Origin of the sequence: Paenibacillus periandrae (genome assembly GCF_022458865.1) — a bacterium.
Lineage (GTDB): Bacteria > Bacillota > Bacilli > Paenibacillales > NBRC-103111 > Paenibacillus_S > Paenibacillus_S periandrae.
Genome location: NZ_JAJNMU010000008.1, coordinates 57,672 through 115,342 on the forward strand (window position 1 = coordinate 57,672; position 57,671 = coordinate 115,342).

General features: G+C 38.8%; 61 protein-coding genes (2 of these 61 cut by a window edge). 3 read left to right on the top strand and 58 right to left on the bottom strand.

From position 1 onward, the window contains the following. The 39 genes from LRL21_RS14540 to LRL21_RS14725 all read right to left on the bottom strand — a co-directional run. On the bottom strand, positions 1–1,080 hold the 5' portion of the coding sequence (locus LRL21_RS14540; protein ID WP_240416514.1) for an adenine nucleotide alpha hydrolase family protein. 831 nt of this gene lie to the left of the window's left edge; only the first 1,080 of its 1,911 coding nucleotides appear in the window; its start codon is at positions 1,078–1,080; the stop codon falls past the left edge of the window. A 265-nt stretch (positions 1,081–1,345) separates the two neighbouring features. Beyond that, positions 1,346–1,900, bottom strand: a complete 555-nt coding sequence (locus LRL21_RS14545; protein ID WP_240416515.1) for a hypothetical protein — start codon at positions 1,898–1,900, stop codon at positions 1,346–1,348. Between the two features lie 351 nt (positions 1,901–2,251). Beyond that, entirely contained in the window at positions 2,252–2,752 is a 501-nt protein-coding gene (locus LRL21_RS14550; RefSeq protein WP_240416516.1) for a hypothetical protein, read from the bottom strand. Positions 2,753–3,011: 259 nt separating this feature from the next. Further along, positions 3,012–4,082 carry a hypothetical protein gene (locus LRL21_RS14555; protein ID WP_240416517.1) on the bottom strand — a complete coding sequence of 357 codons (1,071 nt, stop codon included), beginning with the start codon at positions 4,080–4,082 and terminating at the stop codon, positions 3,012–3,014. A 30-nt stretch (positions 4,083–4,112) separates the two neighbouring features. Further along, positions 4,113–4,538, bottom strand: a complete 426-nt coding sequence (locus LRL21_RS14560) for a disulfide oxidoreductase (protein ID WP_240416518.1) — start codon at positions 4,536–4,538, stop codon at positions 4,113–4,115. Positions 4,539–4,541: 3 nt separating this feature from the next. Next, positions 4,542–5,225 carry a DsbA family protein gene (locus LRL21_RS14565; protein ID WP_240416519.1) on the bottom strand — a complete coding sequence of 228 codons (684 nt, stop codon included), beginning with the start codon at positions 5,223–5,225 and terminating at the stop codon, positions 4,542–4,544. 113 nt (positions 5,226–5,338) lie between these two features. Then, positions 5,339–5,935, bottom strand: a complete 597-nt coding sequence (lexA, locus tag LRL21_RS14570) for a transcriptional repressor LexA (RefSeq protein ID WP_240416520.1) — start codon at positions 5,933–5,935, stop codon at positions 5,339–5,341. A gap of 68 nt (positions 5,936–6,003) precedes the next feature. Further along, a complete protein-coding gene (locus tag LRL21_RS14575; RefSeq protein WP_240416521.1) occupies positions 6,004–6,582 on the bottom strand; it encodes a homing endonuclease associated repeat-containing protein in 579 nt (192 codons plus the stop codon). Between the two features lie 30 nt (positions 6,583–6,612). Beyond that, a complete protein-coding gene (locus LRL21_RS14580; RefSeq protein ID WP_240416522.1) occupies positions 6,613–7,020 on the bottom strand; it encodes a hypothetical protein in 408 nt (135 codons plus the stop codon). A 71-nt stretch (positions 7,021–7,091) separates the two neighbouring features. After that, positions 7,092–7,730 (bottom strand): hypothetical protein, encoded by a 639-nt coding sequence (locus tag LRL21_RS14585; RefSeq protein ID WP_240416523.1) that lies wholly within the window; start codon positions 7,728–7,730, stop codon positions 7,092–7,094. 100 nt (positions 7,731–7,830) lie between these two features. Further along, entirely contained in the window at positions 7,831–7,986 is a 156-nt protein-coding gene (locus tag LRL21_RS46795; RefSeq protein ID WP_420832451.1) for an aspartyl-phosphate phosphatase Spo0E family protein, read from the bottom strand. A 55-nt stretch (positions 7,987–8,041) separates the two neighbouring features. Further along, positions 8,042–8,536: a hypothetical protein gene (locus tag LRL21_RS14590; protein WP_240416524.1), complete on the bottom strand. Its 495-nt coding sequence runs from the start codon at positions 8,534–8,536 to the stop codon at positions 8,042–8,044. A gap of 22 nt (positions 8,537–8,558) precedes the next feature. Further along, positions 8,559–9,056 carry a hypothetical protein gene (locus tag LRL21_RS14595; RefSeq protein WP_240416525.1) on the bottom strand — a complete coding sequence of 166 codons (498 nt, stop codon included), beginning with the start codon at positions 9,054–9,056 and terminating at the stop codon, positions 8,559–8,561. Between the two features lie 10 nt (positions 9,057–9,066). Then, positions 9,067–10,947 carry a bifunctional lytic transglycosylase/C40 family peptidase gene (locus LRL21_RS14600; protein ID WP_240416526.1) on the bottom strand — a complete coding sequence of 627 codons (1,881 nt, stop codon included), beginning with the start codon at positions 10,945–10,947 and terminating at the stop codon, positions 9,067–9,069. Positions 10,948–10,988: 41 nt separating this feature from the next. Next, positions 10,989–13,256 (bottom strand): hypothetical protein, encoded by a 2,268-nt coding sequence (locus tag LRL21_RS14605; RefSeq protein ID WP_240416527.1) that lies wholly within the window; start codon positions 13,254–13,256, stop codon positions 10,989–10,991. Then, positions 13,257–15,341, bottom strand: coding sequence for a VirB4 family type IV secretion system protein (locus LRL21_RS14610; RefSeq protein WP_240416528.1), 2,085 nt, complete (start codon positions 15,339–15,341; stop codon positions 13,257–13,259). It lies immediately after the preceding gene. After that, entirely contained in the window at positions 15,304–16,212 is a 909-nt protein-coding gene (locus LRL21_RS14615; RefSeq protein ID WP_240416529.1) for a hypothetical protein, read from the bottom strand. Before LRL21_RS14615 ends, LRL21_RS14610 begins: the two co-directional genes overlap by 38 nt. A 29-nt stretch (positions 16,213–16,241) precedes the next feature. Continuing rightward, positions 16,242–16,553, bottom strand: coding sequence for a PrgI family mobile element protein (locus LRL21_RS14620; RefSeq protein ID WP_240416530.1), 312 nt, complete (start codon positions 16,551–16,553; stop codon positions 16,242–16,244). A 62-nt stretch (positions 16,554–16,615) separates the two neighbouring features. Beyond that, positions 16,616–16,987 carry a hypothetical protein gene (locus tag LRL21_RS14625; protein WP_240416531.1) on the bottom strand — a complete coding sequence of 124 codons (372 nt, stop codon included), beginning with the start codon at positions 16,985–16,987 and terminating at the stop codon, positions 16,616–16,618. A gap of 220 nt (positions 16,988–17,207) precedes the next feature. Continuing rightward, positions 17,208–17,603: a hypothetical protein gene (locus LRL21_RS14630; protein WP_240416532.1), complete on the bottom strand. Its 396-nt coding sequence runs from the start codon at positions 17,601–17,603 to the stop codon at positions 17,208–17,210. A 397-nt stretch (positions 17,604–18,000) separates the two neighbouring features. After that, positions 18,001–18,894 (bottom strand): hypothetical protein, encoded by an 894-nt coding sequence (locus tag LRL21_RS14635; RefSeq protein ID WP_240416533.1) that lies wholly within the window; start codon positions 18,892–18,894, stop codon positions 18,001–18,003. Between the two features lie 13 nt (positions 18,895–18,907). Beyond that, on the bottom strand, positions 18,908–19,159 hold the full coding sequence (locus LRL21_RS14640) for a hypothetical protein (RefSeq protein ID WP_240416534.1): 252 nt from the start codon (positions 19,157–19,159) through the stop codon (positions 18,908–18,910). A gap of 314 nt (positions 19,160–19,473) precedes the next feature. Beyond that, complete coding sequence (locus tag LRL21_RS14645) at positions 19,474–20,652, bottom strand: beta clamp domain-containing protein (RefSeq protein WP_240416535.1); 1,179 nt, start codon at positions 20,650–20,652, stop codon at positions 19,474–19,476. Between the two features lie 479 nt (positions 20,653–21,131). Beyond that, a complete protein-coding gene (locus LRL21_RS14650) occupies positions 21,132–21,395 on the bottom strand; it encodes a hypothetical protein (protein ID WP_240416536.1) in 264 nt (87 codons plus the stop codon). Between the two features lie 82 nt (positions 21,396–21,477). Then, positions 21,478–22,101: a hypothetical protein gene (locus LRL21_RS14655; protein ID WP_240416537.1), complete on the bottom strand. Its 624-nt coding sequence runs from the start codon at positions 22,099–22,101 to the stop codon at positions 21,478–21,480. A 565-nt stretch (positions 22,102–22,666) separates the two neighbouring features. After that, positions 22,667–24,223: a DNA cytosine methyltransferase gene (locus tag LRL21_RS14660; RefSeq protein ID WP_240416538.1), complete on the bottom strand. Its 1,557-nt coding sequence runs from the start codon at positions 24,221–24,223 to the stop codon at positions 22,667–22,669. Positions 24,224–24,313: 90 nt separating this feature from the next. Further along, positions 24,314–25,108 (bottom strand): hypothetical protein, encoded by a 795-nt coding sequence (locus tag LRL21_RS14665; protein ID WP_240416539.1) that lies wholly within the window; start codon positions 25,106–25,108, stop codon positions 24,314–24,316. A 104-nt stretch (positions 25,109–25,212) separates the two neighbouring features. Then, positions 25,213–25,761 (bottom strand): hypothetical protein, encoded by a 549-nt coding sequence (locus tag LRL21_RS14670; RefSeq protein ID WP_240416540.1) that lies wholly within the window; start codon positions 25,759–25,761, stop codon positions 25,213–25,215. A 275-nt stretch (positions 25,762–26,036) separates the two neighbouring features. Continuing rightward, the gene (locus LRL21_RS14675; protein ID WP_240416541.1) at positions 26,037–26,270 is read right to left on the bottom strand and encodes a hypothetical protein; all 234 of its coding nucleotides are present in this window, start codon (positions 26,268–26,270) and stop codon (positions 26,037–26,039) included. Positions 26,271–26,484: 214 nt separating this feature from the next. Continuing rightward, positions 26,485–27,975, bottom strand: coding sequence for an adenine nucleotide alpha hydrolase family protein (locus LRL21_RS14680; RefSeq protein ID WP_240416542.1), 1,491 nt, complete (start codon positions 27,973–27,975; stop codon positions 26,485–26,487). Continuing rightward, complete coding sequence (locus tag LRL21_RS14685; protein ID WP_240416543.1) at positions 27,972–28,415, bottom strand: hypothetical protein; 444 nt, start codon at positions 28,413–28,415, stop codon at positions 27,972–27,974. Before LRL21_RS14685 ends, LRL21_RS14680 begins: the two co-directional genes overlap by 4 nt. A 389-nt stretch (positions 28,416–28,804) precedes the next feature. After that, on the bottom strand, positions 28,805–29,245 hold the full coding sequence (locus tag LRL21_RS14690; protein WP_240416544.1) for a hypothetical protein: 441 nt from the start codon (positions 29,243–29,245) through the stop codon (positions 28,805–28,807). 171 nt (positions 29,246–29,416) lie between these two features. Continuing rightward, positions 29,417–29,950 (bottom strand): hypothetical protein, encoded by a 534-nt coding sequence (locus LRL21_RS14695; protein ID WP_240416545.1) that lies wholly within the window; start codon positions 29,948–29,950, stop codon positions 29,417–29,419. A gap of 26 nt (positions 29,951–29,976) precedes the next feature. Next, complete coding sequence (locus LRL21_RS14700; protein WP_240416546.1) at positions 29,977–30,471, bottom strand: hypothetical protein; 495 nt, start codon at positions 30,469–30,471, stop codon at positions 29,977–29,979. A 296-nt stretch (positions 30,472–30,767) separates the two neighbouring features. Further along, complete coding sequence (locus tag LRL21_RS14705; protein ID WP_240416547.1) at positions 30,768–32,204, bottom strand: DNA cytosine methyltransferase; 1,437 nt, start codon at positions 32,202–32,204, stop codon at positions 30,768–30,770. Positions 32,205–32,235: 31 nt separating this feature from the next. Further along, the gene (locus tag LRL21_RS14710) at positions 32,236–32,409 is read right to left on the bottom strand and encodes a hypothetical protein (RefSeq protein WP_240416548.1); all 174 of its coding nucleotides are present in this window, start codon (positions 32,407–32,409) and stop codon (positions 32,236–32,238) included. A gap of 67 nt (positions 32,410–32,476) precedes the next feature. After that, positions 32,477–33,889 carry a DNA cytosine methyltransferase gene (locus LRL21_RS14715; protein WP_240416549.1) on the bottom strand — a complete coding sequence of 471 codons (1,413 nt, stop codon included), beginning with the start codon at positions 33,887–33,889 and terminating at the stop codon, positions 32,477–32,479. Positions 33,890–33,970: 81 nt separating this feature from the next. Further along, positions 33,971–34,189: a hypothetical protein gene (locus LRL21_RS14720; RefSeq protein ID WP_240416550.1), complete on the bottom strand. Its 219-nt coding sequence runs from the start codon at positions 34,187–34,189 to the stop codon at positions 33,971–33,973. Beyond that, complete coding sequence (locus tag LRL21_RS14725) at positions 34,186–34,713, bottom strand: hypothetical protein (RefSeq protein ID WP_240416551.1); 528 nt, start codon at positions 34,711–34,713, stop codon at positions 34,186–34,188. The genes LRL21_RS14720 and LRL21_RS14725 overlap by 4 nt, the downstream gene beginning before the upstream one ends. Before the next feature lie 1,158 nt (positions 34,714–35,871). Here LRL21_RS14725 and LRL21_RS14730 point away from each other — a divergent pair. Beyond that, positions 35,872–36,195: a hypothetical protein gene (locus LRL21_RS14730; protein WP_240416552.1), complete on the top strand. Its 324-nt coding sequence runs from the start codon at positions 35,872–35,874 to the stop codon at positions 36,193–36,195. 271 nt (positions 36,196–36,466) lie between these two features. On the opposite strand, the gene LRL21_RS14735 is transcribed toward LRL21_RS14730, so the two are convergent. From LRL21_RS14735 to LRL21_RS14785, 11 genes are all read right to left on the bottom strand, one after another. Beyond that, on the bottom strand, positions 36,467–36,688 hold the full coding sequence (locus LRL21_RS14735; RefSeq protein ID WP_240416553.1) for a hypothetical protein: 222 nt from the start codon (positions 36,686–36,688) through the stop codon (positions 36,467–36,469). Further along, positions 36,688–37,812: a hypothetical protein gene (locus tag LRL21_RS14740; protein WP_240416554.1), complete on the bottom strand. Its 1,125-nt coding sequence runs from the start codon at positions 37,810–37,812 to the stop codon at positions 36,688–36,690. The genes LRL21_RS14735 and LRL21_RS14740 overlap by 1 nt, the downstream gene beginning before the upstream one ends. Positions 37,813–37,899: 87 nt before the next feature. Beyond that, complete coding sequence (locus LRL21_RS14745; RefSeq protein ID WP_240416555.1) at positions 37,900–38,547, bottom strand: hypothetical protein; 648 nt, start codon at positions 38,545–38,547, stop codon at positions 37,900–37,902. Positions 38,548–39,471: 924 nt separating this feature from the next. Continuing rightward, complete coding sequence (locus tag LRL21_RS14750; RefSeq protein ID WP_240416556.1) at positions 39,472–39,816, bottom strand: hypothetical protein; 345 nt, start codon at positions 39,814–39,816, stop codon at positions 39,472–39,474. Positions 39,817–40,345: 529 nt separating this feature from the next. Then, a complete protein-coding gene (locus tag LRL21_RS14755; RefSeq protein ID WP_240416557.1) occupies positions 40,346–40,519 on the bottom strand; it encodes a hypothetical protein in 174 nt (57 codons plus the stop codon). Positions 40,520–40,678: 159 nt separating this feature from the next. Beyond that, the gene (locus tag LRL21_RS14760; RefSeq protein WP_240416558.1) at positions 40,679–40,891 is read right to left on the bottom strand and encodes a hypothetical protein; all 213 of its coding nucleotides are present in this window, start codon (positions 40,889–40,891) and stop codon (positions 40,679–40,681) included. A 194-nt stretch (positions 40,892–41,085) separates the two neighbouring features. After that, entirely contained in the window at positions 41,086–41,478 is a 393-nt protein-coding gene (locus LRL21_RS14765) for a hypothetical protein (protein WP_240416559.1), read from the bottom strand. A 337-nt stretch (positions 41,479–41,815) separates the two neighbouring features. Continuing rightward, positions 41,816–42,169 (bottom strand): BRCT domain-containing protein, encoded by a 354-nt coding sequence (locus LRL21_RS14770; protein ID WP_240416560.1) that lies wholly within the window; start codon positions 42,167–42,169, stop codon positions 41,816–41,818. 81 nt (positions 42,170–42,250) lie between these two features. Next, positions 42,251–42,418 (bottom strand): hypothetical protein, encoded by a 168-nt coding sequence (locus LRL21_RS14775; protein ID WP_240416561.1) that lies wholly within the window; start codon positions 42,416–42,418, stop codon positions 42,251–42,253. 346 nt (positions 42,419–42,764) lie between these two features. Beyond that, positions 42,765–44,774: an NAD-dependent DNA ligase LigA gene (gene ligA, locus LRL21_RS14780; RefSeq protein WP_240416562.1), complete on the bottom strand. Its 2,010-nt coding sequence runs from the start codon at positions 44,772–44,774 to the stop codon at positions 42,765–42,767. A 253-nt stretch (positions 44,775–45,027) separates the two neighbouring features. After that, the gene (locus LRL21_RS14785) at positions 45,028–46,443 is read right to left on the bottom strand and encodes a 5'-3' exonuclease (RefSeq protein ID WP_240416563.1); all 1,416 of its coding nucleotides are present in this window, start codon (positions 46,441–46,443) and stop codon (positions 45,028–45,030) included. A gap of 263 nt (positions 46,444–46,706) precedes the next feature. On the opposite strand from LRL21_RS14785, the gene LRL21_RS14790 reads away from it, so the two are divergent. Together LRL21_RS14790 and LRL21_RS14795 are read left to right on the top strand one after the other, a co-directional pair. Beyond that, positions 46,707–47,756, top strand: coding sequence for a hypothetical protein (locus LRL21_RS14790; protein ID WP_240416564.1), 1,050 nt, complete (start codon positions 46,707–46,709; stop codon positions 47,754–47,756). A gap of 1,148 nt (positions 47,757–48,904) precedes the next feature. Beyond that, on the top strand, positions 48,905–49,282 hold the full coding sequence (locus LRL21_RS14795) for a hypothetical protein (RefSeq protein ID WP_240416565.1): 378 nt from the start codon (positions 48,905–48,907) through the stop codon (positions 49,280–49,282). Between the two features lie 461 nt (positions 49,283–49,743). On the opposite strand, the gene LRL21_RS14800 is transcribed toward LRL21_RS14795, so the two are convergent. The 8 genes from LRL21_RS14800 to LRL21_RS14835 form a co-directional block, all read right to left on the bottom strand. After that, positions 49,744–50,997 carry a hypothetical protein gene (locus tag LRL21_RS14800; protein WP_240416566.1) on the bottom strand — a complete coding sequence of 418 codons (1,254 nt, stop codon included), beginning with the start codon at positions 50,995–50,997 and terminating at the stop codon, positions 49,744–49,746. 56 nt (positions 50,998–51,053) lie between these two features. Then, positions 51,054–51,263, bottom strand: coding sequence for a hypothetical protein (locus tag LRL21_RS14805; RefSeq protein WP_240416567.1), 210 nt, complete (start codon positions 51,261–51,263; stop codon positions 51,054–51,056). 188 nt (positions 51,264–51,451) lie between these two features. After that, entirely contained in the window at positions 51,452–52,765 is a 1,314-nt protein-coding gene (locus LRL21_RS14810) for a CHC2 zinc finger domain-containing protein (RefSeq protein WP_240416568.1), read from the bottom strand. Between the two features lie 277 nt (positions 52,766–53,042). Next, entirely contained in the window at positions 53,043–53,594 is a 552-nt protein-coding gene (locus tag LRL21_RS14815) for an NYN domain-containing protein (protein WP_240416569.1), read from the bottom strand. Beyond that, on the bottom strand, positions 53,591–54,052 hold the full coding sequence (locus LRL21_RS14820) for a hypothetical protein (RefSeq protein ID WP_240416570.1): 462 nt from the start codon (positions 54,050–54,052) through the stop codon (positions 53,591–53,593). Before LRL21_RS14820 ends, LRL21_RS14815 begins: the two co-directional genes overlap by 4 nt. Positions 54,053–54,308: 256 nt before the next feature. Further along, positions 54,309–55,448 (bottom strand): replication-relaxation family protein, encoded by a 1,140-nt coding sequence (locus LRL21_RS14825; RefSeq protein WP_240416571.1) that lies wholly within the window; start codon positions 55,446–55,448, stop codon positions 54,309–54,311. Positions 55,449–55,451: 3 nt separating this feature from the next. Further along, positions 55,452–56,390: a S1 RNA-binding domain-containing protein gene (locus LRL21_RS14830; RefSeq protein WP_240416572.1), complete on the bottom strand. Its 939-nt coding sequence runs from the start codon at positions 56,388–56,390 to the stop codon at positions 55,452–55,454. A gap of 164 nt (positions 56,391–56,554) precedes the next feature. After that, a protein-coding gene (locus tag LRL21_RS14835) for a TraM recognition domain-containing protein (protein WP_240416573.1) crosses the window boundary here: on the bottom strand, positions 56,555–57,671 show its 3' portion. The gene runs 1,940 nt beyond the window's last position; 1,117 of the gene's 3,057 nt are visible here — the last part of the coding sequence; the start codon falls outside the window, past its right edge — the gene reads right to left on this strand; the stop codon is at positions 56,555–56,557.

Consider the following 57,671-nt stretch of genomic DNA (forward strand, 5'->3'; position numbering starts at 1 on the left):
TTTTACAAAATTTTCGAGAGCTTTTCTACCTGGCTTTATCTTTAATCTAGTCACACAGTACTTGAAATTGGAATGTGGTGGAGTATACCCCTTACCAAGCACACAAACCCAATATGTGTCGTTAATATCAGGTTTTACAATCAAAAATGGAATCTCGATGGGAAGTGATCCTACCGCAGTTTTCACTTTCCTGATATGATCTTGAAAAACCACATTTTCAACGCCCGTATCCGCGCTGACAATAACCAGTTTTGTCTTACATTCGGGATGCGAAAGTTTGAATTTAACGCATTTATCTAAACAGTAATGACTATCTTTACCACCAGAATAGGCAACAATTAAGACTGTGTTTTCTCGAAACAATCTTTCAATTGCTATATCAACTTCAGTTTCCTTCTCTTCGTTAACGGTTTCGTAAATTGTCAAATCTTCATCCATTGCAGCAACGCTTGTATTTTGTTTCTTCGACCTTCGGTTTTTTTTGGTTTTTAAATTTAGGGTATCTGCTTCTCCATACAAGTCGCCAAATAAGGAAGGTTGAAAACCCTCTTCCGTAAGATCTGGCCATGGGGTGGATTTTCTAATCCCATATGGTGCCATTGGCAGGTTGAAGTATATTTCAATATGAAGAGAAACCTTCACTTTAGTTCCACCAAAGGCCCAAAGTGATAGCTTATGCTTTGGTGATTGATAATGGTAGTCGTATGGCTGATATGACAATTCCCTTTCCAATGCTTCTAAAAATATCTGATTAGGCAAATAAATATCCATTCCTTCTCTTACTATTTGATTAAAAAGAGGTCCTAAAACACCGTTTTTGTCAATGATTTCATCCCACTCAAATTGGGAACTAGATTCGATTAATCCTTGCATTGGTTCCTCTCCGATAAAATGATGAAGTACCACAAAGTTATTGTTGATTTGAAATACAGAGCTCCAATCGCGAACAGATGACCAATAAATAAAGCCACAGTTCTTCAGTTCATTCCAAATTCTGCGAACCGGATCTACCTGAAATTTTAGGTTGGGCTGTTGTTTGACTTTGTTATTAGCATCTTTAAAAATATAGTCATTGAACATCGTTCTATCTCCTCTTTATGATGTGAAAAACCAGCTGATCCTTCGACGAGGGCAGCTGGTTTTTCCTTGCATATTAAATTAGGATACATGTTTCCTCATTTGATCGATTAATCCACTTGTGATTCTTCAGCATCTTTATCCAATTGAACTGTTCAGATGTGCCTTCAGCTTATCTATCTTTAAATTTATACATAATTAACTCATCGCCTATTTCCGTAGTGAATTTGTAGATCATAAATTTTATATTCATCCCATCACAACTCCTTTATGATTTAATGAAGTCTTTGTTAACCCATTCGACTACTTCTCCATCAGGAACCTTGACATCATTCGACTCCGTCTGAATACCGTTCGGGTATGTAAGACATCCATCTCTTAAGCAACGAGGGCAAGTTACACCGCCAACTCGAACATAAAGGTCAGATAAACAATTCGTGCAACTCACATGATCAGCTACTTCGATCTTTCGGTCAGTTCGAATTGAGTACAACTCAGCAAGCACGGAGGAAACCATACCATAAAACCAAGAGTTCTCGACATCTTCCATGAAAAGGTTACCTAGAGCTTTAAAATCAATCAGGAAACCCTCCATAGTACCATAATCCCCTTCTATCAGCTCATCCCTCACGAATGTCCTAATACTCTCATTAAGGATTTCATCGGACGATCTTTCTATATCGCCGAACCAAGAACGTAATTCTTCAAATAGGATTCTCTTAAGAACTGTTTCCTCTTCATGCTTAGTGTGTTTAGCGAACTTCATCAAGAGATACACCATCGATTTCATAGAACTAAATTCATTTTCAGTTTTAACCTTCATTAAGTCCATCACTCCCCTTTTTGGAATAAATGCATAAAAAAGCACCTGATGATGATTAACTAAAGAGAATTTCCTCTTGGATTAATCACCTTCAGGTGCTTGTTTATCACATCATTAAGACTCTCTACCGCTTGGTTGAGTCCAGAAATAAATAGTTCGAATACTAAAAGTATAACCTATGTTAGAAGAGATGTCATTAAAAAAGATCCGGGATTAACATTCAATCTACCTGAACATGCTAATGTGATGAATTGATAATTTACGTTGCATGCACACAATTTGATTCATGTAAATAAGATCGTTACAATAACCTCGTAGTGGCTCTTTTAATAGCAATGCAAATAAAAGTTACTAGCGTGGATCTGCATGACCCACATTAAGTGAATGATCATTTTTTATTTGAATGCTTCTATTGTTTAAAGTTTCATTGTGTTTCTCCAATAGCTGCTTCTTTTCATCACTTGTAATTATCGTTTTAACATGCTTTTTGTCTCCACCATCTCCATAGAACGTACTGGACTTCCTAGCCAAGAAGGTCCCTTCTCTAATCATTTTTTTAAGAAGCTTGGCAGCATAGTCTAGGTCGAAGTCATAGTATTTTGAAAAGCTATTAATTACACTATATTGCGTTGCATGCCCAATTTTTCTCACAAGATACAGAACAGTTTGAATCATTCTCTGTTCATCTTCATTTGGCACCGAGGAGTGTAATAACAAGTTCAATTTGCGATAAGCAGAAAGATGAGTTTCTGATGGATCTTTGTCAACTGCCTTGTAAACCCCATACCAATCTCTAATCGCTTCTAACTCTTCTTTTGTAAATCCTTCATTTACTAAATTTTCGCCACCCATTATAATCCCCCTCAAGTCCATTTTTCAGTTAATCCACTTCAAAATACGAATAGCCGAATGATCGATCACTCACTAATGAACTTTATTTTACACTGACAATCATTACTTTCCTTTATCAATCAGGACAAAGTGAAGAATATCCCATATGAAGGCACAGACATGTTTCTCATCTTCTATGATTCAGACAGTCCCTCTTATAATTGTTGATTGTATTGAAAAAATTTTACGACGTAGTAACCAACGCTTTTGAAAGCCGGCTTTACAGAGCCCATCGATCCTCATACGCTGGTTCAACAAACACGAAGTTGGTCGGGCACAGTAATCCCCTTTTATCAAAGTCGACTTCAATTTGCATGTTAATGTTAGGGTGCATATCAAAAGCTTCATAATAGAATTGATCCATGAGAGAAATGACCTTGTTCATCTTGCGTACAAACAATTCAGAATTCTCTCCGTCAGTTTCTTCTAAAACAAGAGTGTCCCGAATTTCTTCCCCATCAAAAAACTTAATACCAAATTCACGGGATACCTTGAATGCTTTTTTATATTCTTCCGAGATAATTCCACCTGAATAGATACGCACCTTCACCTGCTCGCCAGAGCCGAGCGTTGGCATGATATTTTTATATATCAAAGATTCAAAATATTTAGGAGGTATAATTGAACGTGCACGATATCTATGAAGTTTGCCCGCCCCATCCTTCACAGTCCATCCATTAGGGCAATAAAAGCCGAGGATACTCATTTCGTTCCGGATGGATACGTCGAGCTTATCTGCTTCCTCAGAGTCATGATAAACGTGATGAAGAATGTCCTCGGCAATTGCTATAACAACATTTAGAGATCTCCTTCTTCTGTCATTTGCATGGTCGCTTAACAAGCATCCGTCCCCACCAGATTCAAAAATGTGAACTCGTTCCGTTCCATCTTTATGGATATGATGCAACGGTTCAAAACCGGCAAAAACCTCAATGCTCATTGCTTCCGATGTATCCTTTACCAGCTCAGGATAAAAAAATGATTTAAGCCTATCCCGGTCTCCTCTGTCTTTGTGATAGCGTAATTTTTTATCAATATCAAAAATCACTTCGGACAATCTACTTTGGTTTTCAAACATGCGAGAAGCGGGTACAGAGCCAATTTTCCATAAGTGAACAAAAGCAGCGAGGTCGTGTTTGATACGTTCGACCTCATTAGAAATAAACTCTACGATTGCAATTGGTAGTTGATTTTTTCTTTCCAAAAGCATTTTTAGCTCATCAGCTCGTTTGATCACATTTTCAAATACTGGCTGAGTAGTCTTCATTAACTTATCTGTTTTCCCAAACATTTATATCATTTCCCCTCGTTTTACTTCTCTTCATTTTATTCTGTTACCCTTATTCGACTTACCTAAAAAAATAATAATTAGGCTAAACGCTATTAGTGATAAAAATGGAATTGTGATAAATCCAAACCAGTTAATATAATCTACATTGCACGGTACACCGTACTGACAAGAGAGAGGTACAAATGTAACCTTCTGTCCTAAATAGTGATAAACCGCAATTCCTAAGCCAACAATCGCTAAGGGATACGCAGTTCGTGCATACGTTTTATTGTCACTTATAACTGAATATCCTAAGATAACGACTAGTGGATACATACAAATTCTTTGCAACCAGCAGAGTTTACAAGGCTCATAGCTCATAATCTCGCTAAAGTAAAGACTACCACTGGTTGCAATTATCGAAACTAAACAAGCAGCCATTAGGCCGTAGGTTTTCAAAAACTCCCTTAGATTCATATTTCATCCCCCCACTCTTTTGTCAATAATATTGTTAATGGTACTCTTGATTTCCTCATAGGATAACCCTCCCACTCCAAAAACCATTCCGTTTACAACAAGGGTTGGTGTCCCTCTAATGCCAAGATCACGTGTAAAGCTTAAATCTCGATTGACGACTTCGCTGTATTCGCCTGACTTCAATGATCTCTCCATGTCTGCATAATCAACGTGAATCTGAACCCCTTTTGCAATCTCAATTAAATAATCGATTGTTGCCCACTCTAGCGATTCGTTCTTTTGATTTTTATATATTGCTTCATAGTAAGTCCAGAATTCATTAGGACTTTTTTTGGCAACATATTCACCAGCCGCAGCTGCTGTGAGTGAATCTGGACCGAGAAAAGGGTAATTAACAAATTTAAAATTCGCTTTTCCACTATCTATATAATCACGCACTAAATTGGGGAAAATGGTTTCTGCAAAATATTGGCATCCTGGGCACTTGAAATCACCAAACTCCACAATTGAAACGGGAGCATCCATCTTCCCTTTAGTTGGTTGATCATCGAAATAAGTGAGTGAAACACTAATACTGAGTTCTTTAGGTTTTTTGTCCTTATTTTTAGCAAGGGCTATCCCCACTATTGTAGAAATAACCATCAGTACCGCAACGACAATAACCACATACTTCACTTTTTTGTACATTAACATTCATCCTTTCACAAATAAAAAAACACAATGATTACACCCTTAGTAGGGCGTAAGTCACGGTGCTTCCGTGTATTTTCATATTTTAATAGCAAACAGCGTCTTTCGTTTTATATATTAAATCGATACATACCTACCACGACACCCACCAACGAGATAGTACTAAAGTACATCGCTTCGTATTCTTTGTTGCATGGCTGTAAACGTACTCGGTATTTTTCTTTATAAAACTTCTTTACCGTAACGTTACCATCAGAAGTCTTTGCTACAACAATATCTCCGTTATCGGCAATGGATTGATTTTTCACCAATATGTAATCACCGTTGAGAATTCCTGCATCTTTCATACTGTCTCCTTCAACAGTAAGAAAAAATGAACCTTCCATGTCTGCTAATACCGGGATAAACATCTCGATATTCTCATTAGCCTCGATCGGGATACCTGCCGTTACTTTTCCTATTACAGGTAACGAAATGTGGTTTTGGTTTCCTTGTATTGAGATTTGGTTCAGTTCGATTGCCCTTGGCTTTCTCGGATCTCTGCGAATTAACCCCTTTTTCTCCAGCCTGTCGAGATGACCATGTACAGTCGAACTTGAGAATAAGCCTACTGCCAGCCCAATTTCTCTGAGTGATGGTGAATACCCTCTGTGTTTCGTATGATCTACAAGAAAATCGTAAATCTTAGCCTGGGTGCCCTTAAGCATTCGTCTCACCTCTTGAGTCATTTATTATAGTATATCTAATCCTTTATTATTCGAGAAACAGAATGTAACTATCTAATCTGTTTATTAGATACATATACAGTCACCGCATGGGAATACGATCCAAAGTGGTTTTTTAGAAAAGAGAGGGAATTACTGCTCCCCGCACTCGCATACTCTCTAGATGTTGGAAGACGACCTAACCGCTGATAAAGAAAATCGATCTTATCAAGTATTGCTTCCTCTGTAAGCACATAATTTCGGGAAAAGAAATCATCTGAAAAATAATTTGGATTTCCAATGTCAATTTCATGTTTCTTACCTATCAAATAAAGATTTTGAGTGATAATAGCAGTTAACGTTAACCCTGAGTCTGAACCATACCTTTTAATTAACTTATCTTGAATGAGTGTGGTCAAATCTGTCATTTGAATTGTATTTACCATGAGCCGCTTGCGTGCCAGAGGGAATTCTTTAGCGAATTTCTCCCTTAAAATATACGAGGAAATCTGACGATTTACTTGATAGGGAATTTCCCAATTTGAAGAAAGGAGTTCACCACAGAAATCTTCATGTACAACGGAAATCGATTTATTATTCGATGAAGCATAATCTTTTACACCGTTCCAAAGTTGAGGCAGCACCCACATTGAAAAGCCTCTTTTTACACTCATTCACCTTCACGTCCAGACCTCAATTGGGGATTCACTCATCCAATACAAACCTTTCGACTTTTGCTTTTTCTGTTTTTCTTCCAAGTAAATTCGAATTTTATCCAGATTCCCAGTCTCATTCAGTTCCTTCTGCAAGATATGCAAATGGATACCTTTTGCTGAGACTATATCCGATGCGAATTTAACCCCGTATTCATGGATCAGTTCTCTTTGTCCTTGAAAGGTATATACCCGATCGACTTCTCCGGAACTATTAGCTTTTGAAGTTAAATCAAGTTCAGGATATGCCGGGATTGCCCTCTCGATCCCTCGGCGTGTTACCACAGTCAAAACAACTTTGGTAGAAAGCTTGGTAGGTGATAATAAGTTCAAATACCGCGTGTAACCAGAGCAGGTGGAGATCACTGTTTCCATAGGATGTTCCAATTGGCACGATTCCCTTATTGGATTGTAGTTCCCACATTTTCGACAAATATCGTTCATAACTACCCACCCATTTCATTCATTTTCTTTTTCACAAAATTCGGGATGTGAGCACTACAATAATAAACATTCCAAACCCCTTTTATTATTGCAACCTCTTGATTTGTAAGTTTACACCCGCAGGATACACAATCAGGATTGTTTGCTGAATCATCATCCTCTTCAGATTTGTTATCAATTAGACCAAGGCCAGGGCTTTTAGCCCATTCGCGGTATGGTGCTAGATCGACCCAGCCCGCTTCAAACATATCCATCGCATTGACAAGCGCTCTTCTCGTTGCAGCTTTAATTGTTTCATCGAAATTGTTAATCACCTGACTACCCTTTTTAAATGTAATCAGTTGGAACCCTTGTCCCTCATTACTTGTATTTAAAATGGTCAGTAGACCTCTCATTTCCAGAAGTCCTTGTTCAGCATGGATAATTGGTTTATCCGTAGTGATCCTCCATGTATAATAACCACCAGCAGAATCATTCAATTTTTTTACATAGGTGTGAACGGGTATATATGCACTCTTATCGCTTGCATTCTTTTTAATTACCGTTCCTTCCGGAAAAGGCTCCTTTATCTTCTTCATGATTGATGCATAGAGCTCTTCATACTCTTGATGAGATAATTGCAACGCATTATGATTTATCATACTGTTCACCAACCTACTAGTAATGCTACCATTTTATACCATGCCCATAGAAAACACAAGATGATCTAAAAAATGGCCGACTCCCAGAGCCGACCAAAGTCTATGCCATATTCCTTTGACCATTATACATATTATGTATAACGTCTAATTGCTGACTCAAATCCAACACATAACAGCTGTTTAAACCGAACTTAATGACAGCATCATGGAGTTGCTTTCTTAAATCTTCGAATTGATCATCAATGCGTATTTCCATGTTTCACCCCCATGCAATGAATATCATATTAATGATAGACATCCATACCCATCCCTTATAGCATGTTCATAAGAGATGGAGTAACATAGGCCGCTAATAAGACAACCGGACAGAATATCATCATCCCAAGACCCAATCTGCGTCGTTGGGGATTCTTCGCAGCAGACAACCTAACAAGAAGGCCGAAATAAAACATCGTAAAAACGACAGGAATAGAAACATACCATACGCCTTTGAAAAGCATAGGACCAATTTCGCCGGCTGCATCAACCATATTCTCGACAGTTTCATCGCCGTTAGCCTCTAAAGGTTTTACCCCAAAGATAGAATGACCTAGTAGAGGAGCATATGCAATAAGCAGTGTAAGAACCCCAAATGCAATTATAAATACGTACCCCATCTTTTTCCTTCTCGGGTTTTTCCCCGAAGTTAACAGGAGTAAGAAACCGACTATCATAAGGACAGAAAAAATCGGAAGGCCTACTAATTGAAATAATCGAATCAGTTGTTCTAAGAGAATCATAAGGCCACTAAATATATCATCCATCATGAAAATCCCCTTTTATACAATATTATTGCCGTTTTGATGCGTTCGCATTTCCAAAAGTTCCAACAAATTCAACTTCATCAACTTGCCACCCCTTGTCCTTTGAATACAGCAGAACCGTGTGAACAATAACAGTCTGTGTCGTTTGAACTTTATTGAACGAAGTTACCACATCAAACCCATTCATGAATTCAATTTTTTCGTTACCACTGACATATCGAAATGGCTGTAACCGATTCATTTGCGAAGACACCGAGGGAACTCCGCTGCTATTATCCGGTATTTCGATCCCTGCGGGAAGTGCTGAATTGTATCCTCTGGTTGTCATGAATGGTTTGATGTTATCATATCGTTGTTTTGTTGTCTCATAAGTAAAAAATTTTTCAATAAAAGCTTTGTTTGTATCATCCGCACCTGTTGCAGATATCTGGTCCTTAATCTGAGCTTTTAAATTCATTCCGTGGAATAACTGGATTACATTAAGCAAGAATAAAGCTGCAATCAACAAATAGACCTTTTTCATAGAGACTCCTTTACTTCACAATTCGTCTATATCCCAAAAAACCTTTGCTCCAATAGCCATCCATTGGAGATATGACTAGGCCGCTATCGTTCGAATTGATAAATTTATTATTACCCAAATACATTCCAACGTGTGAAGGTTCTTTTTTATAAGTGCTCCAGAATACTAGATCACCAGGTAACGCTTGAGCCTCCGTTACAGCAGCAGTTTTATTGTACTGCGTTTCTGCATTCCCATTCAAATTAATACCAAACTGATTGAACGTATATTCTATGAGCCCTGAACAGTCAAAACCTCCTTGTTCTGGCTTTCGGCCACCCCATACATAAGGAATGCCCATGTATTTACTCATAAAATCAAGGACGGCTTGTACATCGAAAATTTGACCATCAGAACTCACCTTCAAACTACTCCAATTTGTATAGTAGCGCATGACATGATCAACATAGTCCACATCACCATAACGACTCCATCCATTTTTGGCAGCCATCATCTGACTAAATGCAACAACATTTTCTTTTGAATACCCTCCTCGCTCATTAGCGTATGGAATAAATCCTCCTCCAAAGTTATAGGATTGCAAGGTAAGGTTTACATCCCCACCAGCTGATCTAAACACGGAAGCAAAGTGTTTAACCCCATACATAATCGAGATTTCCGGGTCAGTTAGCGTGTTTGGAGGAAGCCCTGCAGATTCCGAAGACTGCATAACGTCCAATAATCCACCTCCAGACTCCTGTTGAATCATTGCTAAAATAAGATTTACTTGATCTTCAATGTTATTAATGATCGCATATTTACGCACCAATGGCTCATACCTTGAAACGGCTTCAGAAACTTTCGCTTGACCAGCATACATAGAGCCAGTACTATCGTTGTTGGCTCCATATAAAAAAGGGTTCCAATTTGAATCGGCTACCCTAATAAACTCATAGACCAATTTCATATCAGTCTTATTGATACCTTGAGATACCAGGATGTTCTGAAATTTCGTTCCATCAATATTAAGATTCGGAACAAACCTATCGTCGACTGTTGTATGATCGTATTGTGTATACGTATCTGTAGTACAATGTACATTCGTACTTGTACCCTTATAATTCCACTGGTCCGTTAATTCCAACGTACCACCAGGATAATATTTTTTTAAAGGTTTTATCTCCATATCACCATAGTCAAAAGTAACTCTTGAAAGAACGTCGTGAGCAGATCTTGGATTGGTATTGATCATCGTATCAGGTCCTGTATGATAGCTGTTTCCCTCCGAATCCGACCACGAGCAATACGTCACCGACTTAGTCCGTTCTACATCATCTCTTATTTTTGTATACGAATATTTTGGTTTAAATGCATTTATTAAAATGTTCGGATCGTAATCCGAGAGCTCAACCTTCTTATTATTTACAATGATTTGATATCGGACCAATGCTGCCGGAATACCCCAGCTTGGCTTTATAATATTTTTTAGTGATGACTTCCATGACTCTGATGCTTCAATACCATTAACTTCAACAACAGTTTTTTCTGCAACTGTCTTGAATTTCTGTTCATATTCAATATCGGCTTTCTTTTGCGATTCACTTCGACTGTTACCATCAAGGAACCAATCTGAATAAGGAATTGCCGAGAGAATTATCACGACTAAAATTATTGCAACAATGACTAACAATCCCACCGGACCAACAATCGCAATTAAACTTTTTCCAGCTGCTAGTAATAGCTTTTTCAAAAAGTCCATAGCCAATTTCTTTAAAATCTTTACAGCCTTACCTGCAGCTTTTCTTGCCGCCTTGCCCGCAACTTTTTTTCCAGCACCACCTGCTTGCCCTGCTGCGTCATTGGTTAAATCCTGAGCATTCACTCTATTACTCACCGTCCATTCCGACCACATGAGGATGACTCCATACAATTACGAACCATCCTCACGTGCCTTTAAAGCGTTATTGTGTTTTTTGTCCGGTTTTTATCTCTTTTTGCCATATCAGCAAGATTACCTACCCTTTTTGTGTGATCAGTTGGTTTCTTATATTCAGTATTTATACTGGTTTTTCGTGTTAATAAGTCAGCACCTTTATCAGACCAATCTCTGCGGTCTGTTCCTTTAATATTATGAGCGAAATAATTGTCAGGGGTTATCTTAGCTGCTTCTACACGATTATCATCATATTTGGCGCCATCAGTTCCACGGATGTACGATCCTGATGTCCGAGCAAGGTGCTCACTCGAACCTCCTGCCATTCCAACAGACCCTACTGAAGACCCTGCAGCGTATCCTTGAACAGGCTGTGTACTCGGAAGTTTATAAGACCCATTCGGTTGACGTTCAAACTTTTCGTTGTGGCCCGGAAATTTATAATCAGCCATTCGTGTTTCACCTTTTTTAAGGGTAGGATCTGCTGCACCGTAATTACTAATTCGTTGCTTTCCATTTCCAGAGTTTACGTAAAATGCAGAACCACTGTTTGTCTGTTCCCAACTCACATCTCTGCCAGCGTACTTCTGGGAAAGATCTGGTAGACTCATATCGTTCATACCACCGAATCGTTCATCAGCACCTTGTATTCGGTTTCTACTTGCCCCTGAAGCCATGTGACCAATCTTCCGTCCAACGCCACCTACTCCAACTGTACTACCAATTGACTCCCCCATATTGCCCATGAAATTACGACGTTGGCTTAAATTATTCCACATGTCATTGAAATTTTTTCCACCTGTGGACCCCATATCTTTCACTTTGCTAAAAAAACCAGAACCTGACGATGCTTGATAGGCTGATTTCATTCCCTCGGGAAAGAAACTTGATTTTGCAGTTCTAATTGCATTTGTCGAACCTGCAGCTAAATTTCGCGCTCCTTGAGCAGCACCTGATAAGACGGAACCACCAAGTTTTGCCCCAACTACCGTACCTGCAGGGCCCATCGTCAATCCCATAGTACCTCCTGCAACAGCACCCACGTTTTCAGCAATGGACCTAAACTTTTGCCAACCCCCGCCTCCTTTTGCAGCTTGGGTGAGAGCTGTTACACCTGAGTCTGAACCCATATCTGTTCCAGGTCCAGGTATTCCCGATGCACCCGATGCACCACCTGCAGACATGCCGCCACCAGCTCGCTTCCCACCCATCATGTTACCTGCACCTTTGGCAAGCATCATTGCGCCAGTTACCGATCCAACACCCATTGTAGTTGCTACTTGACCTAACTTAGAGCTAGAATCACCTAAGTTCAGCCATTTCGAAATCATACCCGTGATAGGAATGAACATGATTAGTAACGACAATTTATAGATGGTCGCAAAGGCGTTAAACGGACCAGTACCAGCCATTCCAGCTAGCTCAGCGAACACAAAGATGGTAATAGCGTGTATCGTCTGTAGAAATATATTTCCCGCTAACTCTTTTATCCAAGTGCCAAAAAACGCTCTTGTTTTAGGAAACATTAGACTATAGGCTGCGAACGGAGACAACACCACAAGAAAAATGATAATCACCTTTCTCGCAACGTAAATAACATTCAGATATAACGTAAGGCCAAACTCACAAAGATAAATAAACCCATTCCCGATATTGAAATTACCTGCGGCACCGATGAGAGACACTCCATTGGTGTCTATGCCTGTTGCCTTTAAGGTCGAATACAAAGTGGTAACAAACGCCAAATTGAGACTCATCATCACTTTAAAAATCAACCAAAAACTAGACATGAAAAAGGCCGATAAGATCCACATATTAATATCCGTCCAAAAATCAGCCTTTGCTTGCGGTGAGTAAGCTTTTATACCAAATTTGGCAGCAGAAACCATGATTGCTATGGTTAAAATTAAGGCATATAATCCTGTAAGCAAACCTAATAACGGGTTAACTATCTTCTCCATTTCCCCTTGACTGAAAATCCCGTAATTGAGTGTCCCTGTATCCCCATATGGATTCCCAAAAATTAGAGAAGGTAGACTATTTAGATGAACTGCATTAAAAATGTCGAGGAGGAATCCCAACATGATGCCATCGGTAAGACTAGCATCCTTCTGGTCCTTTTTCATTTGTGCCAATTTTTCATCTGTAAATAATGTTCCTGTCTCTGACATGGTAGTAGATCCAGATGGAACCAAGAGGTTCGTGTCCGTTGCGGCAAAGGCCATATTCTGCAGCAGGAATATCGAAAGAAGTACGGCCAGTAAAACAATAGAAACTCTCTGCTTCACTTAAGCCACACCCTCTCCTTCAATCGCTTTAATATCAACTGCCATATTTAAAAATTGTATCTGAGCTTCTCTTGAGCTTTTCTTTCCAGGACCGGTTCCCATCTCAATATTTTGATTTGTATTCAAATAATTCCATTCTTCAGGGGTAGGTTCTGACCTAAAACTTACAATTTGTTTTCCTGCTTTCATAATGACATCACCTTTATTGGCAGTCCGTATCATATTGCCGACATCTTCAGATAATCGATATGTATCCAAAATAGGCTGGATATCTTGATCTGATTGCTGTAAGAAGCAGACTGTTGCAAACTGAGCTACAACGTCTCTTGCGGCCTCTGTCCGATCGAACATTTCATAGCGTTGTGACACAAGAGTAAGGGAAACGTTCCATTTCCGGCCCCGAGCGCTAAGTGTCTTAAGCCATTCCATCATCGTTTTGTATTTGATCATCATCCACGCTTCATCAATGATGACTCTTTTTTTGACTTTTGGGTTTGAACCTATAAATCTGTTCCATACCCATGTCATCAATACGTGTTGTGCTAAAGGTCTTTCAATACCGTTAGGGCTTAACTTCGAAATGTCAAATGTAACGACCGGTGCATCGTCAAGCGATACGCCAGAATCCGAAATAATCTCTGTTTGTCCATCGAATAAACCAAATGCTTTATTCTTCGTGAAGAGGTGTACAATCGTGCAAAGCTCCTTTAACTCATAATCTCCATCATCACGAAGCTTTACTAATCTCTCGTATGTTTCTGAGATAGTCGGCATATCGATTTTTCGCCTTCGGTAGGTGATTTTCCCATTTAGATCGATATCTTCTTCATTGAGATAAATTGACTCTGGATCTTCAGTAATTCCTCGCTTAGTATAGAGGTCTTCTAAAAGATCGCTCAAAACACCAATCTCAATGGGTGTCAATCCGCGAGAATCCGGTGATAATGATTCTTTCATTACTGTGAAAAACTCCAGGAGCTCAATAACTTTAAAGTTAAGGTTGATTCGTTCTACTGTATATTCATTTTCTTCTCCTGGATTGATAATTTCCCTTTCCGGGAAAATATCCATAGGATTAATTCGACTCGCTGTTTTGGATTTAGACGGATAGATAGGAATGACTATACCCCCGAGCGCTTTTGTAAGAGCGATATACTCAGGTTCACAGTCAATAATAACGTTCTTCATAATTCCATCCATAAAACCACGGCCGATAATCTGTTTGACGAGAACAGATTTTCCAGAACCCGATACACCGAAAATACCCATGCTATAATTGCTAAGACTAGCGTCAAAGTTATTATAATAAACGTATTCACTGCCAAACCGCCCTATAGGGAATCCCCCTATATGATTAAGTTTGGAACTTGCGTGAGGAAAAATTGCGGTTAGAGCATTTTGATCAAGATTTCGATCCGTCTTTTCAAGATGGTTTTTACCAAGAGGCAAGCACGAAAGGAAACCTTCTTTTTGTCGGCCATACGAGTTGATGATTTCGATGGATTCTCCACCTAGAATTCGTTCAATCTCGCGGGATTTGGCATTCAAATCATTCAGATTACTAGCAAAAACAGTCCCTTGAATTGAAACATAGTACAAACCATTTTGGTTGTTCTTGATTTGTCTTTGCAAATACTTGGCGTCATCACGTTTTTGCATAGCATCTTCGATCTTCGCGCCTTCATTTCGGTTTGCAGCTGAATGAACAACTGTCTCGAATTCATCGATCTTTTTCTGCAGTTTCTTAATGGCTGAATTTCGATCAAGTGGCTCAATATGGACTGAAACATCCATATCATCCCCAGTGAATAGACCCTCCAACCAACCAATACGTACTGTACGAGGATACCCCGATGGTTTTATGAAAAATGATCTACCAAATTTCACATCTCCAAGTCCTGTCTGAATCTCAAAGTGATCCTTTTCAAAGGTAATCCCATCATTAGTCAGGTTCTCCATCATACTCGGGAAGGTGAGGTCTCTTAAATCGATTTCCTTTTCCAATTTAATATTTCCGTGTTGAGGTGCTTCAACATTACTTGAAGCCTTATTGCGTGTGAATAATTTCTTCATCTTCGTAAGCATTATCACGTACCTCCTCCACATCGTAGACCAACGCATCATATCCTGGTAAAGTTGTCGGGTCGATGGTCACGTACAGAGATGTTAGTTTTTCGCGATCTTTTACATCATCGATTGGGTTTACCACCATTCGATCCCTATTTAAAGCTCTTTTCATAACTTCCATTGCTCGTAAACTGTCTAGAATTTCTGAATCTATATCGCACTTTCTAAGCATCTGAGAAATTGTCCAAGCCCTTTGATAAAGTTCGTCTCTGATATCCTTTGCTTTATCTTCTGGAGATAGCGCACCCATTCGTCCGGTTTGAGGAACATATGAAACCACATAATATACTTTTCGAGAAATCCTAAACTCATCTAGCGAACGCTCTTTAATATATTGGATAACGGAGTTGTTATAGCCGCGTGTTTGTTGATTGCATTTGGACAAGTTCAATTCAAAACGTTCCTCTTCTTTTCGCAAATCTTGGGTAACTGCCTGACCAAGAATTTGAACCGGAAACCGAATAACTCTGAACAAGGCACTATAACCAAGGATAATTCCCTGTCTGGCTCCGTCAGAAAGCAGATCATAGTTAACAGAGTCAGCAGTTATAATGACACAATATTCATTATTCTTCTTTTCAAAAATGCCGGTCTGGATGTTCTCCAAACCTAGCATATCGATCAGTTTTTCCGACCCCTTTTTAGGTTTCACTTTTCCATTTGCAGTTAATTGAACTTGACCCTGGCCCATTTCCTGCATATGCTGCTTTCTTGCCCAACCAAATACTGGCTCATTTCTGTCCATTCTTTTCTTTGCAAATATCAAGAATACAAGTACGACGACCAATAATCCCATTGAGAAAGAAATCAATATATCGAAACCATCCATAGTACTTATACCCCTCCTTGGTTCACATTTTACAAACTTTGATAAGTTTTTTGCGATCTGTAAAATTTCCAACTTACAATTATATAATCGCTCATATACATTTCATACTTGTCCAATTTGAAATAGGCCATCAATACCGCTACGCCCGTTACAAATAGGAATAAGACGAAACGAATAATAAAATCAATAAAGCCACTCAAAAAAGGAATGTCCCCCCACACGACAAAAGCTATCATGATAAACCCGACAGGCGCTATAATAAAAAATTGCCTTAGAGAAAAGATCGCTAGAACACTTTTCTCTTCTTGGGTTATATCAATAGGTACTACAATCTCACCCATTCGTCATCCCCCCTTAGATAAAACATTCGGATGGTTTCCCACCCGAATGTTTGAATCGCTTATTAACAATTAGCGCCTGCTATCACTGCAATCGCGCCTGCGAATTTGTAACCCGCGAAGAATATAAAAGCACCACCGAAACAACCAAATAGTCCCACCCAGGCTATTCCTCTCTGTTTAGGGCTAATCGAAACGAAAATGATTACAAGTGAAACGATCATGATACACAGTGTAAAAAACAACCCTCCGATACCACCAACAAGTCTAATAATAGATGTAAGTGTATCCTTAAGGGTCGTATCAGACCCAGTTGTAGACGTACCAAACGTATCTTCACAAGTTACCTCATTTGTTGCCGCGAAGGCACTTAGTGGTGCTAGTACCGTCATACTAATCATCAAAAATAACAAAATACCAAAAATCTTCTTTTTCACTCTTACCAATCTCCTCTCAGGAATTTTTTGTAGATCCTTACATCTTGATCGTGTGACTCGTACCTCTCCCCCTTGCGAAAACGCAAAAAAAGCACAGCCTAAACCAGGTCAAAATGACCTGATTTAAGCGGTGCTTCCGCTGGCATATAAATATGTTATTTTAAATAAGCTGGAGAGTTTCCTGTTTCTAATTATCATTCCTAGCAATTCTTTTGTCAAGCTAGAATCGTTTGAAATGTTGTTCAACCCGTACGGTAATCGAGATATCAATGATATCACCGTTCTCATCTAGCACGAGGTGCAAATTAATAATACCATAATCAATGGGTTTCCATTTTTTTAAACGACTTTCCGTTTTCTTAAGTAGAAGTTCAAGCCCTTTTCGGGACAAGACAACAATGGATTCATTATCATCCATGATACTCATCTTCCTGATCTGTGTATTCCTCTGAAGTACTCCGTCTCGAACATTATATTCAGTTTCGCCCCTTCCGTCAGGTAAATCCGCGTATAGCTTATTGTTATAATCGCCTATGATGCAAAGGCGGATTTGTTCAACCAACTTATCATTATTCAATATGACCGTACCGCCCTTCTTTTGTTTATGCATGGACATTAACCCAGCTCCTCAACTTTTATAATATTAATTATTTTTATGTATCTACAAAATGATGTTGGTGAATATTCTATTCAAGGATCAAACCTGTGATCATAGACGGAATTGTTTCATTAGCTTATCCTTATCAACATGAACCCTAATCCTCCATATTTGTTACTAATTACTGGTGGCTCATCTAATTACTCATGGCAGTGAATATTCAATTGAATGTTCAATTTCCTTATATGTCATCTTACTACAATATTCTCCCATTTGTCGATAGTGAATATGGGTAAACATACCCAAGAAACAATTGAATCGAAAGGACAATACTTCCGTTTCTTTTAACCTATTTTTCGAAAAATAGGCTAAAAGAAGCGGGGAATCAGGACGATTCCCTTACTTCACAGCTTTACTACAGTACTTCTTGCCTTATTGCATTACCTCTTTGTGTTACATCTACTATAAAAACATCATTATCCAGGAAAAACCCCTTCACCAATACAATCTGGCCAATTAGGTCCTGAGTAATACCAATTCCTCTTATAGGAATGCTGGCATCATTATATGTCAGTCTCATAATTCCATCCGAGGTGTAATTGACTCTTCCCATCATAACGTCAACCTCATTAGAAGTGGCTCCTATGGAGGGAGTCGTAGTAATCTGATCCGCAAATTCGGAACCAAAGACTCTCCGAATCACATGATACTCCTGTTTTGGTAATGGAGAAGATTGTTCAGTGTACTCAATTATATGATCTGGCGGGGGAATATCTGTATCTTTTAGACTCTCCATCATTTGATCAATATCATGCGGATAATCAGGTGAACCCCCTCTATCTACTTCAGTTGGGAGTGAAGGTACCACTTGAATTAACATTTCCTCTGAACGCATCTGTGTCAACGGTGCTGCTGGTCGTTCATCATGCTCATGACTGATCAACTGCTCATTATAATAATAAGAATCCGGTGGTGGCTCTTCTTGATGTACTTGGCTCTCAATTGTACCAAGTTGACCAAGCAACTGTAAGATCCCATTTTCTACTTCTTCGGGTAGTGAAGAAACTACTGGAGTCCTCGGAACTGAAGGTGGTATTTCCCCAACCTCATCGAGATCCGAACGTGGCTGTGTCAAAGGTATTGGCCGCCATCCATCCGTTTCGTGCTCACTTTCAAAAAAATGTTCTTCTTCATTTCTGCTATTCATACTATGGCTTGTGTCGATAGTCATGGTGTTTGTCGTAAACCCAGTACATAATCCGACAATTACTGGAAGTGCCAATATGGAGAAAAGAATGACTAATTCCACTCGTTCTTCCTCCTTACAACTGCCAGATGAAAAGTGCCACGACAATGAAAAGACAAACGAGGAAAAGACCAGCGACCATCAGCGCCTCTTCGAAAAACCATCTGACTCTTGTTTTAAATGCTTTCTCTTTTGCAATTGATCGAATTGATTTGGTTTGTCTTGAATGATCCTTGCGGAGCTCTTGACTCAAGTGAAATTTTTGTAATTCATCTAGACCATCATCAATTGATTTGTAAGACGCTTTTACCCAAGTTGCTCTTCTCATTAGAAAAACCTCCCACTTTTGGTCTGTACCTCATTAATTCGGGAACATATGTTCCCATATTCAATAAAAAAAACAGCCATATATAAATACAAAAAGCTGCTCCTTCAGCGAAGGGTATAGCATCTTCATGGATTTAAAAAAACAAAAAACCCCAAGTGTGGAATTGTGCGTTTAGACACAAAAACACCTTTGGGGGTGAATGTACAAATTGAGCGAAAACCCTCATTAGTCGCGTGACAGAGAGCAGAAGTAGAATGTATATATATACATTCTACCACTGCTTGGAAAGATAGACAACCATTAACTTCACTTGGTTAATGAGTTGAGGATAGTACCCCGTCAGTGTTAATGAAATCACTTATGCGATACGGAGTCGTATACATCATGACTTCTGCAACTTCATCTGAGCCAATCGTTATTGGTTTCAAAGGATCTTTAATATATAACGTAATCTCTTCTTGAGCTTCGAAGAACTTCAAACATTCATTAAGTTTTTCTGCATTCACAGCAAAGTTCCATTTTATCCCTTCAACTGATGTGCCTAACTGTTGTTCTAATACCTGAGGCACAACAGCGAAAACCGTATTCTTTCTGTTTTCGCCTTTTCTGTTTTCAAATCTCACCGTTTTCGTGCCAGTTGAAGTGATCTTCTGCACACGAGCACAAAGTTCCATCAACTCAGCTCGATCAAAAATGTACCTGCATTCCACATCATATTCATACTTGCTTAGTAAGTCTGGAAATACACCATCAATCACTCTGCAAACGCAAGTCGTGTCTGGTGTCTGAAAAATGACTAAGCTTGCAGATTTATTAATCCCCACTTCCACCTCTGAGTCTGATGAAATCATGTTTTCTATCCCTCTTAGGTGGGCTGTGTCAATGATTACTGGGAGGTTTACCCAATTGTAGTTTTTGGATTCATAGGTTACTCCGTTCAACCGATCACATGCTTGCAAGATGCAGTGACCAGATGGAGATTGCGAAATAGATATTCCAGAAAATATTGGTGATGTTCTCGCTGCTTCACTCGTAGATTTAACTGTGAAGCCATTGAACTTTTCAACAAGCTGAGAAAGAAGATTCGGACCCCAAATTACCTTTTCACTCGGGACAGGTATTTCCATAAACTCGGTGGTTTCATTCAGGACTCTGACTTTCATCTCACTTCGTCTACCATTTGTTCCCCATACCATCTCGATATATTGTGTGTCCTTTTTTTTAACGTACGTTATATCGATTTCTTGATGACTTGGTAAGGCATCAACTTTATTAGCTAGTTCTTTCATGGATGTTGTCACAAAAAAGTCCTCAGTAACTGTAGCAGAAACCTTTTTTTCTCCTGAAAGATCGATCGAGGTAAAATAAAAGGATACGATGTTTTTACCAGAATTCTTAATGTATACGTTCCGATCACCAATGCATGAAACCTTTACACTTTTAGCCATTTCTGCAACGACATCTTGCAATTTACTCGAATTCATTTTAAACATAATCATTCCTCCTATTATTGGATTAATCAAAAAAAGATTTGAGCGCATGGACGCAAAAAAGCCCTGCGAATGACATGAGCATTAAAATGCTTTAGTCACCCACAGGGCGTATTTCCATAAATAAGATTCCTCTTTATACCGCATGGCAAGAGGCGAAAAATAAAAATTGGACTATCCCTATCATAGAAGAATTTTCGAGAGATTTCAAGTAAGTATCCACTATAGATTGAACAGCTGTATATTCCGCTACAATAATCTTAAATACCTCTTCCCATAGGAGAAGCAAGCCTCACTCGCTTTCTCAGGTTGTATGTAGGTATGCTGTTTGGTTAATTGCCAGCCTAATGAATTAACCTACGTGCAGCAACCAACCACTTGCTCCTAAAACTCACGATAACTTCGTTAATAAATTAAACATGCGAGTAGTCTGTCGTTGGTATGGCCGCTTCTTCATTCTAAAAGATTGAATGCTGCTCATTTCAGGCTCCTTTGTGTTCGGGAAGAAAACTTTCAAAACGTCCATTCATTTTGTAGAATACACCCGCAACTGGAAGTATGGACACGCGTCGATGTATGGCATGATCACCATTCGTAACTATAAGAGAGGTTTTGCAGTAGAAAACATTAACTTCTAGCAATTCAACCGGTGTATTAATGATTTTGCACAAATAGCCAAACTCTTGTAGTGTGTCTTCAATTTCAATAGCATGTTGCTTTTCGGTGAAGGTGAGTAAAATCTCCATGGATACTTCCTCCTAAAATCTAAACCCTCCAACTAAATCGTCAGAGGGCTCCAAATGATAACTTATTTATTTTGTTTGTAGATTAAGCAATTGCATTTGCAGGTCGATAGGAAACATAAGGTTCTTGACCAGAGGATTCAACCCCATTATCAATATACCTTTTATCGAACTTTCCGTACTTACTCCTGGCCACGGTTATTTGTGGAGAAACCTGTTTGGCCGCTCCCCACATATTTGTGTCAACATCAATGTGTCCTTCCCATATGACAAAGGATTTATTCGGGAGAAACACTAATAGGGAGTCAGAACGTCTGTGCTTAGCTCTATAAGTGAAATACAGAGCTTCTGAATGCTGTGCGTATTGCTCAATGGATGCACTTACCAAGGTTAGGTGTACTGCATAGGGAAATCCCGTGAGGTCATCTATCATCAGTAGTGTATACTTTCTGCTTGCTTCCAACTTTTTAACAACATCTTTTAAATTCATAGATTCTTCCTCCTGGATAGTTAGGATATTCAAAAAATCAAGTTCAAGCTGTTCGCCGGAACTGATACCAAAAAACCTTAAGTTTGCTTCAATAAATGGATTGAGATACTCCTCATGTGTTGCTTTCTCATCCTTATACTTCTCATTGACTTGGGCAACTTTCTCTTCTGTGATCAATAGTTCATCATCATCGACAAAAAACGAAAGTTGATTACCCACGATCATTTACCTCCTCATTATATATTTTATCAAGCTCCCTTGATCTAAAAAGCCAACAAAAAAAGCGCCTAACTGTACCACCATTAAAGGTGTTATTCACAGAATTAGGCGCCTGTTGTTGGCGAAATAAAAAATAGAGTGCTTCGTAGTCGCGTGACAGAAGCTATAGGGAATTTGAAAGTATGACAATATATTAGCATTTTTTATTCCAAAAGAAAAGCAAGAAGTCCTTTCGTAAAAAGACTTCACTTCTTCCAACAGGGGATATTCATTGACCCCTTTGCACCCATGATGCAGAATAAAGAGTTTATTTAGCCTTTATTATTTATATCATTTATAACTAAAGAATAATGTACTATGCGAAAGCGACATTAATTAATATATTCATGGAAGCTAAACTTAATGATAGGTAAAAACCCAAAATACTCTTCAATTCATCTAATTGACCAAGATTTTATTGATCAAAAATATCTCATTTATTTCCGTTGCTCTACAAAAATATCTCATTTATACCCGTTACTCATAACGTGTATACAGTTTTACTCATTTTCAGTTCACCATTGTGCTAGACAAGCTGGAGCCCCCGATAATTAGTTAATTTCTCATTAAAACATTGGATTGCAGACTTGATGGCTTCAGCTACTGACCGAATCAATCGTACCGGAACCGCATTCGCTATTTGTTGTTGTTTCGAAGATAGACTGCCTTGAAATTCAAAGGTATCCTTAACATCGAAAAGCCTAGCGCATTCTCTGACAGATAAAATTCGATCCTCTACAGGATGCAAGATGCATGCTTTTCTAGGATTAACAATCGTGATTGACGGCTTTTCCCATTCCAAGCGCCGGTACATATCACTGTGCTGGCCTTTAGGTCGAATATCTTGAGGTATGCTGTAAACATTGCCGCCTGGAGGAACTGTGCTCATCCTCTCAAGTGTCTCGTCCTTTGCTTTAGACACATCTAGTTGGTTTGGAATACCATCATGGAGTCCCTCAAATGCTTGGCGCACAGTCCGATATTCATCTCTTCTGAACTGAGGCTTGGGTAGCTCGATCTTACCAATCTTGCTACCGATAAAAATTGCACGTTCGCGTAATTGCGCTGACCCCATATCAGCAGAAGAAAGAATACCGGAAGAGATTTCGAACTCAGAAAGAGCACTGTAGATTTCATCTTTAAATTGACCACCCCCTGCTGTGAGAATCCGAGGGACATTCTCTAACAAAAATACTTTACAGTTTTCATTTGCCTTGATAGCCTCAATATATTGTTTTACTAACAAATTGTTTGGGTTGTCCAAAAAGTTCGTATTCCGATTGGCATTGCTGAAACCCTGACATGGGCTCCCTCCTATCATTACCGGTGCCTTTGCAATCTTACTTTTATCAAATTTGGTGATATCCCCCTGCACAATGTGTGAACCTATATTGTGCCGATATGTCAAAGCAGCACCCTCACTTAGTTCAAGTGCAAAGACGACATCAAATCCTGCTTCCAAAACACCTAGATCCATAATACCTGCACCACTGAATAAGCTCGCTACTTGCAGTGGTATCAACAAGTTTGCAATTCCTGATTGGAGGGAAGTATTGCTTGAATCTGATATGCTTGCACTCTCTTCAAATAACAGGTCCAGTTCCAATTGTTCATATCCGAGTAAACCAGCAGCCTTGCGAAGAGATTTACGAGATAGAACAATCTCGGCTTTTTTCTTTACAGCAATGAAGTCGTTTATTTCTACGACCTTCCGCTTACTTCCAAGCAATTGTTTCACTGCTTGGGTTACTTTTTGGAATGACGCTTGTTGAACAGCGACATATCCTTGGATCACAACATGTTCTCCAAAAATCTCTACCTGCAAGTAATCGCATCCCTCAAATGCAGAGAGTGCTGCCTTGTCACGGATGTCTATAACAGGCTTTACGCTTTCTTTGAGTTGACGACGGGAAACCGTGTTGTCCGTTGTATCCTCAGAAGTCAAAATAATGATTTTATTTGATTTCGATTCAATAACATATTTGTAATGGGAGCCAGGTTGGAATACGGTATTCTGCAGCACTTTGTCCTGAAGATAAATACCACGATGGGACAGCTTTGCATTTCTCTTTTTCAATAACATTTTATTCATCCTCTCAAATAAAAATTTGTATAAAAAAGAAGGTAGGGATATCTCCCATACCTTCCTAATACGCCTCCAGGGGGAGGACAATTATTTCCATTCCTTTTGAAAAGTTCGGAGCTCGTCCTCCGATTTTTGATCGAACGCTGCAGAAAGCTTCACCCCAAGCGTACCCTGAGACTCACTTTGACTTAGTGACTCTACCGACTCACCGGTAAATCTCGAAAGGATATGATCGTCTGCAGTCATCAGAAATTCGATCAACTTGTCTTTGGAAATGATCGGGACCACGACCTTCCAGCCACCTCGAATTTCCCTCGGCATAAACCATGAGGTAACATCATCCTCGTCCTCTTCATCTTCTCTGTCTTCATTAGAAAGATGGTAAGTAATTCCTGTCGTCATAGACACGATGGAATGGTTGGACTCGTATAGGGCCCATGCCTCATCAAATTTGAGGATTAACTCTTGTTCAACAGCGTCTTCATCATCTAGAAAAATGACTTGACTGAATTTGAACCCGTAGATATCCATTTGATCATCATCTGGTGTGATGAACAGTTGAGACTCTTCATAGTCTACTTCAGCAACCGTTCCCTTGATTTCAATCCCACTATCGGTAACACCTTTTACAGGTACATCGATGATAGCATCGAAAAGATTCACATCACTTACTGCTGCTTGCAAGACTACCTCCCAATCGTGCATCATACCGTATTCAAGCCCTTTTGAAATGTGATGGACGTTTTCATCGCGCACTTTCTGTTTGAGCGAATTGGGGAGCCTGCTATACAAAGACCACGTCGTGTCGCGTTCAGCACGACTGGCTAGAAGTTCCTCAACATCCTCCCAATGAATAGTGGTTGAAAAAATAGCTAAAGACATTAGATTACCTCCATGTTAACCTGCTCAAGCAGATCGATTTGATAATAAAAAGAGGGGCAATTGTAATTACCAATTGCCACCTAAATTACTAGAAATAAGAAACCCTATTTCTCTGGGATTGTATCCAGCAACTTGGTTAATTGCGAATCTGTTAGCGAATAGAAAGAACCTCCATCATTAATTGTGTAAACGGGAGTCTTTCCAGCCTTCTTTTTACCCACTACAATTGGAAGATATTCATCTTTCACTTTAAGATATCCCATGCAGCCCTCACCCCACTCTGGTTTCATGAACTCGGGACGAGAAACAAACACCTCTTCAAATGTCGCCTTAGAGTCTTGAAGCCCACTAGCCTTGCAGTGGAATTTCCCTTGTCGGGTTGTTACAGACAGATTTGCAGCGGTCTTACCAAATATGACTCCGTCTGTTTTAATGTCCGGTATGAACACAATTTTGCCTCCTACTGCTTTTTCGGTTTCAAGAATAGCACCCTCTGTAACAGAATACCTATAACCGGATGGGAACTTACTTTGAAGACTCTCTACCACTTTCTTCTCGGCATCAGCAAGCAGCTGCTTAGTATCAGTTCCGTTTACCTGCACAGTAACTGACAAGGTGATTGTAACAGTTTTGATTTCTTGATTTTGACTCATGAAAATTCCTCCTTGAAATTGGGTTGTGTTAGAACGCAAAAAAACGCTCTTCCAAAAGTCCAATCTCTTAATACAAAATGAGATTGGGCGTTTAGAAAAGCGCTCTTGAAATGTCTCCGTAAGCTGCATAGCGGGAGCAAAATAGTTAAATAAGATACTATTACCATATCATATTTTGAATGGACAATAAAGAGTGAGATTTCTTCCCTCAAAATTAAGAAAACGAAGTAAAAACACGTTGCCACTGTGAGCAACGTGTTTTTCGCATGTGTTAACTATTTTTCTGGAGTAATGGCAATTTGGTTAATACGCTGATTGTTCAAGAGTCTTTCAGCGACTGCCAAATGATCATCCATTGTCATACGTTCTTGCCCTGGAATACTGCCATCTTCCATTGAGGCTTCATAAATACGTTGCATTAACGTAGTATCCGTCATCTCACAGTCAGATGATCTTGCGTTACGTCTCATTTCCTCATTTTTTATAGCCGATTGTGAAATGTGCTGCATACTCTCCACCCTTTCTTTCAATACATATATCTGGTACCCAGAAGTCTGAACTGTAAGTGTACTTTCCTGATAAGATAACCATACCAAGTTCACTATCCAACTTCAAGGAGATCCTATAATCTTTAATTAGATATTCCTTTAGTATCAAAGGTTTAACCCGTTACAAAAAATCCAAGGAAATTAATCCTTGGATGATTTTGTAGATTAGCTTGTATTAAGTATTCAGAAAGCTGCATTCCTCTTCCAGCCAAAGCATTAAATAACGTCTAGCCGATTCTTCTTCTATGATCTCTTTGTGACAAACAATGAACCGATAATATCTGTACTGTTCACTCACCATAAAGCTAATGCCTTCATGCTGTCGGTTGACACGATCATAGAGTGAAAATATCGAATCTTCTTCTAGTTCGAGGTCGAAATAATACAATGAATTTGTATTTGTGGTTTCCTTTGTGTTGATTTCTCCGGTTTTATGAAAGACCAGCCCACCATCATAATCAAATGGTTTTGGTTGAACATCCGGATGAAAACCTTCTTCCTCCCAAGCAGAAATTATGGCCTCTATTTCTTCTTTGGTGATCAATGAATGACCACTTACCTTTTCAGCATGTAAAAGGCTCTCTAGCAGCTTCTTACGAGCATTAAGTGTCAATGATCCAACTTCATAGCTCCAATTATCTGGAGCTTGTACAGGGACATCCAAATCTAATGATGGCTGGGACAAGAATGACCTGTCTTTATCAAGTCTTCGTTTCAAAAATTTACGAATGGGTAGGCGATATCGGATATCATTTCTAACTTGATATAATGTCCTCTTCCATTTATTTAAGGGTCTTAAGGAGTCATCACCATTATCGATTTGATTGATTAGCATCTTATCTTCAATTCCTGAGTAAAGACATGTCCAACACCCGAACCTACTTGTTCCGCATGACTTCGACTGGTTCCCTTCAGACATGGTAAGTTGGCACTCACCCGTAGAATCCTTGTAAAGCTGATATAGATCATGAGGATCTACACCCCAACCTAACCTTTTCTTATGCAAAAGATAGGCCCACACATCATCTGAGGAAAGGTATTTTATACTATGGTAGACTAGCACACGCTCATGGATCGCGTGACGTGCAAATTTGGTCTCATCTATGGAGAACTTCTGGATAGATCGCTTTCGGTTAACACTTTCTTCTTCACGGACGCCGAGGAGCATGACAACATCGTAAATATCCATAATATTAAAATGAGTACTAATAATATTTTGAACAATGATATCGGTAGGATCCACCTTCACTTTAGCAGTGCACCATCTGAATCTTGAATTTTCCGTTGGTGGCGGATTTCCCTTACCTATCACCTGGAAGAAAAATCTATTTTTCATTTCTGGTTCCGCGAGATGTACCTCTATGGGCAATCCTTGTTCTAAAGCTGCTTTTTGAATCTGATCCATTGTTTTACGTACGTATAGATTCATTATTGGTGTTTCAACTAGTGTGTTACCTGTTACAATATATACTTTTTTTGTGCGCTGCTCTGGTAAGAGATCAGTCAACATGTCCCATACCAGGGAAGTTACCATTGTAGAATCCTTACCCATGCTACTCATTATGCACCAAGGTAACGAATCTTTTAAATAAAGTGCTTTTAATTCATTAACTAAATCGCTAAATTTGAATCCTTTTATCATTTCACTAATACTAAGAATGGTCATAGCAGTATCCCCCACTCAAGCTGTCTCTCAATTGGATTGGCAGCTGATTGGGAAACGTCTGCATAATACACTCTATCATTTGCAAAATAAGCGAGTTCTGCTGTTAAAACTGTTTTTCTCGTATGTTCATTGATAAAGGTATCTACTTTGTAAGGGTTATAATAACCGGTATGGAACGTAACCGAAGAAGGTTTTTCACTCTCCCCAGCAACAAAAAAACCTTCAACCCAAGCATGTACTGACCTAACCTTTTTATCAAGTACTCTCTGGCGTCCTTTTTTTGATACATGAAACTTGGCGATTCTAATTGTTGCTGTCTGGACATAAGCCACTACTAGACCTGACGTTTTGTTCTTAACTGAAAAACAGTCGCGGTTCAAATTCTTGTATATTTGGACCACATCACCTTCATTCAACGTTCGTTCTTTTACGATTTCCATAGATATCATCCCTTCTTGTTTTCATTGACTTTTGGGTTGTGAGAACGCAAAAAAAGCGCCCTATCCTAACAACCAATCTAAAACGGTCGGAACCGAATGTAAGATTAGTCGCTTGGATAGAGCGCGTTTCTTGATTAATTTTCTCCTTTTACCGCATGGTGGGAGAATTGGCTAAAAGTAAAATATATGCTCATCATATCATGTTCATTTTTAATTGAACAGAACTACATTCCAATTTGAGCCTAATTGATGAATAATGATTATATGTTGGGCAGCATATGGATTAGGACTTCTTATCAACTTCTAATGAACATATCCGCTTCGGTACTACTTTTCGAGGTGACTTCTCAAGGCGTTGATTCTATTCCTTCTACTAACAGTTTCCTTTCTTATCCATCGTTTCTTACTGTTATACCCATAAATCTCTCTATTCGCGTATTCATCCGTTCAATGACCACCATCCTTTCATCTGAACTGAAAAAGTCCATGGCTTGCCTCGGATGTCTTCCTTCTAGACTTCCGATAACCATATTGTATATTTCCTCACGTGCCAATTCATAAAGTTGACCTGCAAAGGAGGCAAACGGCTCCGTTATGCTCATCCACGACATGATTGGAGCCAAAATATCTTCGTGTGTGAAATCTTCCCCTCGGGATGTTGTATAAACTATTTCCTTAGTAAATACCTTATGGTCCTCAATTGTTCCGTTGTATGGAACTAGATGTTGTAGCATCTCATCAATGATTTTATCCATTTTAGCGTTCAATGGATGTTCACTTGATTCATTAATAGGAATGCAAACTCTTAAGTCCAGATAGCTTCTAATCAAATGTCATTTCCCCCTAATATGGTTTCCTATACATTATAAAACACAGATCAAAAATCGAGTAATAAGAAGAACCTTATCTCATGATATTCTAATTGATTCTATACGATTGTTCCTTTTGGATTAATATGTAAACAGTTCAATCTACAAGGAAAAAGATAGTCCCCTTAGGAACTACCCCATGAACTCACTAAATTGAAAAAAGTTCTTCCTTAAGCTAACCAATACGCAGTATTCACCGCAATCGGGACAAGTAGGTTCATTGCAACATCCACCATCCGCGTGAGAAGGACAGTCTTCGGGAACACCTGGAATACCATGTTCATCGAAATAAGTGTAAGCTCCATTCAATTTAGCCTGAAAATATCTGTTTTTTCCGTTTGGATTGTCACCCCACGGCCCGCCGCAGATCAGCACGACATCAATATCGCATCCCATAGGACAAGACCAAACATTGAGAATTTTACGATCGAGATCGGCAGCGTCAATAATCTGTTCGAAATTAACCATTTCTAGGAGTTCCATAAATCTATAATTTGTGTTACTTTGATCCTGCATAATTCTAACGACTTCAACAAATATAGAATCCCTAAAACTGATTAAGTCGGGTTCTTGTAAATTGTCAAAATACTCATTCGTAAACAACCGAATGTCATGTTTAAGTTTAGCGTGGTCTATTATCATGATTTCTCCTAATTTTACTTGCAAGTGTAAGGTGTATAGATTGCCCTTAATTAAGATGCATTGTTAATATAGAGCTGTGTTTCATCTGCAACCACTTCAAACTTAACATCATGAAATTTCGTGATCTCCTTTATTTCCCCAATCTTGCGATCCACAATATACATATGATGTCTCGGATCGATCGTAATACCGTCACTCTTCGTAGTGCGGACAACATTAAAACAATCCTTTTGGCTTTCCATTCTCTTTTCGGAACCTTCGAGCCATATCAAATCAGTCCCCGATTCGTAGGTATACCACAAAAATGTGGCAGTTGAATTGTCCATCATCATTAGATCGTGATAGTAGAAATCCATTTCATAATGCTCAACAACAACATCTACGATTTCCTTCATATGTTTAACTAAAGGGTCCTCTCCTAGTTTGCGCCACAGACGGCGAATATCCTTTAAACGTTGTGTATTATCTCTCACATCATCCATTTTACCGAGTCTTGTTGCTCTCTCGATCTCTTGCTTAAGCTTTACAATTGTTGATTTTCTCATACTTCTTCCTCCTCAAAATGGGTTTGGGTATTAAAAAAGAGCGCAAAAAAAACGCACTTTTTCTAATGTCCATAACATCTACTAAACGCCGCAGATTTGGATGGTATCACTAGAAGAAGTGCATTTCGTATTGATCGGTCCGAATGGCGTATGCCGGGACCCAGAATGTAACCAATTTCAATGTCACAATCATATCAGATTATTTAGTTCTATACAACACAGCAGCCCTCCCTTTCTTTGCAATTTAAGAGAGCCCGGATTAAGTTCATCCGGACTCCATTTCCATTGTGTAATTATTAGAACATTGCTAACTGTCCAGAATTCTCGAATAAAAAACATTCCTCTGGGCTATAATGAATCTCAGGTACTGATGTTTTAAACTTACAAATGTCAGTTAACTTACCTATTACCGGATTTAATTTATTCCAGATAAATTGATAAAGCTTATCCGCGATTGCCTTGAAGGTTTGAATGCAAACGGATTGTCCAATACTTTCTACTACCAGTTTGTTGCTATCACCTAAATAGTAATCCTTCGATATACCATGAAGTGCACGAATCTGTTCACCGTTAAGGTAGGCATACAAATTCGAAATGAATGGATGCTTAATCCAATTTTCCGGTTGGATCTTATGATGACTTTTCGTGATTGTCCCAACATATGAATCCTTAGTGATATCAAACATAGTCATATGGTGGTTATGTGTTATCCCCCTTTTCTCTCGCGACAGAAAGTAATTCAGTGTTCCGCTTTCTTCTGGAGTTACCCAATCCAGATCATCGATATGTAAGACACCATCATCTTGAATGGACTCTTTATTTCTGCCACTTGGTTCAGGGAAAGTAAACCCCTCAAAAACAGTCGCAACCATGAAAAACCTTTCTCTCTTTGTTCGACTGCCATAATCAAGACTATCAAGTTTAGCTCTTGTAACACTAAATCCTTCCTCTTTCAAGCAGAGCTCCAAGCTAATTCCAGCGACTTTCTCAAACTCAGCTACATTTTCTAGTAAAATAGCAAGCGGTCGTTCTGATTGTTCCTTTGCCCAGAACAGCCTCATCAAATGCATGAACAAATGGATCGTATGATACTCTTTCTTAGTTCCGTTTGATGCTTTTGAATAATCGGTGCAGTCAAGTGTTGCGATCCATGCGTGAGCAAACGGAAAGTCACCAGAATTTAGCATTTGCATTGGTATGTTGAACATGACCGAATTAGGATGATTTCTAGTATAGATATCTGAAAATTTATGCTCGCTTCCTTCCTTAGGATTCCACTCAATGGATGCAACTTCATTAAAACCTGCTTCGACAAGGCACTGCGTACTGATCCCTGTACCTGAACAAAACGAGATCGAGGTTAACGATTCCGGTGCAGCCTCCTTGTTGTGTTCTCTAATTACTTCTGCGGTTTGCTTTATTCCTTCAATGATGACGCGATCTTGCACAAATGTAACCTTGATATAAGTGCATTCCTTAAGTGCCTCTCTAATGTCTCCACCCGCTTTATCGATTACTGGAATAGGATTTTGAAGTTTCAACTTTTTTGAAACCATGTTTGCGCCTTGCTTATCAATTTCGAATTCCACCAGGTTTATTTCTTTTTTTGTAGTGGTTCGAAAACGAGCACCTGGAACGAATCCAATTTCAGCTAATTTTTGCTTATCAATATAGATGCGCTCGCCATTATAGGTAGTTTTTCCGTGAAACTGATGAATGATATCTTTAATCATTAGGACAACCTCCTGAAATATGATAAATGTTTTAACTATTGTGGAGTCGTTCTGCCATTTCCACATAGCATCCAATTCCATGCTCTATGCTATAATAGCAGCCGCCATTTAAGCCTTTGCAGGCGGATACCACTTGCTCTTTTGAATCGAATGAATCAATGACTTCATCCCGATTATCCGTCACATTACTATCTCGATACACCATAAGTGTCAACTATTTCTTTGACCTTGTATCCCGGTTCTGTTGAGTCTTTATAATTTTGAAATGACTTTTATAAAATAAATTCCAATTGACCTGTTTTGTTCTGCATTACAGCAGGTACTGGTTTTTTCATGATTTTCTTACGAGCAAGGCTACCCATAAGAGCGACAGCTAATTCGACCCCGATAGCACAAGCCAATAATCCACAAACTCCCTGGCCTATAAGTTGGGTTCTCTGTGTTTCCGTAATATGTTCAGGAAATTCAAACTCATGAGGAATATTCATAAATCTCAAAAGTTCATCACTCGTAAAATACCGATAATGAATGCCGTCAGGATGTCGAAAGTAGCTACTAGTGATATTTGTTCTTCTATATGAGGAGAGAATGGCATTCATGCGAGTAGATTCAAGATCAACTAGTGTATGTGTTGTTTTAAAATTGTTGGATTCACTTTTTTTTGTAAAAATCTTCTCAATCGGACTTCCCTCGATCTTGAACCATTCTCCTGCAGTCTCCCATTCTTTACCTACCACTTGACCTACAGTCGTACGAAACCGCTCTGGTATCCTTGGTACTTCTGGCCAGCAAAAGTCCGTTTGTTCCTTCGTAGCTACTGCAAATCCCCGTGGTCTCGAACAAACCGCTCCAAAATCAGCAGAATTCAGCTTAGATTCATACCAATAAGAGAACCCCGCTGCCGTGAGTAAGGACCGTAATTGCCTGTAACTTCTAGATTGATAGTATAAGGGAACTTGTTCAATAACTATTGCCTGACAGCCCATCGACCATACTAAGCGGGCATAGTGAGGACCCAGTCCGGAAATTGCTCCTAGGCTTCTCTTCCCAATTAAGGTGAACTCTGTGCAAACTGGAGACAGCCAGCACACGTCAGAGGCACTAATCCAAGCTGGACTAATAAACTTCATATCTCCCCAAAGAGTAACTCCAGATCTATTGTTGAACCGAAAAGTGTCAATTGCGAGTGGATCTATGTCAAGGCCCCCTACCGATTCAAAAAGGCCGGTTCCATGTACAAGTGCACTTGTCGCCAAACCCGGGCCCGATGGCAAACTAAACAAACGGATTTTCGAAAGTTTATCTCCTCGTAGAGGAGTATCCTCTGTAATAAAGGAAACATCGTAAGTTAATTGCTCTTGCGTAACCACAATCTCTCCGTCCTTAATTAGGATATCGATTCGCTCCCGTGCACGTAACACCTTCGAGATGTCACGATTAGCACGATCAAAAAAAGGTCGCGGTTCCGGCCATCCAGTCCGCATTCTCCGAGATATGATGCCATCAGCCTCTTCATCTTCAGTTTTTGTTACGATTACCTTTGTCTTCTCGATACGGATATGAACCCGATCCGCAACCGAGAAACCAGCTTCCTCAAGCAGACCACACTCGAATATCAATCTCGTGTGTCCATCTTTCTCAGATGTTTTTATATTTCGCACCATTTTAATATGATTATTATCCATTCATAACATGCTCCTCTTCCTTCATACAGAATGAAAATTAAAAAGCCGGCCGCTTCCTTACTAAGCGTCCGACCGATGAAATTACATTTGAGTTACTGTAGACTTAGAATGCGTGAGAAGCGCTTCGATGAGCTCTTTACATCCAGATAACAATCCACCCTGTTTAATGAAGTCCTTGGCACGTCCAGCAGCTTCACTAAACGGGATTTTTTCAGAAACACCTGTACCATTTACGGTATATAACACATGTTCGTTCGATTTTGGTACACGTCGAACAAAGGCAAAAGGTGTTTTCTTCATGTTACGTCGCCTATAACGGCCAAAACACGTATATTTCCGTCCTCTTCTTTTGATTCCTCTGGAAAAAAAGGTTCATTACTTTCATTGCTAACCCACAAGAACCGATAGTTCATGAGGTCAGGGTATGTTGGGTCTGCTTTATCTACCATTGCCTGAATAAGAATTACCATTTCCTCAGCGGGTATTTGTTGTTGGAGTACAAGTCGTAAGAAATCTGTGGTGATATAGGTTTCACCTGCATTATTCTGAATGAGTACGCGATCGATTATGCCAGGTCTGAATATCCGGTGTTCGGGCTGTATCTCACAGAACCCGACCGACTTTCTGTCAAACGGAATGCCTTGTTCGATCAGAAACTCTTCAAGATCCGAGAACTCACCATTTATTGCCTCAGCATCTTCAAATTGATAGACGTTTTCAAATTCTTCAAAATGTCCACCAATCAACGAATTCATTCTTTCCCAAATACGTTTTGGATACCTTCCTTTTACAATCTCAATAGTTCCTTGCATAAGATCTGCCATGAAACAACACACTCCTCTATAATTTTTATTTGCGGCAAGCATGATTCGGATTAACATTATTGCTCTGGAAAAAGGCATCTTTTACCTTAACCAAATACTGTGCTTCATTGTCAACTCACATTCAGCAAAATATTGTTGCTTTCAATTCCAAAAGATTTCGATACTCCAAACTCGATGATTGCGTAATGAGCTCATTAACATTAAGTTTAGATTTTTCAGTTCCATCCCGTCATTTAATTACTTCACCTCAATTCAGCATGAATTTCTAAAAAAGTTTCTAAAAAAGAGCACAAAAAAATCGCGCTCTAAATCAAAAAGACCCACTTATCTCGAATTTGTCATTCAGGACAATTGGCCACTTTAATTTAAAGTGCGATTAATAGTACTCTCATAAATATCCCACAAGCGCTTGCTAGGGACGGAAAAAATTGTTGTTTAGGATTATATCATACCATCTTTCATCCCTAAGAAAAAGAAAAATAAATCTATTTTTTTTAAGCTTATATTTTGCATAACTCTATTTGAAGGTTGTATATTAAAACAAGATATAGGACTACTTTAGTCTCATTGGATTTTATGTTGGATGATTATGGAGAAAAATTATGGCTCATCGGATTATGTGGAGGAGTAAGAATACCTCGCTAATTCATTTTTTCAAAATAATGTTGAAATGATATAAGGAGACACTTTATGTTTGAGGCAATTAGTTCACTGATTGAAGAGGAAGATTGGAAAATGCAAATTTGGAGAGAAAGATACGATAGTAAAAAATATTTGGTAATGGCCTCAAGAAGACATATTTGATCAAATTAGAGATATCAGCACCCGGTCGGATTTCCAAGCATCGAATTATCTTCGTTCTTTTACAGAGGTGGTTCATGGCTGCCTGTAATGAACGATGATACACTTGAGGGTTAGAAGTAAGCGATCAATAGTTCGGCTTAGCTATTGCTGTGGATGAAAACGATGCTACTCTTTTAGGTCACAATAATCTTCTAGAATAAATGGAAATTGTAACTTCGTTTCCACTATTCCGAATATCCAATTAAAAATGGCTCTTCGGATTTTATGGTGTTATGACTAATAGACGCAATCCATTATTTGAAGAAATGGATACAAGTGTAGTAAAGCAAGCTGCGGATTAGAGAGGTGGGCAAATTGAAACAGGAAGAATTAAGAGAAGTGTTAATAATGCATGCAGACGAACATCTTTATGCATTGCAAAACTCTGAATCATACGGCAGTTCGGAATCTCCATCAGTATATAAAACTAGAGGAGTTTTGGACGGGATTTGTATAGTCACGGGAATTAATTATACCGTTGAAAAAAGATGGAAAATAATATTTTTAAAGAAAAATGGCAAACCGTGGTTCACGTACACATTAGAAGATATGACGGAAGAAGATGCGGACGAAATAATGGAGTATAGGAAAAGACGACAAGGAGAAGAATCGGAACTTTACTCTAAAATCTTTTGTTAGAAAAGTTAATTTCATGCTCATCCCGATCACTCTGGAAATATTACAGTCAGGGCAAAATCGCTTTGTCGTACACTCATCAATTTTGAATTTGCAAAACTAAACTTGCAACAACTGGTGCAGGTTCATGCACTGATTGAGAGTTTTGATTGACCGAATTGTTATGGAACGACCGCATTACCAGCACATAATGCGGCAGCCGTGGTAAGAATCTACTATTAACTACCCCTATTACCATTATGTAATACCAACTATCTAGACGAAAGAACCCCTTCTATTCTAGCGAGGGTTCTTTCGTTTCAGCAAAAGTTTTTTCAATCTCTTTCAATCTCCACAAGTACTTATTCTGAATTTCTACTATTGAAGCTGCTTCATTAGATGTAATCGTTTTTCCAGAAGCCATTCCATCGGATCTCTTACGCAATGGACGCGATCGGACGATATCGTTAATAAGGTCCTCTTGAGCTTTCATTTGCATAAAAGTTAATAAGCTCATTAAGACCCCTCCTTTAACAACATTCCTCTTTCATTCAAATGAAGACAAATAACTTTTATCAACCGATACAACTGCTTCGTTCTAATGAGTTCTCTCAATTCGGCTTCCGTCTCTGAATCAAAATGAAAGTTATAGACGTAAGTTTGACCATTGATATCGAGCCTGTAGCTATCCACGAAGCGGCCTGAAGACCAGCTACTTAGCTCCATCATCGTATTATTTATGATTACTCTGACGGATGACCAACTCTGCATCTGGGGCTCATTTAAATTAATGATCCGAGGTGATGTGGAATTCCCCTGCTCGTAAACACGAACCAATTGTTTGTCCATTAATTGATAAAGGGAAAAGTCTGAAATAACTCGTAAATCGTATGGATTGAATAAACCATCCTCATGTCGAATACGATACAGGAAACTGATACAAAAATTATAAATTTTAAGGGTATGTTTACTATTAATGACTAACCGATCAAACACTTCATTGAGTTCCTCCAATTCCTTTTGCAATAGATTGCATTCGTTTTGGTAATCACTCAACTCTGTGATTTTATTCGTTAATTCATCAACATTTCTCTCGAAACTTGCACGTATCTCAGTAATTTCTTGTCCACGTCTGGCCGACACGATGATGATTTCATCTCGAATCCATTGGTATAAGGAATGGAAACTAAACTCATTCATTTGCAGATAAGGTAAAAACATCTCGTATTCACCTTTTCGCTTTAGACGATACACTCTGATATCAAAGGCAGCGCTACCGATCTCACTCATATCCATGAGAATAAAATGAACTTTCAATACGATCCAAAGTATCGGCAAAAGCCATGCTGCAATGCTTGTCCAATCAAACTGAAAAAACCAAGCAAAAAATGCATAACCTACCCATCCTAGATACGTAGAAACCGCTGACCTTATAACCATCTTAAATGTCGATACATCGTCCGGTCTTGGACCACTAAATCCTTTAAAATCGATTAGAGCTTTAATTAATGCCGACACCATCCACGATCGGCTGGACACATTCATATGATATTGATAGTTTCGCCTCAAAGGCAATAGCTTTGAATCAAACGATTGCTGTAGTGCTTCTAATGAAGCAACATATCCTTCGCCTCTAGACATTGAACATTCCTCTTCCCCTTTATATTCATAAATGAAAAAGAGAAGTGGTTTGATATCCTAGATATCCCCACCTCCCTCCAGTATTATTTAAGCTACTTCCTTAATGAGATCAGCATATTCCTCAGGAATGTGTGCTGCCATTCCGTTTATATTGGGATCACTTCCGTAAAATCCCCAACAACTATCTATGTGATTTCCTTCGTTGTCCTCTATGATGTACCCATATATATCACCAAGCAAGTATTGGTCATAAGTTGCTACTTCACCTCTGAGAACAGAAAGAACTCTCTCTCGGATTTCTGTTGTAACCCGTTTCACCCCATACTCTTTCCGAATATCTTTTTTACTCACATATATCCATCCTAATTGTCCCGAATCCCAAGGGCATGAATAAGGTGTCGTCTGAATCATCAAGTTTCCATGATCGTAACCGTATATAGGAAGGATCACATATTGTCTTTCCAGCACTCCCAAAAGATCATTCCGAGATTTGCCTTGGGAACTTATGCGATGGTAAGTCTCTTCAGTGAGATCCATTTCTTCCAGTAAATAGATAAAAAATGAATCAGCATCTACATGATTATGTTCATCCCCGACATTGTATCGACGATGCCAGCAGACCATCGTTCCTAAATTATCCAATTCGATTCGCGGACTAATCACATCCGTATCATACTCAATCTTTAAGACAGCTTTTTCATTTTGAGACTTTTTGTAAACGTTATTATTAGACATACGATTTTCCTCCTGAACGTAGAAAAGAGCAATATATGACCACTTTTTTTGGTCCTTATCGCTCTTTCTCAAATAAAATGGTATCAAAAACATTTGCAGTCGATTTATGAATAAATACGGATTTCTATAATACACTTTCAGCAGATACGAGTGAGGTACGCGAATTAAGACAATAAGAAAAAAGAGCAAGCAACCAGAAAACAGTTGCTTGCCCCTTACTTGAAAGTCCGCTTAGAAGTGCATCTCTCCTAAACGAAATTGATAATTACTTCATGACAGAACCGGTAATAATCACCTTCTTGTTTTTAGCAGCGAGAATGCGTTGGATACGGGATTGAGCTAGAATTAATTCAAGACGATTGAACATAGGTATTGCCTCCTTGGATTTTGGTATGGGTTGTGAAAGTGAGAAATGCAAAAAACACCCACTTTTCAAAAAGACCAATCATTCCAAAGGAATGTCTACAATGTAGATTTTGGTCACCTTGAAAAACAGGTGTTTGGTTAAAATAATGGTAAAAGTCTCTTAAGACCCTGGTCAGAGACAAAAGTAAAAAAGATTTAATATATGGATTATAACACAGGCGATTTGAATTGAAAAGAGGGCTACATCAGCCCCATCTCGATCTATCAAAAAGTGTTTCTGATATTGGCTCATTCAGTGAAGAGCATCTTTTGTTCGTCGCTTATATGATCATGCACCTTGCCTTGCTTGGGAGTATTCGTTCAATCATATGGAGATAGTCTTAAATTTGGATTGTAAAAATAAGATAAAAAACGCTGATGAAAGGGTCAACCCGTTGACGGTGTATACCGCTATTCGAGATTGATCACTTTCAATAAGCGCTTGTCCATTCTTTGTTTTCTCTACGTTTTGGGTGTACTCTAAATTGGAGAGGAAGAGGCAGTCCTCTTCCAATCATGCTACTTACTAATTTTAATCCAATTAAAGGGAACAATAGATTCCTTTAGCGCAGTTTCCATACTCTTATGAACCCAATCCTCAGAACACTCACCTTCGAAGATCAGTTTAATGTCAAAGTCATATATGACTTCTTCACCATCTCGAACTATATTCATGACTTCCATTTCTATTGTTATAATTCTTCGTCCGTTTTCTTTAATTGTTTGAAGCCGCTTCAAAAATTCATCTAACAATAGACTGTGATCCATTTTTTTATGTAGTGAGAAATGAAAATGCACATTGAATTCGATTTCTTCTTCGCCCATCATAGAAGACCATTGTATTTTACTATGCTTCCTTACCACTCTATCTTCCCCCCTAGAATACACTCCGCATGGGTATTATAACATAGACTTGAAAAGCGATGTATATGGATAAATATACCTCGTTTATTGCTATCTAATATTCCCCTTTCTCATGCAAATAAACGGTTTGTATGTGAAAAAAGACATATCTATGTATGTATGTTTCATTCAAGAGATTTCCCCTCGGGAACAAACATACCAGTAGATGTGCCTATGAATGATCCTCGACGTTTGAATTAACCAAGATTTTACCTTGTAAATAAGTCAATAGTACCATGTATAAAGAAAGATTGAAAGATTAATTTCACAAAATGTTCATGATTCTCTCTTGCATGATTGAATAAAAAAAGAGTCGGTAATCCGACTCTTTTGAAAATCTTTGATCCCTATTCTAAAATTCGATTAAGATCTCGATGACCCATTATATTTATAGGGTATTCGGATTTTCGTGTTGAAATAATTGGGTAATCGGATTTTATGGTGGAGACCGATGATTCAATTTCCAACCAATCTAACATAATATCTACTTTCAGGACTCTTCCTCAATATCGAATGTGCCTAGTTCGATTTGTTCTATCACATCACTGAAAGCACTTGCTTGACCATGATACATTGAGGAATTAAGCAGATTCTCGGCATTTGTCATGCTATCTTTTTCTTTGATGGACAACCACTCTAACAACTTTTCTTTATCTATCTGCATAGTTGATATGTCTCCTTTTTATTTCCTTATTCTTGAAATAATGGTTTTCGGACTATTGCCATTCCACCATAAAATCCGAAGAGCCAAATAATTATAAAAATTAAACCTAATTTTGCTTTATCTTCGAAGTGTTCAGCAAAATTTAACATTTCATAGGCTTTATAATTCAAGATACTTTTCTATTACTTCGTAACCTTGTAACTGAAATATATGTTTACTTCCTCTATTCCCTCTATATAGAGGAAATCCATTTTCTAAACCCGCAAAAACGAAAATATTTCCTTCGCAGTCGGCTATTTTATAAGCCATTCCACAACTATTAATTTCTTTATTTATCCTTGTTTCAATTTCCTTGTCATTGTTTTTATACATGTTTATTCTCCTTTAAAATACAGTTTTTAATCTACTGCACAATTTGGGTCTAATACTCAATGTTTCGGATACAGCGTTGTTCAGAAATTTCAACACACTAATCCGAATAGCCTATTTATATTGGCTTGAATTTTCACAAATATAAAATGAATTGATAAGTGCTTGCTCGTGACTTCCGCCAATGTTGAGGCATCTTAGCTCTCCTCCTCAACAGTCGAAGCAGCACCGACCATGCATAATCGCATCATTCGATGCAACTCCCTGATGAGACTCACTCTATCGCCTAACAATGAAAAGGTTTCTAGCTGGGCTAGTTCCATTGCAGTAAATAGCAATTTGTTCAGAATCATCGATATCTTCTTCTCTTCTATCGTTATAGGAGAAAGTAGAACACCTACAGCACTCTGTCCAACTTTGACGATATCAGTTGAAACTACTCCTGTAAAAAAGTAAAAGTGGTTCATAAAATTAAATTCTACTTTATCCTCCGGTGCATATTGCAACTTTTCAATGTTCACCAACCGTTCTTTTGCCTTTTGAAGTAGCTCCAATTTTTTTGACATTGCTTCTTGTCTTGTAAATGACATTTTCCTTCACTCCTCAATTTGGGATAATAAAAAATAATACTTTCCCTCTCTGACATCGGAATGCAAAAAAACGCAAATCGTTGGGATACCATTTCATCAATATAGCATGATGAATTGTTCACTAACGAAGTGCGTTTTATACCGACTATCCTTACGCCGCTTGGCCAGGATCAGAGAGTGAAGTATTTGATAATATCATACTATCATTTTCAATACGAGTTTACAATGTTACCCTATTTAAACAAAATCCCGCATACGTAAAAAGAATTAGGATCCTTTTAAGATCATTGTAATCTCCTTCATGACACCTTTCTCAAATGAGAACGAGTTTCCAAGTTCATGAAAGACCTAACCACCTACGGAACACGTTTTCTGTCATTATCCTAATTTCGAGGCTCTGCGCTTTTTTAAGCTTATTACCCGCATTTTCGCCAGCAATAACAAAATCAGTTTTTTTGGATACACTACTCGAAAGTTTCGCACCTGTATCTTCCAAGAGTTTTTCAGCCTGATGACATTCCATCTGACTTAAAGTACCGGTAAGGACTACTGTCTTGCCAGTAAAGGAGTATCCTGGTAAACGACCTTTTCGACATTCCTTGGCAATACCCCCCCGCTCACTTAATTCAGCAAGGTGAAATTGCTCATCAGGATCTGCGAAGAAAGAAATGATTTGCTCAGCTACACCCACTCCTATATAAGAGTAAAGCAGAAGGCATTCAATTCCTGCAGTCGATATCTCAGTGAGATTTTCAAAAGATCTTGCAAGAACCTATGCTGTAGACTTCCCTACGCCATTGATTCCCAGAGCAAAAATAAAACTCTCCAGCTCTGGTGATTTACTTGCTTCGATAGCGGAAAGAAGATTCGAAGCCTTCTTATTTCCAAAACCATTGATCTGCTGAAACGTATCCATCGACAAATCATAGATTTGGCTCACAGTCCGTACGTTCAACACCTGATAAATTTGTTCAGATGTAGATTACAATTACAAACACACTTTTCCGCTGATACTCAGAGTCTCCTCCTACAGTTGATTTTCGATTGCAGGACGCAAAAAAAATGCACGCCCTTTCGAAGTACCAATACCCAAATGAATGGGAAGTAACTGCATAGTGGCAGAATTGGTCACTCGAAAGAGAGTGCATTGCTTAACATTTGAATGGACTCATGAAGCGCGAGCTAGAGTCGATGGAAAAAATCATAAGGTATAGACTCACTTTAACATTATTGTGAAATAATGAAAAGGGATCTAACTAATTGGTAGATCCCCAGCTTGATTTATCTTATTTACGATCGATTAAGACCATGAACTCATCGTCCAACACGACTCGAACACCAATTTCCTGAGCCTTCGTTAACTTGCTACCGGCACTTTCACCACAGATTACCATATCCGTCTTCTTTGAAACACTACCACTCACTTTGGCCCCAAGGGACTCAAGAAGAGCAGTCGCATCGTCCCGACCCATACTGGATAGAGTGCCGGTGACGACAACAGTCTTTCCACTAAAGACACTATCCGTTGCCACTACTTTTTTTTCCTTTACTGGATTACAACCGGCTACTTTTATCATCCGAATGATTCCTAAATAGACTGGATCTTGGAAGTACGTAACAATACTTTCAGCTGAAATAGTACCCACATCCGGCAGCCCTATCAGTTGTTCTACCGTAGCTTCCCTCAGTTCATCAATTGTACCGAACTGATCTGCTAGCATTTTAGACATGGTTTTCCCTACATTTGGAATTGCCAATGCATGAATCAGATTCCAAAGGGGCATTGTTTTACTCTTTTCGATTGCTTTAAGTAAATTACTTGCCTTCTTTTTCCCAAACCCTTCAAGCCCAATTAGATGTTGTTCTTGGAGATCATAGAAATCACCAGGATGACGAACACCAACCTGATCATGTAACAATTCGGCCGTATTCTGACTAAAGCCCTCAATGTCCATGCAGTCGCGGGATGCATAATGTGTAAGCCAACCTACCTTCTGCGGCTTGCAACTCCATTTATTATCACAGAAGTGATGAGCACCCCGTCTAACCAATTTGAAACCACAAGAAGGACAGTGTGTGGGAGTAAGGATCTCTTCCCCCTCCTGCTCAGCGGATGCCTTACCCAGAATCTCCGGAATAACATCGTTCGATCTGCGAATTAATACTTGAGTACCGAGGCCGAACTTAAGCCCCTTTCGCTCGATGTCATCTTCATTATTCAGAGTAGCCTTAGTTATAGTGACACCACCCAAATTTATCGAAGATAAGCGAGCTACCGGGGTTAACTTACCTGTTCGGCCCACTTCCCAGTTTACTGAAATCAACTTTGTCGTTACCTCTTCGGCTTCAAATTTATAAGCCAGAGCCCAACGAGGAAATTTTTGAGTATATCCGAGTACTTCTCTTGTTCGCATATCTGCAATCTTGATTACTGCACCGTCAATAAGGAAATCTAAGGTTGGGCGTAACTGTACAAGTAGACTCAAGTGAACGAGAACTTCATCAATCGTCTTGAAATACTCTACATGTGGACTAACCTTAAATCGGTTGATTTTCAAAAAGTCATGCATTTCACCATGGTTTGAAAATAGGTCTTCTTCAATATGACCTACATTGTAAAAATACGCTTGTAATCCTCGTTTTGCCGTCACCTCAGGATCAAGATTTCTAAGTGCTCCCGCAGCAGCATTACGTGCATTTTTTAGGGGCTCTTCAGCATTTAAGTTATACGCCTCAAGTTGGCTTAAATGCATGACACCTTCCCCTTGCACTTCGATTCGACCTTCATACGGTATTCGAAGTGGAATGGATCGAATGGTCCGGGCTTGGCTCAAGATAATTTCTCCAGAGATGCCGTTGCCACGCGTTGAAGCCTGCACCAACTCTCTTCCCTCATACGTAAGATTAATCGTAAGGCCATCAAACTTTAGCTCTACATAATACGTCGGATCTGGGAGTGGTGTAAGGGGATACTGCGAATTGTATTCCTTTATTAATTTGGTGATCCTTTGTTCCCAAGCTTGTACATCTTGATGATTGTTACCCTTATCCAAACTCCACAGCGGTGATAAGTGCTTGTGTTGTTGGAAACCCTTCAATGTTTGTCCACCTATCCGCTGTGATGGAGAATTTGGATGAACGATACCTGTCTTTTGTTCCAGTTCCAAAAGTTCATCATACAGGCAATCGTATTTCAAATCATCGATTTCCGGTTTATCCAGTGTGTAATACATATAATTATGGTAGTCGATCAGTTCCATTAGTTCCATCATTCGATTATTCGTTGATACGTTCATTTTAACCACACCTCTTCGTCAATTTTTGTTTGTTTCAATGATTCATACCAAATAACATGCTTTTCCTCTCTGTATGAACACAAAAAAAACACACGTATAAAGGGCTCATAACCGAATAACGGTATTTGCACTCCGGAAACGTGTGTTTTTATCGTAATTCCCTTTTCAGGCGCCTGCCAAAGGGTGAATGTTCATACTAATAGATTTATTTTACCATGCTCCTTTAAAAAAGAGAAGAAGCCCAAATCGGGCTTCAAGTTGCAAAACCTTTTTGCTTAATTTCTAACTCTTCCATTTTGGCCAAGTATCCGTTTCTGTTGATTTTAATGAGAATATCCTCCCATAATATTTCATTCATCTCCGGAATATCCACTTCAATTCGAGCTAAATCTCTGCTCAGTAACCCTAACTCTTTACCCTCTTTTAATTTGTTCTCAAAACGCTGGTTTTTTTGATCAAGGGATCTATTCTCAGCAGCTGCAATGGCTGCTTCCATGCTGCCAAATGAATGTAAAAGACTCATGGCGAATGTGTGTCCAATACCGGCAATACCAGGTATATCATCACTCGGATCTCCGCAAAAACCTTTGTAATCAATATACTGTTGAGGTGTAATTCCCTCATATTTCTGAGTAAACATTTCTAAATCGAATGGTTCATCATCTATTAACTGAACAACATTGTGATCTAAAAGTTGGAAATAGTCTTTGTCATTGCTCCATAGATAACATAAATCATTGATTTCTAAGGACCAACGTTTGGATATACTTCCAGCAAGGTCATCCGCTTCATAGGAATCCACATGGATTTGTTTAATATTCATCGCTTCAAACAATGATTTTGCAGTTTCAATTTGTTCTTTTAGGGATTCAGGTGTTTTCTTACTATCGCGAGAATGTTTGTAAAAATCTGCAAGTTGGCGTCTTCTTAGTGTACTACGTCCTCCTGGTGGATCCCAAAGCACCAAAATGTTAGTCGGAGCAAATTTCCTGATGACTTTAAGTAATTTTTCAGTAAGTGGTTTGATCGCATTTGTAAAAACGCCTTGTGTAGAGCGCATGAGCTCGTGTTCTTCCTTTCCTCTAGAGGACCCATAATAGCACCTCGAAAGAATATTCATTCCATCAATTAATAGAAGCGATGGTGAAGCGGGGAGTTTTATTACCTCTTCCTTTGATCTATTCGGTTCTTCAGCTTCTGTCTTCTTAATGTCCTGTGAAGAGTTTGCCAAAGACTGTATTTCTATTGATACAGACCGAAGGTGCTCTGATGATTGGCTTGGTTGCCATTCTGATTTAATCATTTTAAAGCAAATTCCATCTCCTTTATACAAGACGACCTCGCCCATTAACCTGTACAGAGACTCGAACTCCATTATCTTCTTGTAGATTAAACGGAATGTTTCTCTCACTTGATCAACATCACAACCCACGATCGAAAGTGTGAATATCCCTTCTCTTTCCTGAATTCTCGGAGTCTCGACTTCGCGATAACCGGCCTCACCTGGATGAAGCTCTAATCCAATCATTATCTCCAGCCAACCCGTTTCAGTAATTCGGCCTTTTCTTACGACACCATGAAGATCTTTCCATTGTCGGAGAATGCTTTCAAAGCATGTTCTCAAGCTAGGTCCCGTGGCTTTAATGGGTAATTGCACTTTCAGATTCATAATAACCCTCCTATGGTTAATTTGGACGGCGACCGAAAATACAAAAAGAACCACGAAAAATGGACAAAGAAATGACATTGTCATTTACAAAGACACATTTAACGTGGTTCTTAAATAGAAGCTCGGTTTGTCGCCTGACGCCGAGGAACATAAATAGATTATATTTTGAATGTACCATATTTATTGTGATCTTGCTACTTTTATCAATTTAAAATTGTATAGACCTTCCAGTTTGAATTATAATTATTGCGAGGTGAAACCACATGAATATAAAAAAAATCAGCGTCTCATTCATGATATTCAGTACCATATGTCTTGGCATTATAGCATATCCTACAACCTATGCTATTCAAAAGGCGATTCCCTCCATACAACCCTTTTCGGGTTATATGAAGATGCTTGAATACCTTGCGGATCATAAAACTCTGTGTTTCGTGATTTTACTTACAGTACTATTCACCGGTTCAAAACAGTTATATGCTATAACGGCAAAAGAAATCAAACTTCGACACCTAGACTTGGAAGTGCAAAGGTGGAATTTTACACCTTACATTGCACCTCTTCATCTTTACTATATGTTTTTTCCACAACAGTCATATATCAAATCGAATCGAGCTATTGCTTCTGATTTCACTTATCGTACTACAGTAGATCATTTCCGAAATCGCATTTACTATAATGCCAATTATAATACGTTTGAACCTAATAAACGGCCATCGTTGTTCCTTTTAATAGGTCCGAAGATAATAGCAGAAATTATTGGATACTTTGTCGCTTTTATGTTCTCCCTTGTCACATTATTAAATGACAAGCCAATCTCTGAATGGGATTCCGATTGGCACGTCTTTGCTATTCCCGTATTAATCTTCCTTATACGAAGAGTGTACTATCTGATTAAATCAGTAATGGATTCCGGTGTACGATATAATCACGTGGAAAAATTCTTTAATGATAATTATGGTGAAAAAGAGCCGCGAATAAAGTGGCATGAATTGTACCCAAATCAACAAATTGGTGCCACCATTCTAGATGTCTGGAAAAAGGAATGTGAAATACGCCAACGTCTGTACGATCAATCATATAATCGAGGTGAAAATAAAGTTCTTATTTTCGACTGTCCTTCACTCCCTGAGCGTCCTTTTACCGAGGAAGATATACCAGAATGGGCAGAAGGTTCTGAAGAGCATTATGAGATAATGAAGGAAGAATGGGAAGTCAGAAAAAGGATGAATACTACGGATCAGCTTCCACCAAAACTTGCAGCAAATCCTAAAGTCATTTTCATAACTGAACACAAAAAAAGAAAATGTTAATTCTAAAGACTCTTATGATTATATGTTAGGTACATCACATATGGAAACTTGAATTTTTAAGAAAAGGTGATGCAATTGGGGACTCATTCCAGAAATGAATTAATGGACATTGCGGCTAACAATTATGCAGGAGCATATAGCAGGTCAGTTGTATTCCTTAAAGAAAACTCGTCTGAGTTATACTTTGCAAAGGGATATTTGACAGGTATTTGCACAGCTTTCAAAGTTAATTTTGTAGAAATAATATCACCTTCAACGAGGGAAATTACAAATATTCACTCCCACTATCAGGAAGATAATAGGAAGTTTTTGGAGGTACGATTCAATATTGATTGACTGGAAAGCACGATACACGAAACGAACTTTACGGGCTCTCGTTGACTGAAAATAAAGTCGTTTAAAAATGGCTTGAAAAATACTAGTTTTGAATGACCTGATTCAAGCACTCCAAAAATAAAAGTTGTTTAAAATGGAACCATGCGAGGTGGTTGAATGAAATATCAAGTACCTGTGTGCGTATGTGGCAATGCGTTGAGATACGAGAAAGAAATGACGATTGAACGTATACATCGAATCACAAAACACGGGAAAATTTCAAAGAGATATTCCAGTAAAGACAATCCATTGCATCCCTTGGAGTACCTTTTATGTGATTCATGTAGTAAACGATTTGAAGTAGATTACGACGAGCGAGATCGGATCGTTTGTGGTGAATTACGTTTTTAAACAACTTTATTATGATATTTAAACGACTTTGTTCTAAGATTAAACAACTTTATTACTAAGCGACACTCTCCTTCCAAGAAGGCTGCGAATAGAAACCGTTAGAAGAAACTCCTCAGTCACAAAACTTACAAAGATTAAGAGTTCAGAGAAAATAAAATTGAATAATGGCACTCCTTTTCTTTAACTTGGTTCTTATCTATTAAATTCAGGAGACTGTGCTAATCCCAATAAAGGTGAGCATCGAGAATCCCTTGCGAAAGCGGCTTTGATCGAATCACTGCGTTTAATTATAAGAGGTCCATAGCTGGAATCGGAAACTTCAGCACTCATTGATATTAAACTGCTGCCCTTTGCTATGACTGTATTTCCGAATCAAATAAAGCAGCTGCTTTGAATAATTAAGTTTTAGACTGGAGGCTGGTATGAAAACTTCGATATACATTAAAAACGTAGAAGGCAAATTGTTTGAATTAAGTAATACCACCAAAGAGAAACTTAGTTTGGCTGAAAATTATAATCATACACTAATGAGCTGTGGCAGGTATGACATAATCATTTACAAATTCCGAACGGATCACCCCTTGCTCCCTCCTTGGGAAATAGTTCATAAAAATGATAGTAAAGAGCAAGGACAGGCTATTATCAAGGCAATTAACGACATACTTAAAACTAAGTCCGATCTACTGCATCAGAGACAAGTAATAAAGAAAATGGATCATTCTCAACATTTGATTGCAGAAATAAGTCAAAAATTAAGATCACAATATTTTGAATTAAGCATTGCAGAGTACCTCGTCTAATACTTTATTATTCGCAAACAGCAGCAAAGACCAAACCGTTGGGAAATCCTACAATTACTTGATTTAATTTCGTTTATAAAATTGACGTTTTCTACGAAATGATATAATCTAATAACAAGATAACCTTGCATCGGTTATCTTAAACTCTCTTGTGAGCAATGGGTTGTGAGCAAAGAGCGCAAAAAGCACAAATCGGAAACACAAAAACTCCTCCATAAAATTGGAGGAGCTTTTTGTCTTTATTCGTTACATATTACTTAACAAAATCCATCAATCCTAGCACATGGACGAGTTTAAGGATAGTAAGTATCGTAAAAGCCAATCCTGATATCTTTCTTATCAATTTCTTCGTCTTTTTAACTAATATGATGATTAAAACCAATCCAATGGCTATCAAGATATAAGATGGCGTGTTTAGAAAGAAATTAGTAATCTGTTCCATGTTTTTATCGCTCCCTTATTTAAAATACTGATACAGCTTCAACTGCAAGCGTAGGTGGAATAAGCAACTCCATTTGGACAGATGGACGAAATTCTTCAAGCCCTGCTAAATTTTGAATGTTATAAGCGAAGCATCGTTCTTGTGTCCACTTCTGCTCTGGGTATGTTTCATCCATTTTGATGTGGCCATTCTCTGTAATGATTGTCTTATATCTCCGTCCCATTAATGGCCCTGTTGAGTCGCATTGAAAAATGTGACCCTTGAATATAAGTGGACTACTGCAGCCCAATATATGAAAGCATTGATGTTCACCATACTTCTTCATGAGTGAATTGACGACGTTGTGCCTTTCTTCATCCTTCAAACTCAGAAGCCCTCCAATTGCGATAACATCAAAATCCCTGTCATCGCAAATCAATGCTTCAAGTGCAGATTCAGGAGACTGAGGGTGCCAGATTGGGATAGCCTTAATTCCGCGTTCATACAAATAATTTAAGTTGAACATGGACTCCTCAGGATCTCCTGTTCGATCCAAATTAAAGCTATCAAAAAGTACGTCTTGGTGGCGTAGTATGAATTGTGCATAATCAGCTATTCGAACGGGGTCAACTGATTTACTTTCTAATTTCTGAAGATCAGATATCTGTTTGAACCAAGCCCCGGAGCCTTCTTGCAACTTCAGAATTTTATTTCCAACGGCTTCAATTCGTTTTCGTAAGCGATGCATAGAATACTCTCCCGAGTCTAAAAGAACCTTCAATCCGAGCCTTTTTACATGATAAACCCACGTTTCATGAATATCGGTTCGGAGATTCCAATAGGAGAAAAGGACAAATCGACCTCCGTGCTGATGTATCATCTCAAGGTCTCCGGGCGAGCGTTCGCAACCGGCGACGAAAAATCTTGTCCCTTTTAGTACCAATCTAAGGATCTTATTTTTCCCGAGACTTCTTTTTATCCACGCAAAATCACTTACTTGAATAAATATCATGCGCAGCATTCCCATGAGGAAGCTATTGAATTTATGGAATGACTCAAGCTTTTTGCGAGTAACAGTCCTACGATATAAAAAATACTCAATCGCCTTCCGTATTTTTTCTCTTGGAATTCGTATCACTTCCTTACTTTTTACCGTTTTGAAGAATACAAATCTATCAGTGATTTTTTCTATGAAGTTGGAATTCCCCATACCAGTAATTAACTTCATTCCATATTTCGCTTTCCGAGCGAACAGTCGCTCATGTTCCAATGCTTTAAGTGTGTAGTAATTCATTATTGTTCCTCCTAAAAAACTTGAAATATTTATATTATTGGGATTCCAACTACTGGTTAGAGATTCAGGCTATGCGTGTAGAACTGCTCCGCAAAAATTAGAAGCATTTCAGTGCGCTCATCGGGTGAAAGAGATTCGATAATTCGAATTAATCCATCCAGATCTACGCGTTTAGCTTCCGATTCGGAACAATCGTTGAATAGACTGATCAAGTCAAAGTTCTTTTTTCTAAGTGCGATGAATTCAAAAAAATCCATAGGTATCATTCTCCTTTTCGCCCCCATATCAGGGGGAGTTAAATTCCCCTGATATGGGGTGAAAAAAAAGGGGGAACTACATAAAAATCTCCTAAAAATACAAAGAACCATAAAAATAAGAGCGGAGGATAGCTTCGCTCTTGTTCTCATGAAAGACGCTTCCGCCCTCCTCATTAATTAGAATTATCAAAAAAACACTAGATCACAAACGGTAAACGTTCATTAGTTCTCAGATCGGTCACAACAGGAAGTTTGAAATTTAACAAAAGATCATCTAAACCTTTACCATCATTAGGATTCCAAGCCCAAAGCTCAGTTTGAATATCTTCTTGACTAATGAGCTCTTTACCGAAACTAACAAGTTGTTTAAAAACCTGTTCATTCTTTCCAGTTGGTTTATTTTCGTTGTAGAATGCATCAATATCATAAGCGATTGCTGCTTCCTTTACTCCCCATTTCCTGAGGAGTGGTACGACATCACGAAAGTTACCTACTCCCGGAATGCCAATGACAATCATATTAAGTCGGTCTGAACAGATATAACTCTTATGTTCTCCTTCAATAAGAAGGACTTTTTTGATTAAATAGACATCGTTGAGTTCTGTTCCAGGCTCCCATGTGGCCATAAATTTTGAGGGAGCGACAATATTGATTGGTGCCCCTGATGGTGCCCCTCCCCTTCTTACGAACTTGCCTTCATTCATTGGTGCTGAAGAAAACCAAACGTATTTCTTCTTATCGTCGAAATTAGTTCTTACACGAAGCCTAATAATTCTACCCCTGTCGTCGCGTACAGGAATATAGTATTTCCCAATGGATGAAATTGACCAATACCAATCATTATCATCTTCCGCATTTCCATTTTGACGAAGGAATTGTGTAAATCCAGGAACCCTATCAATCTGGTATCCTTCGGCTTGCAACGTGTCCACTATTTTCCTTACCTGATCCAATGTTTTGGGTATCGAACGGAGTCCTAATACCTCTATTTGTTCTCTTGAATACTGGCGTTTTGGACCAAGCCATTCTTCTAAATGTTCATTGAATACTGGACAAAGATCCAGAAACCTCCGATACGTTCGATCGCAAATATCTGGTGATGCTGCCGGGACTTCAATCATTTTAGGTTCATTCCTTGGTACATATGTTGGCCGTGATTCATCTTGCATAATAGAACCATCTTTGTACTTAATAGGTATGCCCATAAGACTTGCAATGCCCTGAATAGACCGATAAAAATCTTTCTTGGGATCATAGCCATTAAACTGGGACCAACTATAGAAAGTGATTGCATCGCCTCCCGCTCCGCATCCGCCTCCCCCGTAGCACGTGTATATCCCAGTACTGATTTTGATATACGTTTGGGGTGTTTTTTCTTGATGGTTAGGATTTGGACAACCAAGATTCCAATGTGTTCCTGCTCTCTTGATTTGAAAACCTAAAGTTTCTGCAACTTCTTTTACAGAGACCCTTCTAACTAAATCGACTGTTTCTTGAGATAACAACTTCATGTAGTTTCTTCCTCTCCGTTTTTTTTAGTAATGGGTCGTGAAAGAAGCCAAAAAAGGCCATTTAAAGTATCAACAATTCCCTTGTGAGGAGTTAATACCATAAATGGCCATTCTTAGCTTCAAAAGTTGGCTAAAACAAACAGTCCTTGTGCCGCATGGCGGGACCTGATCAATACACTTTGAATACAAAATTATTTTATCACACTCTAAACAAAAAAAGAAGTGCTGCGTATAGGTTGGGTATCCACCTATACGGCACTTCTGTTCCGCGTGCGCGTTATGAAGCGTTGCTCCTTTCGATAATGTGGGATCTATCAATCAATCCGACAATAGATTCTAGTGTCACCACACCATCAGAGGACTCTTTTACAAGTCGAGCAGGCTGTCGTTCACTTATAATAGAAACGACTTTACAATGTCTTCTCGCTCTATCTATGGCTGGAATGAGATCACAATCACCCGATAGTAGAAATATGATATCTGTATTATTCATAGACATATCTACCATGTCTAGTGCGATCTCGACATCAACACCCTTCTCTTGCCAGGAGTTTCCTATCGGTAAACACATTCCTCGATGGACATGAATCCCATCATACTCCAAAGATTTAAAAAACTTAATTCGATTCAAGTGCGCCTTTTCATTGCGATCCCTCGGTGGTATGGCTCCATAGAAATGAAACCCCATTTCTACTCTCCCGTATTCACCTTCGAGAATTTGGGACAAACTCTGGTAAAATACTTTCCATGGTCGAATACCCTCGATCCCCATAGCATGGAGTTGCCCCATAGCATTTATTTCATCAACAAGAATAGATGATTTAATCATATAGCTACCTCTGGACTAAGATATTCAAGTTTCAAATCATGTTGAAGAAAAACCATGGGGTCCAGTGTAAAATCTTCTAACCCCTTTCTTCTCTGCTTGTTCATAATGTTAAGTATCCAATAACCACCTGCATCGCAAGGTAGTGCCGTTACTCGATATTCCATGCTCTCTTTCAGTAAAAATCCGCTAGGATGTTCCTCAAAATGATTATGAAGAATAAGATCTTCCTTTGGAACTATCCCCTCATAACAAAATCCTACTTGAATGTACTTTCCACCTATTAGGTGCTTAAGTTCTCTTAATTTTCTTGTTACGCTTTCAGCACTTACTCCACTCAAAGAACCAATTAATGCATTACCTATGTAGTTATGCCCCTTAAAGCTCCATCCATCTAAACTAAACCTTGGGCTAAAACGTTCTGCATCCATCATACGAATTTGTACCAATGATAATTTCATTTTTAACATTCCTCCTGATATTAAAGTATTAAAAAACAAAAAAACCACCTACTGGGCGTGATTCAACCATGTTACAGGTTAAATAAGCATCAATAGATGGATTCATATAAAAGAAGTTCTTCCCAAGTCGCATGACGAGAAGATAAACAAAAATGGATTATAAGTTAACTATAGCATAATCGAAGCTAAAAGGTAAATCTCAAGCAAAAATACCGAGGAAAATAATATCCTCGGTAACTACATTTTTTAATAAAAGTTAGTCCTCAAAATCATCGTCGGATGGGATTACCATTTGAGAAGACAAATATTCAGACGCAGTCATGCCGGGTGCTCCTGGCTGAAGAAACGCTATTGATTGTGCTTTTAGGCTTTTTTTATCAACATCCCACACTAAAAACGTTTCCTTCCCCATACCTTGTATCAGTCGTTCATCAGTTGTGAACCGTACTTCAACGTTTGGCATTAATTCACGCGCCACGTCTGCCAGAAAAGGAATTCTTGAGTCCCCGTCTGCAACTACAATCACACGTGCCGGTTTTTGAAATTCATTGACATGTTCAATCGCATTTTGCGTTTTTTGAAATCGGCTTTTGACTTTACTTACCCAATCCTTGCCCGATCGAACAGTTTCAACCCAGAATATCCGCATTTCTCCGGCATCTTTAATAACCTCGAACATTGCAGTCGGATGATGAATCAGACCATTTTTTAATCGAATAAGCGGATTTCTCTGCCATGAAATAAGGCGATCGATTCGATTTAACTCACAGTACAACTCTGCAGAGACCAAGTCATAGAAGAGTGGATTCATCTCTGGTCCGCGTCCTAATGGAACTTCAATTGGCTGAAACCAAAAATCCTCTTCAAGTTTACGCATAAGAATTTTCCCTGCAGCTTCAGCGCCGATTTTCGTCAATGCATACACAAGTGGTTTCTTTCTTTCAGTCTTTAATGGACTAACCCAACTAAATGCACATATAATACCCGATCTACGGCATTTCTTTAAGAACTCGACGATTACACGATCATCATCGTTTTCCTTGAAGATCGCTCTGCGGATTTGGCTCCGCGTTGCAATGCGAACTTTAGAAAGAAGAGTAAGAAGTTTAATCTCTCGTTCACTAAAGGTACCATCCGCAATTCTGTCTTCAAGCCAAAATCGACCATGACGTATTCCTTCAGATGGTTTGTGATAGTACATTGATGCATATGGATCTGAGAAGAATCCAAATAACTCACCATTTGGCAACAAATAATCCATGATATCGTTGGGGCATAACGAATCTTTGTATGGATTTTCTTTTGCCATTGGTGGTGTAAGAAACAGTGAAGGTTTCTCCACTGATTCTTTACCACCATTTTTTGAATCTCCAAATTCAAATAATCCTTGTGACATTAATTAACCTCGACTTGCTCCCCGACTACGCAGCCCAGAATTACCTGAATTACCAGAGTTCCTAAAGTTAGGATTGTTTGCCCCAATTTTCTTACTCCGAATTATCATGACTCCAAAAATACGTCGTGCAATTACGTCAATCGATCCGATTTTGACTTCGAATTCATCACCTGGTTTAAACTGAATTCCTCTTGCTCCAGCAGGAAAATTTGCCAGCATGGAGAGTCCAGGCTCTAATTCTAAAAACATCCCTATGGTTGGGTGAATTCGTACTAATTTGCCTACATAGAACATGCGCTCTTTGTAGTTAGTGATGTTTTCCCAAGGGTCTTTATTGAGGATACGTGCGCTTACTTCTAACTTTCCTTCCAGCGAACCATTTTCAGGCTTTTCGAAGTTTAGGATTTTAACATCAATGCTTTCACCGATATTGTACACTTGCCGAAGATCATCATACAAACTGTAATCAACTTCAGACCGGTGCAATTTTACCTCCACACCCTCTACCAGTAGGTACAAATGATACGGGTCGATACCACGGATAAAAGACTCGTAAATTTGTCCTACCCTGGCTGTATTCCAAAATATGTTTGCCGAAATTTTAAGTGCCTCAATACGGTTAGCAACAAAAATGCCGGTCTTTTCGCCCTTCTCAATGATAAGTTCTTCAATAATAAATTCGAATGATTTACCTAAAAAATTGTGTACTCCCCTAAACTCGTAGTTGTCAATTTTATTCCGCGGCAAGTACCCATAAATACCCTGATAATTTAATTTTAAACATTCCATTTTACTTCCCAATAATTCCAGTTCCTCCAGCCCGATCGCTTTTGCTACAAGAACACGTTTGCGATTTTTAGCATCCCGAAGGGCTGACCATGCTAGTACTTCACCATCAATTTCCTCTTCTTCAATAGCACTTGCACCAAGTCGTTTAACCATGTAAAACACCTTCCTATTTGTCTATTTTTTAATAAAAGATGGACGAAAACGAAAAAGAGCACCTCTAAGTACGGGCAATTAACCCGTAGCTCAGAGGTGCTCCCTCTTTCCATTCCATATGATGTATCTAACTCCATATTATTGAGTTCTAAGCCAACTGTCAACTAGATGTCATCATTCTCAATATCGATTCCTTTCAAAACCTTTCCACTAGCTATATTTTGTTGTGGCGACTTCGCTTTCACACTCTGATCGGGTTGTTGTACTGGAGAGATAACATTCCCAGGTTTTTCAGGGTCTGGGCCAACATTCATTTCTTCTCCCACATATTGCCCTGATACAACATCAGTCGCGATGAGATCATTGATATTCCACTCAGCAAGCGGTTTATCCTGATTATGGCCATTCGTTTGTATTGTTTGATTTTCTCCTTGTTCTCCCGTTACCGTTCTTACAAGCATCCCGATAACGGAATCAGTTATTTCATTAGGTTGAGAATAACTTTGGTTAGTATCTCTGATATGTGGAGCATCTGCACCAACGCCAGAATTAAAGCCGGTTAACTCACCCACATTCTCTTCACCTGAAGGGTGCGGTGAATCTGGCATTTGAGCCCAAACTATGTCATTTCTAGAATCTTCCTCCCATTTCTGATCTGACGCTATTATTGGTTCTGTTGTTTCTTCAACTACTTCCCTACCTTTCTGTTCAGCATCTTTCTCAATCCTTTCATCATTCACTTCCGTTCTGACACGAAGTGCATTATGCTGCTGTTCAGTCTCACTCGCCTCGCCTGTCACTTCCGCTCTCACACGAATTTCACTGTGCTGCTGCTCTCCATTTTGAACTTCTTCTTCAGACTCTCCAACTCTTTCTTGGAGCTTATTTTTTTCAGTTGTGAACAATTTATCTAGAGGATTAATTCTCTGAACGGTGTCGATAGCAAGCTTTTGAATCCACTTCGTAGGGCTACCAACAGATTTGTATTTACTTGTCTCTAACTCCGCCTGACCAATTTTAATGAATCTCTTCAAAAATTTAGTTTCAGAAATGAATTTACCATATGCCTGAACAGGTACTTGAATAGCTCCATCTTCACCAACCAATTGAACAATGAAGTGTTTGAATTCCTGTTCCAATATCTTCGTAGGTGTAAAGCGTGGTGCCAATTGTCTAGCCGTATTATAGCGGTACCCCAGTGTTGGATTCGGTTGACTCACCGGTGTCACTGATTCATTCATACTTTCTTCAACTTCATACTCTTCACCGAACTGTTTACTG

Excerpts from the sequence above, each read along its gene's own strand:
- LRL21_RS14545 (WP_240416515.1), bottom strand. The coding sequence starts at position 1,900 with ATGAAGGTTAAAACTGAAAATGAATTTAGTTCTATGAAATCGATGGTG.
- LRL21_RS14550 (WP_240416516.1), bottom strand. The coding sequence starts at position 2,752 with ATGGGTGGCGAAAATTTAGTAAATGAAGGATTTACAAAAGAAGAGTTA.
- LRL21_RS14555 (WP_240416517.1), bottom strand. The coding sequence starts at position 4,082 with ATGTTTGGGAAAACAGATAAGTTAATGAAGACTACTCAGCCAGTATTT.
- LRL21_RS14560 (WP_240416518.1), bottom strand. The coding sequence starts at position 4,538 with ATGAATCTAAGGGAGTTTTTGAAAACCTACGGCCTAATGGCTGCTTGT.
- LRL21_RS14565 (WP_240416519.1), bottom strand. The coding sequence starts at position 5,225 with ATGTACAAAAAAGTGAAGTATGTGGTTATTGTCGTTGCGGTACTGATG.
- lexA (WP_240416520.1), bottom strand. The coding sequence starts at position 5,935 with ATGCTTAAGGGCACCCAGGCTAAGATTTACGATTTTCTTGTAGATCAT.
- LRL21_RS14575 (WP_240416521.1), bottom strand. The coding sequence starts at position 6,582 with ATGTGGGTGCTGCCTCAACTTTGGAACGGTGTAAAAGATTATGCTTCA.
- LRL21_RS14580 (WP_240416522.1), bottom strand. The coding sequence starts at position 7,020 with ATGGAAACAGTGATCTCCACCTGCTCTGGTTACACGCGGTATTTGAAC.
- LRL21_RS14585 (WP_240416523.1), bottom strand. The coding sequence starts at position 7,730 with ATGATAAATCATAATGCGTTGCAATTATCTCATCAAGAGTATGAAGAG.
- LRL21_RS46795 (WP_420832451.1), bottom strand. The coding sequence starts at position 7,986 with ATGGAAATACGCATTGATGATCAATTCGAAGATTTAAGAAAGCAACTC.
- LRL21_RS14590 (WP_240416524.1), bottom strand. The coding sequence starts at position 8,536 with ATGATGGATGATATATTTAGTGGCCTTATGATTCTCTTAGAACAACTG.
- LRL21_RS14595 (WP_240416525.1), bottom strand. The coding sequence starts at position 9,056 with ATGAAAAAGGTCTATTTGTTGATTGCAGCTTTATTCTTGCTTAATGTA.
- LRL21_RS14600 (WP_240416526.1), bottom strand. The coding sequence starts at position 10,947 with ATGTGGTCGGAATGGACGGTGAGTAATAGAGTGAATGCTCAGGATTTA.
- LRL21_RS14610 (WP_240416528.1), bottom strand. The coding sequence starts at position 15,341 with ATGCTTACGAAGATGAAGAAATTATTCACACGCAATAAGGCTTCAAGT.
- LRL21_RS14615 (WP_240416529.1), bottom strand. The coding sequence starts at position 16,212 with ATGGATGGTTTCGATATATTGATTTCTTTCTCAATGGGATTATTGGTC.
- LRL21_RS14620 (WP_240416530.1), bottom strand. The coding sequence starts at position 16,553 with ATGGGTGAGATTGTAGTACCTATTGATATAACCCAAGAAGAGAAAAGT.
- LRL21_RS14630 (WP_240416532.1), bottom strand. The coding sequence starts at position 17,603 with ATGTCCATGCATAAACAAAAGAAGGGCGGTACGGTCATATTGAATAAT.
- LRL21_RS14640 (WP_240416534.1), bottom strand. The coding sequence starts at position 19,159 with ATGAGAAGAGCAACTTGGGTAAAAGCGTCTTACAAATCAATTGATGAT.
- LRL21_RS14645 (WP_240416535.1), bottom strand. The coding sequence starts at position 20,652 with ATGTTTAAAATGAATTCGAGTAAATTGCAAGATGTCGTTGCAGAAATG.
- LRL21_RS14650 (WP_240416536.1), bottom strand. The coding sequence starts at position 21,395 with ATGGAGATTTTACTCACCTTCACCGAAAAGCAACATGCTATTGAAATT.
- LRL21_RS14660 (WP_240416538.1), bottom strand. The coding sequence starts at position 24,223 with ATGTTATTGAAAAAGAGAAATGCAAAGCTGTCCCATCGTGGTATTTAT.
- LRL21_RS14665 (WP_240416539.1), bottom strand. The coding sequence starts at position 25,108 with ATGTCTTTAGCTATTTTTTCAACCACTATTCATTGGGAGGATGTTGAG.
- LRL21_RS14670 (WP_240416540.1), bottom strand. The coding sequence starts at position 25,761 with ATGAGTCAAAATCAAGAAATCAAAACTGTTACAATCACCTTGTCAGTT.
- LRL21_RS14675 (WP_240416541.1), bottom strand. The coding sequence starts at position 26,270 with ATGCAGCACATTTCACAATCGGCTATAAAAAATGAGGAAATGAGACGT.
- LRL21_RS14680 (WP_240416542.1), bottom strand. The coding sequence starts at position 27,975 with ATGACCATTCTTAGTATTAGTGAAATGATAAAAGGATTCAAATTTAGC.
- LRL21_RS14685 (WP_240416543.1), bottom strand. The coding sequence starts at position 28,415 with ATGGAAATCGTAAAAGAACGAACGTTGAATGAAGGTGATGTGGTCCAA.
- LRL21_RS14700 (WP_240416546.1), bottom strand. The coding sequence starts at position 30,471 with ATGAGAAAATCAACAATTGTAAAGCTTAAGCAAGAGATCGAGAGAGCA.
- LRL21_RS14705 (WP_240416547.1), bottom strand. The coding sequence starts at position 32,204 with ATGATTAAAGATATCATTCATCAGTTTCACGGAAAAACTACCTATAAT.
- LRL21_RS14710 (WP_240416548.1), bottom strand. The coding sequence starts at position 32,409 with ATGGTGTATCGAGATAGTAATGTGACGGATAATCGGGATGAAGTCATT.
- LRL21_RS14715 (WP_240416549.1), bottom strand. The coding sequence starts at position 33,889 with ATGGATAATAATCATATTAAAATGGTGCGAAATATAAAAACATCTGAG.
- LRL21_RS14720 (WP_240416550.1), bottom strand. The coding sequence starts at position 34,189 with ATGAAGAAAACACCTTTTGCCTTTGTTCGACGTGTACCAAAATCGAAC.
- LRL21_RS14725 (WP_240416551.1), bottom strand. The coding sequence starts at position 34,713 with ATGGCAGATCTTATGCAAGGAACTATTGAGATTGTAAAAGGAAGGTAT.
- LRL21_RS14735 (WP_240416553.1), bottom strand. The coding sequence starts at position 36,688 with ATGAGCTTATTAACTTTTATGCAAATGAAAGCTCAAGAGGACCTTATT.
- LRL21_RS14740 (WP_240416554.1), bottom strand. The coding sequence starts at position 37,812 with ATGTCTAGAGGCGAAGGATATGTTGCTTCATTAGAAGCACTACAGCAA.
- LRL21_RS14745 (WP_240416555.1), bottom strand. The coding sequence starts at position 38,547 with ATGTCTAATAATAACGTTTACAAAAAGTCTCAAAATGAAAAAGCTGTC.
- LRL21_RS14755 (WP_240416557.1), bottom strand. The coding sequence starts at position 40,519 with ATGCAGATAGATAAAGAAAAGTTGTTAGAGTGGTTGTCCATCAAAGAA.
- LRL21_RS14760 (WP_240416558.1), bottom strand. The coding sequence starts at position 40,891 with ATGTATAAAAACAATGACAAGGAAATTGAAACAAGGATAAATAAAGAA.
- LRL21_RS14765 (WP_240416559.1), bottom strand. The coding sequence starts at position 41,478 with ATGTCATTTACAAGACAAGAAGCAATGTCAAAAAAATTGGAGCTACTT.
- ligA (WP_240416562.1), bottom strand. The coding sequence starts at position 44,774 with ATGAACGTATCAACGAATAATCGAATGATGGAACTAATGGAACTGATC.
- LRL21_RS14785 (WP_240416563.1), bottom strand. The coding sequence starts at position 46,443 with ATGAATCTGAAAGTGCAATTACCCATTAAAGCCACGGGACCTAGCTTG.
- LRL21_RS14790 (WP_240416564.1), top strand. The coding sequence starts at position 46,707 with ATGAATATAAAAAAAATCAGCGTCTCATTCATGATATTCAGTACCATA.
- LRL21_RS14795 (WP_240416565.1), top strand. The coding sequence starts at position 48,905 with ATGAAAACTTCGATATACATTAAAAACGTAGAAGGCAAATTGTTTGAA.
- LRL21_RS14800 (WP_240416566.1), bottom strand. The coding sequence starts at position 50,997 with ATGAATTACTACACACTTAAAGCATTGGAACATGAGCGACTGTTCGCT.
- LRL21_RS14805 (WP_240416567.1), bottom strand. The coding sequence starts at position 51,263 with ATGATACCTATGGATTTTTTTGAATTCATCGCACTTAGAAAAAAGAAC.
- LRL21_RS14810 (WP_240416568.1), bottom strand. The coding sequence starts at position 52,765 with ATGAAGTTGTTATCTCAAGAAACAGTCGATTTAGTTAGAAGGGTCTCT.
- LRL21_RS14815 (WP_240416569.1), bottom strand. The coding sequence starts at position 53,594 with ATGATTAAATCATCTATTCTTGTTGATGAAATAAATGCTATGGGGCAA.
- LRL21_RS14820 (WP_240416570.1), bottom strand. The coding sequence starts at position 54,052 with ATGAAATTATCATTGGTACAAATTCGTATGATGGATGCAGAACGTTTT.
- LRL21_RS14825 (WP_240416571.1), bottom strand. The coding sequence starts at position 55,448 with ATGTCACAAGGATTATTTGAATTTGGAGATTCAAAAAATGGTGGTAAA.
- LRL21_RS14830 (WP_240416572.1), bottom strand. The coding sequence starts at position 56,390 with ATGGTTAAACGACTTGGTGCAAGTGCTATTGAAGAAGAGGAAATTGAT.